General features: G+C 40.7%; 53 protein-coding genes (2 of these 53 only partly in view). 25 read left to right on the forward strand and 28 right to left on the reverse strand.

From position 1 onward, the window contains the following. The 5 genes from AC1EU0_RS01255 to ispB all read right to left on the reverse strand — a co-directional run. A protein-coding gene (locus AC1EU0_RS01255; protein WP_480300067.1) for a hypothetical protein crosses the window boundary here: on the reverse strand, window positions 1-637 show its 5' portion. The gene continues 71 nt to the left of window position 1, outside the view; only the first 637 of its 708 coding nucleotides appear in the window; its start codon is at window positions 635-637; its stop codon lies beyond the left edge, outside the window. 75 nt (window positions 638-712) lie between these two features. Next, window positions 713-1,303, reverse strand: a complete 591-nt coding sequence (locus AC1EU0_RS01260; protein WP_480300068.1) for a hypothetical protein — start codon at window positions 1,301-1,303, stop codon at window positions 713-715. A gap of 131 nt (window positions 1,304-1,434) precedes the next feature. Beyond that, window positions 1,435-2,100 (reverse strand): hypothetical protein, encoded by a 666-nt coding sequence (locus tag AC1EU0_RS01265; RefSeq protein ID WP_480300069.1) that lies wholly within the window; start codon window positions 2,098-2,100, stop codon window positions 1,435-1,437. Window positions 2,101-2,212: 112 nt separating this feature from the next. Then, window positions 2,213-2,791, reverse strand: coding sequence for a hypothetical protein (locus tag AC1EU0_RS01270; RefSeq protein WP_480300070.1), 579 nt, complete (start codon window positions 2,789-2,791; stop codon window positions 2,213-2,215). An 82-nt stretch (window positions 2,792-2,873) separates the two neighbouring features. Beyond that, entirely contained in the window at window positions 2,874-3,845 is a 972-nt protein-coding gene (gene ispB / locus AC1EU0_RS01275) for an octaprenyl diphosphate synthase (RefSeq protein ID WP_480300071.1), read from the reverse strand. 271 nt (window positions 3,846-4,116) lie between these two features. Between ispB and rplU the strand changes: the two genes are divergently transcribed. The 3 genes from rplU (at window position 4,117) to cgtA (ending at window position 6,001) form a co-directional block, all read left to right on the forward strand. Next, entirely contained in the window at window positions 4,117-4,428 is a 312-nt protein-coding gene (rplU, locus tag AC1EU0_RS01280) for a 50S ribosomal protein L21 (RefSeq protein ID WP_121840250.1), read from the forward strand. 17 nt (window positions 4,429-4,445) lie between these two features. Then, window positions 4,446-4,700 carry a 50S ribosomal protein L27 gene (rpmA, locus tag AC1EU0_RS01285; protein WP_133405847.1) on the forward strand — a complete coding sequence of 85 codons (255 nt, stop codon included), beginning with the start codon at window positions 4,446-4,448 and terminating at the stop codon, window positions 4,698-4,700. A 134-nt stretch (window positions 4,701-4,834) separates the two neighbouring features. Further along, window positions 4,835-6,001 carry an Obg family GTPase CgtA gene (gene cgtA / locus AC1EU0_RS01290; RefSeq protein WP_480300072.1) on the forward strand — a complete coding sequence of 389 codons (1,167 nt, stop codon included), beginning with the start codon at window positions 4,835-4,837 and terminating at the stop codon, window positions 5,999-6,001. A 64-nt stretch (window positions 6,002-6,065) separates the two neighbouring features. Here the strand turns inward: cgtA and AC1EU0_RS01295 are convergent, their stop codons facing one another. Further along, the gene (locus tag AC1EU0_RS01295) at window positions 6,066-6,659 is read right to left on the reverse strand and encodes a hypothetical protein (protein WP_480300073.1); all 594 of its coding nucleotides are present in this window, start codon (window positions 6,657-6,659) and stop codon (window positions 6,066-6,068) included. Window positions 6,660-6,921: 262 nt separating this feature from the next. Here AC1EU0_RS01295 and folA point away from each other — a divergent pair, with 262 nt between their 5' ends. Both folA and AC1EU0_RS01305 read left to right on the forward strand, forming a co-directional pair. Next, the gene (gene folA / locus AC1EU0_RS01300; protein ID WP_480300074.1) at window positions 6,922-7,404 is read left to right on the forward strand and encodes a type 3 dihydrofolate reductase; all 483 of its coding nucleotides are present in this window, start codon (window positions 6,922-6,924) and stop codon (window positions 7,402-7,404) included. Between the two features lie 50 nt (window positions 7,405-7,454). Continuing rightward, window positions 7,455-7,823, forward strand: coding sequence for a DUF3718 domain-containing protein (locus tag AC1EU0_RS01305; protein WP_480300075.1), 369 nt, complete (start codon window positions 7,455-7,457; stop codon window positions 7,821-7,823). 41 nt (window positions 7,824-7,864) lie between these two features. Here AC1EU0_RS01305 and AC1EU0_RS01310 read toward each other — a convergent pair whose 3' ends face one another. From AC1EU0_RS01310 to lptD, 9 genes are all read right to left on the reverse strand, one after another. Continuing rightward, window positions 7,865-8,164 carry a hypothetical protein gene (locus AC1EU0_RS01310; protein WP_480300076.1) on the reverse strand — a complete coding sequence of 100 codons (300 nt, stop codon included), beginning with the start codon at window positions 8,162-8,164 and terminating at the stop codon, window positions 7,865-7,867. Between the two features lie 157 nt (window positions 8,165-8,321). Then, the gene (locus AC1EU0_RS01315) at window positions 8,322-8,597 is read right to left on the reverse strand and encodes a hypothetical protein (RefSeq protein ID WP_480300077.1); all 276 of its coding nucleotides are present in this window, start codon (window positions 8,595-8,597) and stop codon (window positions 8,322-8,324) included. A gap of 133 nt (window positions 8,598-8,730) precedes the next feature. Then, a complete protein-coding gene (locus AC1EU0_RS01320) occupies window positions 8,731-10,752 on the reverse strand; it encodes a methyl-accepting chemotaxis protein (RefSeq protein WP_480300078.1) in 2,022 nt (673 codons plus the stop codon). Window positions 10,753-10,820: 68 nt separating this feature from the next. Continuing rightward, window positions 10,821-11,645 (reverse strand): symmetrical bis(5'-nucleosyl)-tetraphosphatase, encoded by an 825-nt coding sequence (locus tag AC1EU0_RS01325; protein WP_480300079.1) that lies wholly within the window; start codon window positions 11,643-11,645, stop codon window positions 10,821-10,823. Between the two features lie 14 nt (window positions 11,646-11,659). Next, window positions 11,660-12,040, reverse strand: a complete 381-nt coding sequence (apaG, locus tag AC1EU0_RS01330; RefSeq protein WP_480300080.1) for a Co2+/Mg2+ efflux protein ApaG — start codon at window positions 12,038-12,040, stop codon at window positions 11,660-11,662. Window positions 12,041-12,056: 16 nt separating this feature from the next. Then, complete coding sequence (gene rsmA / locus AC1EU0_RS01335) at window positions 12,057-12,857, reverse strand: 16S rRNA (adenine(1518)-N(6)/adenine(1519)-N(6))-dimethyltransferase RsmA (protein WP_480300081.1); 801 nt, start codon at window positions 12,855-12,857, stop codon at window positions 12,057-12,059. A gap of 141 nt (window positions 12,858-12,998) precedes the next feature. Continuing rightward, complete coding sequence (gene pdxA, locus AC1EU0_RS01340; protein ID WP_480300082.1) at window positions 12,999-13,985, reverse strand: 4-hydroxythreonine-4-phosphate dehydrogenase PdxA; 987 nt, start codon at window positions 13,983-13,985, stop codon at window positions 12,999-13,001. Window positions 13,986-13,994: 9 nt separating this feature from the next. Next, window positions 13,995-15,290, reverse strand: coding sequence for a peptidylprolyl isomerase SurA (surA, locus tag AC1EU0_RS01345; protein WP_480300083.1), 1,296 nt, complete (start codon window positions 15,288-15,290; stop codon window positions 13,995-13,997). 86 nt (window positions 15,291-15,376) lie between these two features. Beyond that, a complete protein-coding gene (gene lptD, locus AC1EU0_RS01350) occupies window positions 15,377-17,710 on the reverse strand; it encodes an LPS assembly protein LptD (protein ID WP_480300084.1) in 2,334 nt (777 codons plus the stop codon). A 55-nt stretch (window positions 17,711-17,765) separates the two neighbouring features. Here lptD and AC1EU0_RS01355 point away from each other — a divergent pair, with 55 nt between their 5' ends. From AC1EU0_RS01355 to AC1EU0_RS01370, 4 genes are read left to right on the forward strand one after another with little or no spacing between them, the layout of a single operon-like run. Continuing rightward, window positions 17,766-18,869, forward strand: a complete 1,104-nt coding sequence (locus AC1EU0_RS01355) for an aminoglycoside phosphotransferase family protein (protein WP_480300085.1) — start codon at window positions 17,766-17,768, stop codon at window positions 18,867-18,869. Next, window positions 18,866-19,531 carry an N-acetylmuramate alpha-1-phosphate uridylyltransferase MurU gene (gene murU / locus AC1EU0_RS01360; protein WP_480300086.1) on the forward strand — a complete coding sequence of 222 codons (666 nt, stop codon included), beginning with the start codon at window positions 18,866-18,868 and terminating at the stop codon, window positions 19,529-19,531. Before AC1EU0_RS01355 ends, murU begins: the two co-directional genes overlap by 4 nt. Next, on the forward strand, window positions 19,528-20,310 hold the full coding sequence (gene djlA / locus AC1EU0_RS01365; protein ID WP_480300087.1) for a co-chaperone DjlA: 783 nt from the start codon (window positions 19,528-19,530) through the stop codon (window positions 20,308-20,310). Before murU ends, djlA begins: the two co-directional genes overlap by 4 nt. Further along, complete coding sequence (locus AC1EU0_RS01370) at window positions 20,310-21,260, forward strand: D-2-hydroxyacid dehydrogenase (protein ID WP_480300088.1); 951 nt, start codon at window positions 20,310-20,312, stop codon at window positions 21,258-21,260. Before djlA ends, AC1EU0_RS01370 begins: the two co-directional genes overlap by 1 nt. 15 nt (window positions 21,261-21,275) lie before the next feature. Here the strand turns inward: AC1EU0_RS01370 and AC1EU0_RS01375 are convergent, their stop codons facing one another. The 4 genes from AC1EU0_RS01375 to sfsA all read right to left on the reverse strand — a co-directional run bounded on the left by AC1EU0_RS01375 (window position 21,276) and on the right by sfsA (window position 24,065). After that, window positions 21,276-21,617, reverse strand: a complete 342-nt coding sequence (locus AC1EU0_RS01375; RefSeq protein WP_480300089.1) for a hypothetical protein — start codon at window positions 21,615-21,617, stop codon at window positions 21,276-21,278. A 91-nt stretch (window positions 21,618-21,708) separates the two neighbouring features. Then, a complete protein-coding gene (gene gluQRS / locus AC1EU0_RS01380; RefSeq protein ID WP_480300090.1) occupies window positions 21,709-22,569 on the reverse strand; it encodes a tRNA glutamyl-Q(34) synthetase GluQRS in 861 nt (286 codons plus the stop codon). 68 nt (window positions 22,570-22,637) lie between these two features. Beyond that, the gene (dksA, locus tag AC1EU0_RS01385; RefSeq protein WP_480300091.1) at window positions 22,638-23,081 is read right to left on the reverse strand and encodes an RNA polymerase-binding protein DksA; all 444 of its coding nucleotides are present in this window, start codon (window positions 23,079-23,081) and stop codon (window positions 22,638-22,640) included. A 276-nt stretch (window positions 23,082-23,357) separates the two neighbouring features. Further along, window positions 23,358-24,065 (reverse strand): DNA/RNA nuclease SfsA, encoded by a 708-nt coding sequence (sfsA, locus tag AC1EU0_RS01390; RefSeq protein ID WP_480300092.1) that lies wholly within the window; start codon window positions 24,063-24,065, stop codon window positions 23,358-23,360. An 85-nt stretch (window positions 24,066-24,150) separates the two neighbouring features. Between sfsA and pepB the strand changes: the two genes are divergently transcribed. The 6 genes from pepB to AC1EU0_RS01420 all read left to right on the forward strand — a co-directional run bounded on the left by pepB (window position 24,151) and on the right by AC1EU0_RS01420 (window position 34,430). Beyond that, window positions 24,151-25,443 (forward strand): aminopeptidase PepB, encoded by a 1,293-nt coding sequence (gene pepB / locus AC1EU0_RS01395; RefSeq protein WP_480300500.1) that lies wholly within the window; start codon window positions 24,151-24,153, stop codon window positions 25,441-25,443. A 455-nt stretch (window positions 25,444-25,898) separates the two neighbouring features. Next, window positions 25,899-26,735, forward strand: a complete 837-nt coding sequence (locus AC1EU0_RS01400; RefSeq protein WP_480300093.1) for a hypothetical protein — start codon at window positions 25,899-25,901, stop codon at window positions 26,733-26,735. A 123-nt stretch (window positions 26,736-26,858) separates the two neighbouring features. Then, window positions 26,859-29,366: an ATP-dependent helicase HrpB gene (gene hrpB, locus AC1EU0_RS01405; RefSeq protein WP_480300094.1), complete on the forward strand. Its 2,508-nt coding sequence runs from the start codon at window positions 26,859-26,861 to the stop codon at window positions 29,364-29,366. Continuing rightward, the gene (mrcB, locus tag AC1EU0_RS01410; protein WP_480300095.1) at window positions 29,366-31,675 is read left to right on the forward strand and encodes a penicillin-binding protein 1B; all 2,310 of its coding nucleotides are present in this window, start codon (window positions 29,366-29,368) and stop codon (window positions 31,673-31,675) included. The genes hrpB and mrcB overlap by 1 nt, the downstream gene beginning before the upstream one ends. Before the next feature lie 222 nt (window positions 31,676-31,897). Beyond that, entirely contained in the window at window positions 31,898-33,364 is a 1,467-nt protein-coding gene (locus AC1EU0_RS01415; protein ID WP_480300096.1) for a lactonase family protein, read from the forward strand. A 157-nt stretch (window positions 33,365-33,521) separates the two neighbouring features. Next, complete coding sequence (locus tag AC1EU0_RS01420; protein ID WP_480300097.1) at window positions 33,522-34,430, forward strand: VirK/YbjX family protein; 909 nt, start codon at window positions 33,522-33,524, stop codon at window positions 34,428-34,430. Here AC1EU0_RS01420 and AC1EU0_RS01425 read toward each other — a convergent pair. Further along, entirely contained in the window at window positions 34,411-35,442 is a 1,032-nt protein-coding gene (locus AC1EU0_RS01425; RefSeq protein WP_480300098.1) for an FAD-dependent oxidoreductase, read from the reverse strand. The two genes, AC1EU0_RS01420 and AC1EU0_RS01425, sit on opposite strands and share 20 nt — an antisense overlap. 323 nt (window positions 35,443-35,765) lie before the next feature. Here AC1EU0_RS01425 and AC1EU0_RS01430 point away from each other — a divergent pair, with 323 nt between their 5' ends. After that, window positions 35,766-38,408 (forward strand): TonB-dependent receptor plug domain-containing protein, encoded by a 2,643-nt coding sequence (locus AC1EU0_RS01430; protein WP_480300501.1) that lies wholly within the window; start codon window positions 35,766-35,768, stop codon window positions 38,406-38,408. A 66-nt stretch (window positions 38,409-38,474) separates the two neighbouring features. On the opposite strand, the gene lysC is transcribed toward AC1EU0_RS01430, so the two are convergent. Beyond that, a complete protein-coding gene (gene lysC, locus AC1EU0_RS01435) occupies window positions 38,475-39,833 on the reverse strand; it encodes a lysine-sensitive aspartokinase 3 (protein WP_480300099.1) in 1,359 nt (452 codons plus the stop codon). Next, window positions 39,833-40,279 (reverse strand): DUF3293 domain-containing protein, encoded by a 447-nt coding sequence (locus AC1EU0_RS01440; protein ID WP_480300100.1) that lies wholly within the window; start codon window positions 40,277-40,279, stop codon window positions 39,833-39,835. The genes lysC and AC1EU0_RS01440 overlap by 1 nt, the downstream gene beginning before the upstream one ends. 963 nt (window positions 40,280-41,242) lie before the next feature. On the opposite strand from AC1EU0_RS01440, the gene arcA reads away from it, so the two are divergent. The 7 genes from arcA (at window position 41,243) to AC1EU0_RS01475 (ending at window position 49,337) form a co-directional block, all read left to right on the forward strand. Then, the gene (gene arcA / locus AC1EU0_RS01445) at window positions 41,243-41,959 is read left to right on the forward strand and encodes a two-component system response regulator ArcA (protein WP_480300101.1); all 717 of its coding nucleotides are present in this window, start codon (window positions 41,243-41,245) and stop codon (window positions 41,957-41,959) included. A gap of 202 nt (window positions 41,960-42,161) precedes the next feature. Continuing rightward, window positions 42,162-43,211: a 3-deoxy-7-phosphoheptulonate synthase AroG gene (gene aroG / locus AC1EU0_RS01450; protein ID WP_480300102.1), complete on the forward strand. Its 1,050-nt coding sequence runs from the start codon at window positions 42,162-42,164 to the stop codon at window positions 43,209-43,211. Between the two features lie 124 nt (window positions 43,212-43,335). Continuing rightward, window positions 43,336-44,571, forward strand: coding sequence for an aminotransferase class V-fold PLP-dependent enzyme (locus tag AC1EU0_RS01455; protein WP_480300103.1), 1,236 nt, complete (start codon window positions 43,336-43,338; stop codon window positions 44,569-44,571). After that, window positions 44,568-45,002 carry a SufE family protein gene (locus tag AC1EU0_RS01460; RefSeq protein ID WP_480300104.1) on the forward strand — a complete coding sequence of 145 codons (435 nt, stop codon included), beginning with the start codon at window positions 44,568-44,570 and terminating at the stop codon, window positions 45,000-45,002. The genes AC1EU0_RS01455 and AC1EU0_RS01460 overlap by 4 nt, the downstream gene beginning before the upstream one ends. 111 nt (window positions 45,003-45,113) lie before the next feature. Then, complete coding sequence (locus AC1EU0_RS01465; RefSeq protein WP_480300105.1) at window positions 45,114-47,051, forward strand: hypothetical protein; 1,938 nt, start codon at window positions 45,114-45,116, stop codon at window positions 47,049-47,051. 62 nt (window positions 47,052-47,113) lie between these two features. Further along, window positions 47,114-47,548: a copper chaperone PCu(A)C gene (locus AC1EU0_RS01470; RefSeq protein WP_480300106.1), complete on the forward strand. Its 435-nt coding sequence runs from the start codon at window positions 47,114-47,116 to the stop codon at window positions 47,546-47,548. Window positions 47,549-47,825: 277 nt separating this feature from the next. Next, window positions 47,826-49,337, forward strand: a complete 1,512-nt coding sequence (locus tag AC1EU0_RS01475; RefSeq protein ID WP_480300107.1) for a hypothetical protein — start codon at window positions 47,826-47,828, stop codon at window positions 49,335-49,337. Window positions 49,338-49,351: 14 nt separating this feature from the next. On the opposite strand, the gene cydC is transcribed toward AC1EU0_RS01475, so the two are convergent. From cydC to AC1EU0_RS01490, 3 genes are all read right to left on the reverse strand, one after another. Beyond that, window positions 49,352-51,028 (reverse strand): thiol reductant ABC exporter subunit CydC, encoded by a 1,677-nt coding sequence (gene cydC / locus AC1EU0_RS01480; protein WP_480300108.1) that lies wholly within the window; start codon window positions 51,026-51,028, stop codon window positions 49,352-49,354. Further along, the gene (cydD, locus tag AC1EU0_RS01485) at window positions 51,025-52,776 is read right to left on the reverse strand and encodes a heme ABC transporter permease/ATP-binding protein CydD (RefSeq protein WP_480300109.1); all 1,752 of its coding nucleotides are present in this window, start codon (window positions 52,774-52,776) and stop codon (window positions 51,025-51,027) included. The genes cydC and cydD overlap by 4 nt, the downstream gene beginning before the upstream one ends. A gap of 158 nt (window positions 52,777-52,934) precedes the next feature. Continuing rightward, complete coding sequence (locus tag AC1EU0_RS01490) at window positions 52,935-53,327, reverse strand: hypothetical protein (RefSeq protein WP_480300110.1); 393 nt, start codon at window positions 53,325-53,327, stop codon at window positions 52,935-52,937. Window positions 53,328-53,438: 111 nt separating this feature from the next. Here AC1EU0_RS01490 and AC1EU0_RS01495 point away from each other — a divergent pair, with 111 nt between their 5' ends. Then, window positions 53,439-54,329 (forward strand): AraC family transcriptional regulator, encoded by an 891-nt coding sequence (locus AC1EU0_RS01495; RefSeq protein ID WP_480300111.1) that lies wholly within the window; start codon window positions 53,439-53,441, stop codon window positions 54,327-54,329. Here the strand turns inward: AC1EU0_RS01495 and AC1EU0_RS01500 are convergent. The 3 genes from AC1EU0_RS01500 to radA form a co-directional block, all read right to left on the reverse strand. Continuing rightward, entirely contained in the window at window positions 54,319-54,507 is a 189-nt protein-coding gene (locus AC1EU0_RS01500; protein WP_480300112.1) for a hypothetical protein, read from the reverse strand. The genes AC1EU0_RS01495 and AC1EU0_RS01500 overlap by 11 nt on opposite strands. Further along, window positions 54,504-54,755: a hypothetical protein gene (locus tag AC1EU0_RS01505; protein WP_480300113.1), complete on the reverse strand. Its 252-nt coding sequence runs from the start codon at window positions 54,753-54,755 to the stop codon at window positions 54,504-54,506. Before AC1EU0_RS01505 ends, AC1EU0_RS01500 begins: the two co-directional genes overlap by 4 nt. A gap of 88 nt (window positions 54,756-54,843) precedes the next feature. Further along, window positions 54,844-56,208: a DNA repair protein RadA gene (gene radA, locus AC1EU0_RS01510; RefSeq protein WP_480300114.1), complete on the reverse strand. Its 1,365-nt coding sequence runs from the start codon at window positions 56,206-56,208 to the stop codon at window positions 54,844-54,846. A 222-nt stretch (window positions 56,209-56,430) separates the two neighbouring features. Here radA and AC1EU0_RS01515 point away from each other — a divergent pair, with 222 nt between their 5' ends. Then, window positions 56,431-57,671, forward strand: the 5' portion of a protein-coding gene (locus AC1EU0_RS01515; protein ID WP_480300115.1) for a PilZ domain-containing protein. It continues 1,132 nt past the right edge of the window; the window shows 1,241 of its 2,373 coding nt (coding positions 1-1,241); the start codon lies at window positions 56,431-56,433; its stop codon lies off the right edge, out of view.

A 57,671-nucleotide genomic window follows, 5' to 3' on the forward strand; every position in this document is an offset into this window, starting at 1 on the left:
CTAAACAGGCAAGAGGAATACCCACAGCAAGAATAACTGGAGCAAAAATAAATGTGCCTACACACATACCAATCATGGCTCCCCACGCTAGTGCTTTTTGCCAAAAAGGCATCACCAGCTTTTTCAGTTCTTTCGGTTTGGTGATGGGTTCATTCGACTCATTTCTAGGAATGTAATTTAATGATGGGTGCTGAATGCGCCACATGTTAACTCTGTTTGTAGTACCCACATTTAAAAATGAACTAAAACGTTTAGCGAGTGCCTGTGACATCTTTTTATCGACTTTAAACCCTTTAGCTACCGCAGTAAATTCTGCTGCCGATTCTGTAGCATGAAAGGTTGCGTACATTTTCATGTGCGTCCAACAACTAGCGACACTGGTTTCAACGCAGCTCACACCAAGATTGTAAGTAACGGAAGCCTCTTCCCGTTTTGCTTTTCTGTACCACGTTAATTTCAACGTTTTGGCACCAGAATCAGCAAACTCATGCCATTCCTTACTTGAAATATCACTACATTTTCCATTCGGTAATCGAATATATTTTGTTTCTTGAGTGTTGCGATCTTTATAAGATGCAACCACAGGATCATTGGGCTGCAGAGAAGGCGCTATATATTGGATAATTTTTGAAGCCATAAGCTAATACCTCAAACTGTGTTCTGTTTTACCTAAAGAGGACAGTATTTTAGAAACTAAAAGCCCCTCATTGACCTACAAACCAACACCTTGCCGGGAAGGCTTATGACAAATCCGACTAAAAAAAGATATCCCACAAAAAAACAATCCTATTCTTGCCAATCTTCTGTGCTCTTTTGTCATAAGAGGAGGCAAAATTGAGCTGTCATGCTTTATTAACGAACAATGACTATCACGCCATAACTGATGACGTAATTCAGTACCTTTATTCAATTCATCAGTAAATTTACTGGACAGATGACTTTCTAATTTATTGATGAGATCAGGGCTATATTGTTCAAATTTTTGCGAATTATTTTCAACTTGACTTGCGTTGAAACTCGCAAAGAATTTAGTATCTTGCCAAAAACAAGCAACCTGATTCGGCTCAGATGTAATACTGACTTTAAATATTATTTTTTCACCTTCAGAGAGCTTAATTTCAAGTGTGTCTGTATTTGAAGTCAAGAATCTTGAGCAAGCTTCATCGCCCAAAGCTCGAAGCTGCCCTTTAGGCACAGGAATATTTGCCTCTTTGTCTTTATTACTAAAGACAATAGATTCTATTTGAAGTCCCCTTGATGCAAGCGGATAAAAGGGTGTTGTGTAAACTGCAGAGCCAGCCATACAAATTTTAGATCCTGACCAATATATCCGATTAGAGTACGCTAAATAATGTAAATAGAGGGTGAATAGTGAATTAAAGATAGATTAACTTAACATCTTAGATGCAATCCTAATTCGTTAGGTCGTCACGCTTAATTGTAAACGTGCTCTTCGTTGGTGACACCTGAGTCAATACATACTATCACTCCCAGCCCTAAAAACGCAGGTAAAATCCATATTGGGAAGGTGAATGAAGCACCAACAGCTCCAACTCGTGCTAACACTCTTTTCTGCCTTGACCATACTGGCGGCTGGGCATAATTATGATGTTGTCTCAGTGCCGGATGATTCATACGCCACATTTCCAAACGAACTTCAGTCCCTTTATTGAGTTCAGCAGTAAACTTATGAGATAACGTTCTTTTGAGTTTCTTAACCTCTCTAACATCGACGCCAAAATAATTTTTTCGGTCTAACCTTTCATTTTCTGATTCTATATAGAATTTGACTTTAAATTTTGTATCTTCAAAAAAGCACGCAACGGTATTTGCTTCTGTCGGAATAGCAACATTAAATTGAATTTCTCTACTATCAGAAAAGCGTACTACAAGAGTTTCACTGTTTGCTCTCAAAAAACTGGAGCACTGCTCTTCAGTCAAGGCACTGACTTTTCCATTCGGTATCGGGATTGTTTTGGTAGCTTCCTTTGAACAAATAGGGTCACTATCAGCACCATAACCAAAGTGAATACTTTCGACTCGATTAGGGTTTACCGGAGAAGAAATAAGTACAGATGTGTCGCAATAAGGACTGGACATGCAAACTCTCAGTGATAAATACACCGACCTAACAATTTACACGAAAGAAGATGAACTAAAGGTGAAGTGTGGGTTAATCATACAATATGTGGGTGCCAGACTAATTGTTTACCTAATACTGGACTCTATTCCACGTAAAAGCGGTTATCGGGATAAACAGCCCTATTCCAATCATTCTGCCTATCATTTCACGTTGATTTCTTTTTCTAGCTTCTGCAGTCAATAGCTTTAGCCCCTTTGGACCTTTCGGGTTTCTTTCTGCACTGAAAAATGCCCTGTGCCTTATTTTCCAAACTTTCGGTCTCAAGCTCACATCATGATTTAACGCTTTGGTTAACCCTTCTGATAATTGAGATTCTAACTTAGAACTTGCTCTTTTTTCTTTAATGCTTGCTTTAGGCTGTTGTGAGCTTTCATGAAATTTGGCCACAATTAATGTATCGTTAGTCCAGAATGGCCTTTTGGTCTTCAAGGATAGAATAAAACTTACTTCAGTATTATCACTTCTAAGTACTTTAAGCTCTTGTTGATTACTTGTAACAAAATAGGCCCACTCTTCGTTAGATATATCATTAATTTTACGGCCAGTAAGCTTTATTTGATGGTGTTGTGAGGCAGCAGTTCGATAACTCAAACAGGTTGGGTAAGGTTTTCCTACAGAAGTGAGTAATGGTGTATTTGCAGTTGCCATAGCAATAAAAAAGGTTAAGCCGTAACTGTTGCTAAATTAACAGAAATAAGCTTAACCAATGCTTTACAATCTTGATATAGAACTAACTTTTACGGGCAACAGATAGGTGAGCTAACCCCAATAACGCTTGTTTGTATTCACTATCTGGTAAAACATCAAGTGCAGCAATTGCCTTTTCAGCTTCTTCATTAGCTCGACGTTCAGTGTACTCTAGTGCACCTGTTCGTTTAAGCGCTTCAAGCACTTGATCGATCACTTCCGATCCATCTGCTTTTTCGATCACACCTTTGATCAATGCTTTTTCTTGCTCATTGCCGTGAGCGAGAGCATAAATAAGTGGCAATGTTGGCTTACCTTCGGCTAAATCGTCACCAATATTCTTACCAAGCTCTTCACTATCAGCCGTGTAATCTAAAAGATCGTCGGTGATCTGAAATGCCGTGCCCAAATATTTGCCGTATTCACCTAAAGCTATTTCTGTAGCCTCATCAACATCAGCAAGCACACCGGCTAACTGTGTAGCCGCTTCAAATAATCTTGCAGTCTTACAGTAAATGACACGCATATAATTGTCTTCACTGGTATCTGGTTCATTTAAATTCATTAACTGCATCACCTCACCTTCGGCAAGGACATTTGTAGTATCAGCTAGAATTTTCAATACCTTAAGACTGTTTAGCTCTGTCATCATTTGGAATGAGCGAGTATACAAAAAGTCTCCGACCAACACTGACGCACTATTACCAAATAAGGCATTCGCAGTTTGACGACCACGACGCATGGATGATTCATCAACAACATCATCATGTAATAAAGAAGCGGTATGAATGAACTCAACGATCGCCGCAAGCTTCAGATGATCGTTTCCTTTATACTCTACCGCTTTACTTGCTAGAACAGATAATAATGGACGCAAACGCTTTCCACCACTGTTTACAATATAAAAACTAAGCTGATTAATAAGAGCTACATCTGATTCCAGTTGGTTATAGATCAACTGGTTAACAGCCTGCATATCGTCTTCAGTTAAGGCGCGAATCGCTTGTAAATCCATAGTTAACTCTAGAAGTGGGGCCAATTTAAATTTTAGCCCAGTATTAAAAGCAAATTGCGATGATTTTACCTAAAATTGCCAAGTAAAACAGCTTTTGATACCTAATCCGACCTTTTGATTAAATTTAGTATTTGTTTCTCATTTTGTACTTGCCAGCACTCTATTCTTAGCGTAGAATCCGCGCCCATTGTCATTAAAAATTTTTGTAGCACATTGGTGTCTAGAGTTTAAATCTTACGCGGTGTGTTAAAGATCTCGGAGTAAAATAGCTATGTACGCTGTTTTTCAAAGTGGCGGCAAGCAACATCGCGTTGCTGAAGGTCACGTAGTACGTTTAGAAAAATTAGAAGTTGCCACTGGTGAAACTATTGAATTTGATCAAGTTCTTTTAGTTGCTAACGGTGACGACGTTAAAGTTGGCGCACCTTTAGTTGAAGGTGGCAAAGTGGTTGCTGAAGTAGTTAGCCACGGTCGCGGTGAGAAAGTACGCATTGTTAAGTTCAAGCGTCGTAAGCACCACGAAAAGCAAATGGGCCACCGTCAGTGGTTCACTGAAGTTAAAATTACTGCTATCAACGCTTAATAAGGGGAGTCTAACTCATGGCACATAAGAAAGCTGGCGGTTCTACCCGTAACGGTCGCGATTCAGAAAGTAAACGTCTTGGTGTTAAGCGTTTCGGTGGTGAATCAGTATTAGCTGGTAACATCATCGTTCGTCAACGTGGTACTAAATTCCACGCTGGTGACAACGTAGGTGTTGGTCGTGACCACACTCTATTCGCTCTATCTGACGGTAAAGTGAAGTTCGAAGTTAAAGGTCCTAAGAACCGTAAATTTGTAAGCATCGAAGCTTAATTTAAACTTCGAAGTGAACAAGTAAAGCCCTGCCTCTGGCGGGGTTTTTGTTTTTCTATGCTTTAGTCGTGGGTTAAAGGTATAATTCCCCGCATTGCTAAGAGCAAGAATAAATCCAATGAGGTATTGTAAAGATGAAATTTGTCGACGAAGCAGTCATTCGAGTTGAAGCGGGTGATGGTGGCAGTGGTTGTGTCAGCTTCAGACGTGAGAAGTACGTTCCTGACGGTGGCCCAGATGGTGGCGACGGCGGTGACGGTGGTAGCGTATATCTGCTGGCAGATGAAAACTACAATACCCTGATTGATTTCCGCTTTGAGCGTTTCCACCGTGCAGAGCGTGGTGAGAATGGTCGTGGTCGCGATTGTACTGGACGTGGCGGTGACGATTTGATCCTAAAAGTACCTGTTGGTACTCGCGCGGTTGATGAAGAAACCGAAGAAGTTTTAGGTGATCTGACCAAGCATGGTCAGAAAATGTTAGTCGCTAAAGGTGGTTTCCACGGCTTAGGAAATACTCGATTTAAAAGCAGTACTAACCGTGCACCACGTCAGAAGAGTTTGGGTACACCAGGTGAAGTTCGAAGCCTTAAGCTAGAACTGATGTTACTTGCAGATGTGGGTCTTTTAGGCTTACCCAATGCCGGTAAATCTACCTTTATTCGCTCAGTTTCTCGCGCGACGCCAAAAGTTGCTGATTACCCATTTACGACTTTGGTACCAAACCTCGGTGTAGTAAACCCACGATCGGGGCAGAGCTTTGTGATCGCTGATATTCCAGGTTTGATCGAAGGTGCAGCTGATGGTGCAGGCCTAGGTATCCGCTTCTTAAAACACTTAGAGCGTTGTCGTGTACTTCTGCACATCATCGACATTGCGCCGATTGATGAAAGCGATCCGGTTGAAGCTGCAACCTCCATTTTGGAAGAACTTGAGAAGTATTCTCCAAAGCTTGCTTCTAAGCCACGTTGGTTAGTGATCAATAAAACTGATTTACTACTTGAAGAAGAGCTTGAAGAACAAATTAAACGTGTCACTGATGCGCTTGATTGGAAAGACGAAGTACATACTATCTCAGCTTACAACCGTGAAGGTACGCAAGAACTTAGCATTAAGCTTCTAGACTTTATTCAAAGCTTACCTGATGAGGAAGAAGCAGCCGATCCTGAGAAAGAAGTTGAGTTTAAGTGGGATAACTATCACCAAGCCACTGATACTGATTTCAATAAAGATTACGATGATGACTTCGATGATGACTTTGATGAAGACGACTATGATGTAGAAGTGGTCTACGAACGGTAACGTTTAAAAATAAAGAGCACCGTTCATCACGAGTGCTCTTTCATCACTGAATTTTGCTCTTAATTTAATCTTTGCAAAGACAATCAGTCACCCGATCCACTTCTGGCTGATAATCATGATCGCTTAAACAATAGCACACGCAGCCAAGTGCAATCACTAGAGGCAGTGCTAAACACCCAAGAACACCACAAGCAACTCCACCGGCGATAACTTTCTTTTTTTGACAATCTGATAAGGTAAAGGGCTCTTTTGGTAAGCTCTCAATATCTTTAAAGGCTGCATGCTTAGACTCGATAATGTCTTTTCTAAGCATTGAGTTTCTGTCTAATGTACAAGTTAAACTTTTAGAAAGTTCAAATTCAAATTCAAATTGACTTTCATTTTGTAATTGTGAAACTGTAGATTCAAGTTGATGAAAGGTAGCAATAACCGAGACATATGGGATAAATTTACAGAATACTTCATGTCTGGCTTCTAAGGTCATCTTATACACTTTAACGGTATTATCAGATAGTTTAACCTTAAGTTCAGTATTTTTAGTATCAAGGAAATCTTTCCAATCACTTTTTTTAATGTTTTTCGGTTTTACACTTCTTAAGTCAAGATTGTAATCAACCGACGTCGTACTATTTATTAACGGTTGAATTTCACTGCTCATAAACATAGCCTCAAATGCGAAAGTATTATCGTACTCCTACAAAGATGAACTGCTTTGTTACATCTCATTAATTTTTATCAACAGCAAAGAAATAGGTTGAGCTAAATTTGAAAGTTGAAATTCCGCAGTTTCTTTTATCAATTGCAATTACAGCTTATAAATGGAAAATAATATTAACCAAGCTTAACTATTTATCAGATATAGCAACTCTTTATTCAGACAGCTAAAATAGTCGCCTACGATAACGATTCAGGACGAATTCATGCAAATTTCTATAATAGCGGCAATGACCATAAATCGAGTGATCGGAAAAGACAATCTAATGCCATGGCACTTGCCTGAAGACTTAAAGCACTTCAAAGCTACAACAATGAGTTATCCCATTGTCATGGGAAGAAAAACCTACGAATCCATTGGTCGCCCTCTTCCGGGTCGTGACAATATTGTAATTTCCAGACAAGCTAATCTAGAAATTGATGGCGTAACTGTGGTTGCTACTTTTGACGAAGCTAAGCGTGCCGCGGGTGACGTTGAACAGCTATTTGTAATTGGAGGTGGCCAACTTTACCAACAGCTTCTCCCACAAGCGGACAAGCTCTTTCTCACTGAAATTAATATCGATGTTGAAGGAGATACGTATTTTCCAGAATGGGATGATGGCAGTTGGCAAGAAGTTACAAAAGAGTCAGGGATCAGCTCCGATGGGTTGGAATATAGCTTTATCAACTTAGTAAAAAAATGTTAAATTAAGCGCATTAAAATAATAACCTAATTTATACAATTAAGGATTATCAGATGCGCGTATTAACAATCGCGGGTGTTGCTCTGATTGCAGCGTCCCTTGTAACCCCTACAACTCAAGCTAATGAACAACTTTTTGTGAGTGTTTGTAGCTATGTAAAAGCGGACGACAAAAGCCGTCTCCGTAAAAAGCTAAAAGAAGGCCGCCTCACCTTACGCAACATTTATACTGACCTAAAGTGTAACGGTGACAACTTGCTTCAAACCGCTTATAAGTCAGGCGCTAATAAAACCGGTGAATATATTGTTAAGCGTGTTTCGAAAAAAGCACTAGCTGAAAGTAAAGTTTGGGACTGGGCAAATGCCAATGGCCATTCAGCAAGTCCTATTAGCGCGGTTTTAAAAGGCAAGCTTGGTCTATAACATTATTTGATGAAAAGATGGAGTTGCTAAGTTCCATCTTTTCATTTTTCTTTAGATAATCCTAATTCATGACCTTTCACAACCCACTTTGATGGATTTAGCATCACTCTCAAACACTGATAGACATAATCCTCATTTTCATTAGTCTCACCCATAAAATATTCTTCGATAATAGTGCCAATAGGAGATAGTGTAGCGCATGCAGTAGCTGCAGCAGGACCACCTACGGAGTACCCAACACCGCTATGAAGCAAAAAATTACCAATCAAGTGATTTGATATGGTCGATTTTATTGATTTGTCAGTATGACATGATGGTAAACCAGTCGGTCTAGTAAACATTTTGTTCCTATTTTTAAGTGACTGAATTAATTGCAGTATATTCATCTGTACTGTAACTAAATCCTTTAAAAGGAAAATTCACAGAATTGAAATCAGAGTGCTCTATATTTGCTACTCAATAAGTAAAGCCTTGGATATATGTAACCGGTATTCCAACTTAGCTGTTTTTATCCGTAACCATCTTAAAAACCCATTTAGTTGGGTTCAATATCGTTCTGAATCCTCTTGAAGCGTATGTGTCATTTTGAGTTTCATCTGACAGTAAAAAAGCTTCAATACTGGTTACTACAGGTGAAAGAATTGAAGCCGCTATAACGCCATAGGGACCAAAAGCGATTAAAGCCCCTGTAGAATATAAGCATATATTTCCGATTGAATTAGCCGCAAAAGCTTCAACAGGGTTCAGTGAACCAATATCTTGAACAGTAGACATACCAAACCTTTATATTTTTAGACACTGTTCATTCTATATGAATCATCTGAACTATAACTGAATGTTATTGATAGAAAAAAGCACATACCATAAATTGGAATGTGCTTTTTATTAGCTCTAATTGAATCGCTTTTTAAACTCTAAACTCACCAACCGAAACTTGCAGTTCCTCCGCAAGTTTAGCCACTTGATGGCTAGACTCAGCGGTTTGATCCGCACCTAACGCTGTTTCCTCTGAGATAGTCGAAATATCTTCTAACTTTTGTGATACCTCTTTACTCACTAAATTCTGCTCTTTCGCAGCATCTGAAATTTGTGACCCAGAATCAAAAGCTTTGTGAACAGATTGGCTAATTGCTTCTAGAGCAACGTTGGCTTGCTCAGTTTTCTCTACGCAAGACTGTGCTTGAGTACGACCTAGCTCCATAACTTGTACCGCTTCTTCAGTTCCTTGCTGTAGCATTTCAATCATGTGCTGAATTTCACTGGTAGACTCTTGAGTTCGAGAGGCCAAGCTACGGACTTCATCGGCGACGACAGCAAAGCCACGGCCTTGTTCTCCAGCTCTTGCTGCCTCAATAGCCGCATTTAATGCAAGTAAATTTGTTTGCTCTGCGATGCCACGAATAACATCCAAAATCGACCCTATTGATTCACTATCAGAGTGTACTTTGTTTATCACCTGCCCTGCCGTTGTCACTTCGTCAGCAAGTTCTAAAATAATACGTTTGTTTTCTGATGCTATTTCACGAATGTTATGAGCTTCATCATCAGCAAGTTTGATTTGTTCAAGCGCTAAATCTGCACTTGCAGCCACTTGTTGAGCGCTAGAGTTTAGCTCCGTTGTTGCGGTTGCAGCTAAATTAACTTTGTCTTTTTGCTCTTTAATGCCCGAAGTGGTTTGAGAGGTAATCGCAGAAGTTTCTTCCGCTGCTGCTGCAAGCTGAGTCGAGCGGTCTAAAATACCAGTGATAACACTTCTTAAACTATCGACAAGACGGTTACAGTTGGCAGCCAACTTAGCAAATTCATCGTTTCCACTATCATCAAGCTTATGAGTTAAGTCGCCAGATGCCAGAATATTCAGGGCATTGTTGACTTCATCTAAAGACGACTTTAATGGACGAACCACTGCGAAACTCACAACAATCGCAAGTAGAATTGCAAATATTTCCACAACCAAAGAGCGGAAGCTAGCATTATCAATACTCTCAATGGCCATAGCATTAATATCATTACTGAATGCTTCAATATTGTTGTTGAGCTGTTCTAATGCTGTCTTGAGCATTCTTGCCTTGCTATTCATTGCCGAAAATGAGTCATTCACTTTTAACTCGGTTCGTAATTGACTCTGCTTATTTTTAATAATTGAATCATTACCTTGAAGTAAGGATAAGATTTGTGAGAGTCCACTATCCGTTTCTTCGAGCGTGTCTCCCAGCAAGTTGTTATCTAATTGCTGAGCTAAGAATTGTTTTTTTTCAATAATTTCTTTAATGGCATAGTTCAGTTCTTTTTCAACAATGTTGAATTGCTGTTCATTTACCGATGAGAGTAATTCTTGTACTTGAGAAACTAAGTTATTGAGTACCGGATCAAGTAAAGATGCTGTACTCGCTATACCTTGCAGCATTTTATCGTCACTCTCTTGATAATCGATTAAATCGAGCAAAACTGAGCCTGTATCTTCAACCGCTGTTTCAATATCCTGTGCTTGACGATTCGCTGATTCAGTTAATTGTAATACTCGTAATTTACTCGCTAACAGCGTCTTACTAACTTGTTGATAATGTTTATACTCAGCCTGTGTCTTATTTAATACGCCACCAAATTGGGCTTGTTTTTGCATTAAAGCCACAAGATTAGCAATGTTGCCATTAAAGTCTTTATGATTTTCATCAAAATTATTTTGAATCTCTGGTAACTGCGAAGAAGATGATGCGTGAAACGCCATCAATGAAAATTTCTGCTGCTCTGTCAGTAAGCCAGAGAGTTGATTCGTCGCTTTTAATGCAGGCAAGCTGAGCTGCTGCATGGTAAGTGTACTTTCTTTAGAAGTTTGATTTGTAGTGTGAGACATGATGCCGAGCACAATCAGCATTACGGTCACCAAAGTGAATCCACCAACTACGCGATTGGCTACAGAAATTTTCATGGGTACTCCGACTCTTATATTTTTTCCCTATGACGCTAGGGTTTTTATAATATTTTTGTCGGCCTATTTTAAACTTTCTTTAACCTTTTTTGGGTAATTTTTTCACACGTTTCTAAGTGCCATAACGTCATTTGCCCTCCCCAAACGCATCCTGTATCCAAAGCGATCACGTTTGGATCATTGGTTTCTCCCATTAATGCTGCCCAATGACCAAAAATGAGGCGATTTGTTTCTTTAATTTCGCTGTCCCATTTAAACCATGGTTTAAGAGAGGGGTCATCACTCAATTCTGGTGGTTGCTTACAACTAAAGTTTAAACTGCCATCGTTATGTAAAAACCGCATACGAGTCAGTGCATCAATGGTATAACGCAGTTTTTCAAACTCACTAAGCTCATCATGCCAATAGGCTTGCTTATCATGGTACATTTTTGCAATCAGCTCAGGTATATAATCTTCTTGCTTTAGAGCTTGGGACACCTTGTTTGTTTGAACAATGAGCGTGTCGAGATTCCATTGAGGAGGTACACCCGCATGAGTCATAATAAGTTGGTGTTTCGGCAAATACCGCATTAATGGTTGCTGTCTTAGCCAGTCAATATATTTAGGCAACTGTGGTGAATCTAGCAGAAGATCTAGCTTGTCTTTAGGATTCCGTTTTTTGATACCTGCTGCTAATGCCATCAGGTGTAAGTCATGGTTTCCCAAAACGGTTTTAACACTATCTCCGAGTTGATATAGATATTCAAGAGTGGCGAGAGAGTCTGGTCCTCGTGCCACTAAATCACCAACGCACCATAGAGTATCTTGAGAAGGGTCAAAGGCCACCTTATCTAAAAGGCAGCGCAGTTCGTAATAACATCCTTGTAGATCGCCGACGAAGTAATTTGCCACGCTATTTTCCGCAATTAATGGAGGGCTCCAGGTGCTGCTAGCCTAAACATCGGGATTGGTGCTCTGAAGTCCTTATTGTCCTCGGTCACCATCCCATAGAAGCCTTCCATAAAGCCTAGTGGAGTATCGAGCAAGGTGCCACTGGTATATTGATACGCACTGTTAGGGGGAATAGTCGGTGTTTCACCAACTACACCATCACCTTGTACTTCTGTTTTTTCACCATTTCCATCGGTGATAATCCAATGCCGATCTTTCAACGTAGCCTTTTTATCACCAAGATTGATAATGGTAATCGTATAGGAAAACACATATTTATCTTCATCTGGAGAAGACTGTTCATCAATATATTCTGTGGTCACTTCAACACGAATTGGAGACTCTGGCACCGACATTTTCTATCCCGCTTCACTATTTTCTTATGAGGTAGTTCGCCATGTTGACATACTGCTCGACTGAAATCTGTTCAGCTCTTAAACTGGCATCAACGCCCAATTTAGCAAAATCATCATCGTTCAGCGTACCTTTAAGGTTATTGCGTAATGTTTTACGACGCATTCCAAAAGCTTGAGTCGTCAGCTTACGCAATACTTCAACATCATCACAAGGATATGGTTTATTTTCGTATGGTAATAAACGCACAACCGCTGAATCAACTTTTGGTGGTGGAGCAAAACAACCAGGGGGTACTTCTAGCACTGGCACAACCTGACAATAGTATTGAGCCATTACGGTTAAGCGACCGTATGCTTTCGTTCCTGGGCTTGCGGAAAGTCTTAATACCACCTCTTTTTGCAACATAAAGTGCATGGTTTCAATGAGTGAAGAAAACTCAAATAAATGAAACATTAGCGGCGTTGAAATATTGTAAGGTAAGTTACCAAACACTTTCATTTTTTTATTTGGCTGAGCGAGTTGCTCAAAATCAAACTTAAGCGCATCACCTTGATAAATTTCTAATTTATCTTTTAAAAATGGATGTTGCTGTAATCGTTCAACCAGATCTTTATCAAGTTCAACTACATTAAGCTTATCTACGTCTTCGGCTACAGGCTCTGTTAACGCACCTAAGCCTGGACCAATTTCTACCATAACATGTTCATTGTCTGGTGAAATGGCGGAAACAATACGATCAATAATATTGGTATCGGTCAAAAAGTTTTGTCCGAACCGTTTTCTGGCCGTGTGGCCTAAGTGAACTTTACTACTCATGCTCATCCTAAAAAAAGACGCTTACTGTCACAGTAAGTCACAAACAAAAAATGACACTGTGTGTTTACCTACTTTACCATTTCAGACAAGCTAAGGTATTGCTAAAAGCTGAAATGATAAAAGGGTTAAAGAATTTAAAAATTACTGTGTATTAGCTAGCTCAATAGCTTTATTCACAGCACAGACGAAGCTGCCAATATCGGCTTCACCAGTCCCTGCCAATTCGAGTGCCGTGCCATGATCCACTGATGTACGGATATAAGGCAAGCCCAATGTAATATTTACTGATTTACCAAACCCAAGGGATTTTAACACAGGAAGCCCTTGATCATGATACATCGCTAAAACAGCATCAGCATCAGCTAAGTATTTTGACTGAAATAAGGTATCTGCTGGTAATGGGCCAACAAGCTCCGCATCTAATTCAGCTCTAAGCTTTTCTAGTGTTGGTATGATGATGTCGATTTCTTCTCGACCAAGGTGTCCATCCTCACCGGCATGTGGATTTAATCCACATACATAAATTTTGGGCGTTTTTATGGCAAATTTTTCAGTCAAATCTTTATGCAAAATTCGGGTAATATTAGTTAATCGCTCAGGAGTAATGGCTTTAGATACATAAGCCAATGGTATGTGAGTTGTTACTAATGCAACTTGCAACTCTGGAGCCGACAACATCATAACGACATCACGGCAACCTGCTTGATTAGCAAAATATTCTGTGTGACCACTAAAAGGAATTCCAGCTTGATTGATGATCCCTTTATGGACTGGGCCAGTAACTACAGCATCAAACAAACCATTCATGTTGTTTTCACCAGCGTAAGTTAAAGTATCAACCACATAGTTACTATTTTTTTCATTAAGCTCGCCGCAAACCACTTCTGCTTCTAATGAAAAAGGCACTATGGTTAACGTTCCAGCCTCTTGTGATCGCGCCTCTAACGTCGGCTGGTATGGCTTTAACTTTAGCGGCAAGCCGAGTTGTTTGGCTCTAGTCATCAACAAATTGGGATCTGCACAAACAACAAGCTCAGCATCCCAAGACTGCTGAGCAAGTTGTACTACTAAATCAGGGCCTATCCCCGCCGGCTCTCCCGGCGTGATGGCGATTCGTTTAGTTGTCAAAGGTGTTCCTTATTTTTTATCGTCAAACACTTCGATGTAAGCCTCTGAACGCATTTCATCAAGCCAGTTTTGTAACTCTTCATTAAATTTTCGACGGAAGATCAACTGATGTGCACGGTTAGTATTAAACTTATCCGTAGCATCAACCGTTCTACGCTCCTCCAATTGAGCAATATGCCAACCGTGGCTGGTTCTAAATGGTTCGCTGATCTGCCCAATTTTCAAGTTTTCAAGCGTTTTAGCAAATTCTGGAACATAAATACTTGGTTGTGCCCAACCTAACTCACCACCCTTAGCTGCTGAACCAGGATCTTCAGAATACTTACGGGCTACATCAGCAAACTTTTGTTTGCCATCACGAATTTGCTTTAAAAGATCAGTCAATAATGATTTAGCTCGCTCTTCAGATAAAATTGGTGATGGTTTCAACAGAATATGACGCGCTTTTACTTCTTTAATTTCATTAACTTGCTGACCACGAACATCCATAATTCTAATGATATGGAAACCCGACCCACTCTTAATAGGGCCAAGAATATCGCCTTTTTTGGCACCATTTACGACTTCAGAAAATAAAGTAGGCATTGCATTAATGTTCATGTAATCCCAAATACCACCTTCAAGCGCTTTAGGACCTGATGAAGCAGCGATTGCCGTGCTCTTAAAATCGGCTCCATCTTTCAGACGCTTTAGTACCGTTTGTGCACGTTTACTTGCTGCATCGAGTTGTTGGCTAGTAGGGTTGCTAGGTACTTCGATAAGAATGTGACCAATTTGGTACTCAACGTTTTTATTACCTTGCTCTTTAATTAAATTTACAAGGTTAGTGATTTCTTGTGGTGATACTTGAATGCGGCGTTGAACTTGAATACGCTGGATTTCACCGATGGTCATTTCTTGACGTAATTGCTCACGATACTGAGCAAAACTGGTTCCCGATCCTTCAATCTTCTTTCGCATTTGCTCAACGGTAACACCTTGGTCTTTCGCGATATTGCTAATGGTTTGATCCAATTGCAGATCACCAATATGCAAACCAATACGCTCAGCCATTTGTAACTGCAAACGAGTAAGAATAAGTCTTTCAATAACCTGTGTTTTTAGTGCTTTATTAGAGGGTAAAGTCTGATTGTTTGCCTTAGCATTTTCTTTAACTGTGTGCATCATATCTTGAACTTCACTTTCCAAGATAATGCCATCATTTACTTGTACTGCAACTCGATCCAACGGCTGTGGCACTGCCATCACCGATTGGCTTAACAATATCGCACATACGGCAAAAATCACTTGTTTACAAAATCTCATCCACAAAATCCTTGGCTGATTATTAATTATTTTTTCACTGTTCGCTTTGACTACGTCTTTTGACAGAGGTTCAGCAATCTAGCACATTAATCTGTTAAATAAATGGGTTTTCTGTAATTAAAGATGCTGTCTTTCAACATATCTGAGATGCCAAGGTTACCTGAGCCCCCCAACCCTTTAATCATGAAATTAAGATAAATACCACTCTCAAACTGCTCCCGATCGATTGGAGTCGTCGCAATATTATCATTAAAGTTGGTTCTGATCCGATAGTGATAGCTCAAACGCGCTACCCAACAGCATGATTCATATTGGAAACCAGCATAACTCTCAATCGAACGTTTACGTTTAAAGTCGTAATACCAATCACCGACAAAATATAAGTTCTTCTTAATAGGCCAGGCAATACGTGTTCCTGCTTGAGCGATGTCCACTTTGTTACCAGTATTAGCATTATTATTTACTAAATCAGGCACAAAACGGTAACTTAACTGAAACAGCTTATTGGCTTCTGGACGAAAATCTAATGTAGTTTCATATTTACGAGTTTCATTGAGTTTGGTGTCATATTGAACTTCTGAACTGACATACCAATCATTGTAAACATGGGCATCTAATTCCGCGGCCAGCACCGATGAAGATGGCTGGTTAGTAAGCTCATTATTGGATAAACCTACTCTGCTGTTTCGTAAGTAAAAAATTTGTCCAAAACTAAATTTCAGTTTTTCACGATTACTTTCATCGAACAATCGAGAGGTTAAACCCAAGGTAACTTGGTTAGCATCGGCAATACGATCCAGCCCAGAAAAACGACGATCTCTAAATAGGCCGTAATAGTCTTCTTGTAATTGAGCTGTATCGTACAAAGCAATGTTGGATTGATCTTGATAACCGACATAGAGATACTGAATTTGCGGTTCAAAGGTTTGACGATAATTTTGGTCAAATAACTGGGTTTGACGCTCTAAATTAACCTGCCCGTGCAAACGAATAGATGGAATAGTACGACTTACGCTTTTCTCCAACCCTAAACTTTTCAAGCCATTGCGTTGCCAGTAATTGGTTTGATAAAGCTTCAATTCTGTCGTGAAAGATCCAGCCGGGCCATATAGTGGTAACAGCAATCTTGGCTCAATATGTAAACGAGTCGCGGAGTTGTGCGTGTCTTCATCATGAGCAAAATTAGTTACTTCTGAATAAATATCAAAATTTAGGTTGTTACTTAATTCAGGGAAACGATAATCAAAGCTGAGCTGAGGCATCACTTGATAAGGCTTTTCAGATAGCCCGAGCACTTTAATGTCTTGTACTTTTAAGCCTAAATCCCAATCATTACTTAAATAATTTAATTCACCTACTCTAACCAACTGGTTATCAGTCGCTTGTTGAACATCAGAGTTAAAATCAGTGAAGTAGTTGTTATCTGATACATCTGTAAAGTTGGTTAATACACGTAGGTTTTCATTGATTCGACCTTGGTGCTCCCAGTGATATAGATAACGATTAGGATTACCTTGCAGGTGGTCATCACTCGGCAAGTACTCAAGATTAAGCTTACCGTTTTGGTTATTGTTTTGCTCATCTGGCACCAAGTAGCGAAATTCAACCTTACTTAATAAACCACGATTTGACATATAGTCGGGGGTAAAAGTTAAATCGTATTCAGGCGCTATGTTCCAATAAATGGGTACTTCTAACTCCACACCATTGATGGTACTGGTACTGAATTTTGGGAACAATAAACCAGACTTTCGTTTATCAGACACTGGAATGGTCATATAAGGAACATACATCACCGGAACATCACCGATTTTCAGTTTTGCCCCCCAAACTTCTCCCCATTCTTCCTTACTGTCTATCTTAATTTTATTGGCTTCTAACACCCAAGACTGACTCTCTGGTGGACAGGTTGTAAAACTACTGCCATTTAAGATCAGGTTGTTCTCTGGGGTAATCTCAAGTTGCTTGGCATCACCGTGAACTTGCTGCCCTTTGAGCCAATATTGCGCGCCTTTCAGAGTGGCACTGTTATTTTTCATCTGGCCTTCAATGGAATCCGCAGTAATTGTGACTAACGGATCCTCAAAGGTCAGATTGCCTTTAGCCGATAGCTGCTGGGACTCACTATTAACGGTGGCTTCATCGGCGTAAATATGCCGAGGACCTTGCCTAAAGGTCACTCCTCCTGAAAAATGTGCCTCTTTCCCCATTTGTGCATCCGATTGATCTGATTCAATCCAAATGTGATTGTTATTCAACCCCATTGTTGCTTGGCTTTTTCTTGGTGCAGATGGAGGAAGGATCAGACATTGTGACTCGTCTGTCTTTGGATGTGCTGAAGCCGCTTCAGGTTCAGAAGCTTGCTGAGCGAAAACTATCGTAGGGGTAAGGCTAAGTACCAAAAAAAAGCGAAAGTTCATTAGATATTCGTCAATCAATGCCAAAAATGAATTAAGTTATAATCTTGGTCTATAAATGCAAATAAAAGAAGACTATATTCTTGTTTGTCCGAAAAAGTCATTGCGGACAATATTAGTCGACATGATAAATCAATTTTTTATTAAGAGCTATGAGATGCCATTGTCCGATCAAAGATTTTTTCAGCTAACTGAATGGGTTCGTTTATGTTTAGATCCCAACATTCAATTACACCTCATCTCTGGAGACGCCAGCTTTAGGCGCTATTTTCGATTTGAACACAATAATCAAAGCTATATTGCAGTAGACTCGCCACCTAATTTAGTGCCGATACTGCCATTTGTTGAATTAACTCAAAGTTATCACCTATCAGGAATAAATACACCTGAAGTATTACACCAAGATGAGCAACTTGGCTTTATGGTGCTTACCGACTTAGGCGATAACATGCTGAACTCTGCATTAAATGCGGATACGGTTATTCCATTATACCAGCAAGCCATCGAACTTCTGCCTTTGGTTGCCAAGGTACAAAGTACGAACAGACATCAATTACCTGCTTTCGATGAAGCCTTTATTTCAACAGAGTTATCCATTTTTAATGATTGGCTATTAAAAGAACACCTTAATTGTCAGCTTGATGAATCGACACAAAAAATGCTGCTACAAGTGTTCGATACATTAACTAAAGCCATTGTCAGCCAACCTCAAGTTGCCATGCATCGAGATTACCACAGCCGTAATATCATGCTTCATAACCAACAAATGTATCTGATTGATTTTCAAGATACCGTGGTTGGCCCAATTTCTTATGATGCGGTTTCTTTACTTCGTGATTGCTACGCAGTGTGGCCATCAACAGTGGTTGATGATTTAGCCAAATATCATTTCGAACAATGCCTTAAGCACGAGCTACTATCAACAAACACCCTATTTGAACAATATCAATATTGGTTTGATCTAACCGGCATGCAACGTCACCTGAAAATAGCAGGTATTTTTGCAAGACTTCATCATAGAGATGGTAAAAGTGGTTACTTAGCTGATATTCCTCAATCACTTCATTACCTTATCGAAGTAGGAAGCAGGTATACTGAGTTTTCTGACTTAGTCGCTTGGTTACAACAAGAAATACTTCCCAAAGTAGAGGCAACACTTTGAAGGCAATGATATTAGCTGCAGGTCGTGGGCAAAGGCTACGGCCATTAACTGACACACTTCCCAAACCGTTAGTCCCCGTGAATGGCAAACCACTCATCGCCTATCACCTAGAAAAGTTGGCCGCGATTGGAATAAAAGAAGTGGTGATAAACACCGCTTGGCTTGGGCATAAAATCCCAGAAGCACTGGGTAATGGTGATAGATGGCAACTTACCATCCATTACATACACGAAATGGAAGCATTAGAAACGGGTGGAGGGATTTTTAACGCTCTTCCACTTTTGGGAGATGATCCCTTCTTTGTCATTAACGGTGATGTGTTTGTTGAGTCTCTGCCCGATTCACTCGCCGGTATGCAATTGCCTGATAACTGTCTAGCGCATTTATGGTTAGTTGATAACCCTGAACATAATCCGAGTGGTGATTTTGGACTTTCGAACCATTACTTACAAAATGAATCAGATACCATGCTGACTTTTTCTGGCATGGGTATTTATCATCCAAAGTTATTCGACAAAGCACCGACAGGCGCCTTTGGTACACCTTTATTAATTCGTCCTGCCGCCGACAAACAATTGATCCACGCAGAACATTTTACTGGTTTATGGTGTGATGTTGGTACCATAGAGCGGTTACATCAATTAGAGAAACACATTCAATGAAGATTTGGGGTAAAGTTTTTGGTTTTATGATCGGCTTTATGTTTGGCCGATTTTTTGGCGCTTTATTAGGGCTATGGCTAGGTCATATGTATGACAAGTTTCAAGGAGCAAAAGCATTCTTAGGACAAGCCGCCGAACGCCAACGACAATTTTTGAACTCAACCTTTGCTGTTATGGGGCATGTCGCTAAAGCTTCCGGTCGAGTTACCGAAACCGACATTCGTATCGCTACCATGCTAATGGATCAAATGCGCTTACATGGACAAGCACGGACTGATGCGCAAAATGCGTTTAGAAAAGGCAAAAGTGACAGCTTCAATTTAAAGGCGTGCCTTGCTGAATTTAAAGAAACGACAGGCCGTCGACCAGAATTAAATCAGATGTTTTTGGAAATTCAAATACAAACTGCTTTGTCCGATGGTGAGCTGGATGGCAATGAGCGAAAAATTCTTGCTACTGTTGCCCAAGAATTAGGGTACAGCCAACAGCAACTTGAGCAACTATTATCCAGATGGCAAGCCGAATTTCGCTTTCAACAATCACAATCAGGCCGAGCCAGAAAAACCAGTGCTGCCGATGCTTATCAAGTATTGGGACTGGACGCTAAGGCTAGTGACAAAGACATCAAACGCGCTTATCGTAAACTGATGAACGAGCACCACCCAGATAAACTCGTCGCCAAAGGTTTACCCGAAGAAATGATGGAGTTAGCTAAGAAAAAGACCCAAGATATTCAATCGGCCTATGATCACCTTAAGCATGAGCGAGGATTCAAATAATGAAAATTGTGGTATTGGACTATTTCACCCTGAACTCTGGCGATTTGGACGATTCCGCACTCAAAGCCTTGGGAGAAGTGACTTTTTACGACAGAACAATGCCTAATGAAGTCATTGAGCGCTGCTATCAGGCTGATATTATTCTTACTAACAAAGTACCGCTAAACGCCGAGACATTATCTTCACTTCATCAACTTAAGTTTATTGGTATTCTGGCTACAGGCACTAATGTCGTTGACTTAACAGCAGCGAAAGCGCAAGGTGTTATCGTCTCCAATATCCCTGCTTATAGCACTCAATCAGTGGCGCAAATGGTGTTTGCCCACATACTGAACTTCACCCAAAAAGTAGCGATTCATGATCAGGCAGTCAAACAAGAAAAATGGCAAAACTGCGATGACTTTTGTTTTCAGCTTGCTTCGACCTACTCTTTAGTTGGTAAAACATTGGGGTTAATTGGCTTTGGTGAAACAGGCAAGCAAGTTGCCGCTATTGCAAGTGCGATGCAAATGAAACTAATCATTCACTCCCGCACCAAACCTGCCTCACTACCTGAAAATGCCAAGTGGGTTAGCCTTGAGGACGTATTTTCACAATCAGACATTATTTCACTCCAATGTCCTTTAACACCTCAAACGGACAAATTGGTTAATGCTGAAAAACTAGTACTAATGAAATCAGGAGCATTACTAATCAACTGCGCTCGCGGAGGACTAGTCGATGAAGACGCACTTGCTGAATCGTTACATCAAGGTAAAATCTTCGCAGGCGTCGATGTGCTCTCAACGGAACCACCCGCAGCTGACAACCCTTTATTGACGGCTCCAAACATCAGTATCACACCTCATATAGCATGGGCGAGTTTAGAAGCAAGACAAAAGTTAATGACAATACTGGTAGAAAATATTGCCGAGTTTCAGGCAGGAAATGCGATTAACCAAGTGAATTAATCGCACTATTATACTTTAAGCTAGCTTTATTTCTCCATGGTCATCGCAGTGACCATCATGTACATGGTGTAAACGACCATCAACTAAATAATCGAAATGATCACCATGGGGCACTCGCTCATGACCACAATTTGGTCCGTGAACGTGCCCAGATTCAACACAAGATTTTACAGGGTGACACCCATCAGGGTTGGTATCATTAACGTCAATTACATGTTCATCATAGTGATCTTCATGCGGGTGGTGTAAATGACCATCATGCAAGTAATCAACATGATCATCGTGAATGATCGCCGTATGCCCACAATTCTTACCATGTTTATGCTCATGGTGACTATGAATTATATGTTCACTCATCTTGTACCTCAGGTTTTGTCATTCAAATAGCAAAATGAGTATAAAACTGGATGCTTGTATAGAGTCTGAACTGATAAAGCGTGTGTAGTCTCTAGGATAAGAGGATTTCTTTTTGTAGCGGAATCGCTGTCAATTGAAATTGTTTCACTGCTTGAGTCAACATAATTTCTATGTCATCACTATAATCTACGGCTGGCTGTCCTAGAAACGCTAATGCTTGAATTAGGCTTTTTTGCGGGTTATTTGAATCAACCGCAGTGGCGGCGTTTTGCTTAGACAACTTAAATCCCGGCCTTGTGGAAGCCAACGGTAAGTGCAGCCACTTTGGAGCAGGTAAATTCAAGCTCTGAAATAAACTTAATTGACGGCAAGTTGCTTCTAATAAATCACTTCCTCGTACCACTTCAGTGACCCCTTGAAAGGCATCATCCAAAACCACAGCTAATTGGTACGCAAATAAACCATCGCTTCGTTTGATAATAAAGTCTTCTTTGGAGAACCCTGCTTCAACCGCTACTTCACCTTTTAGCTCATCAATGAACTGAGAGACACCTTGTATATTGACTAATCGCATCGCCCCACTCTCTAATTCAAGTGGTTTACAACGCCCATCATAAATACCGCCCATTTCTCGAACGACTTTTCGAGTACATTGGCAGTAATAAGCTTTTTTTTGCTGTAGAAGTTGAGAGAGAGTATCTTGATAAGCTTCTTGTCTCTGGCTTTGATAAAGCACTTCGCCATCCCAATGCAACCCGAAAGCGTCAAGGGTTTTGAGAATGTCATCCGCTGCACCTTTGATCTCACGCGGTGGGTCAATATCTTCCATTCGGAGCAACCACTGACCGTTCAATGAGCGAGCTCTAAGATAGCTACCTAATGCGGCAACAAGAGAACCAAAATGAAGTGAACCTGAGGGAGAGGGCGCAAAGCGGCCTATGTAGGGTGACATAACACCTTCTAAAGAGATCAATAAAGTGAGAAAGACCGACTCTTTCTCACTTTAAAATGGCGTGAAACTTAACCTGCCATTTGCTTTTCTTTGATTTCCGCAAGCGTTTTACAATCAATACATTGATCCGCTGTTGGACGAGCCTCTAGGCGACGAATACCAATTTCGATACCACAAGAATCACAGAAACCAAAATCTTCTTCTTCGATTTTCTGTAATGTCTTTTCAATTTTCTTGATCAGTTTACGCTCTCTGTCACGAGCACGAAGTTCAAGACTGAACTCTTCTTCTTGCGCGGCACGGTCAACAGGATCTGGGAAGTTGGCGGCTTCGTCCTGCATGTGGTTGAGCGTTCTATCAACTTCTTGACGCAATTGATTTCTCCAAGCTTCGAGGATCAACTTAAAGTGACTCGATTGCTCGGCGTTCATGTACTCCTCACCCGGCTTTTCCTGGTATGGTTCTACACCAGCGATAGCGAGTACGCCAAGTTTTTTATTGCCTTCAGGCATAACGCATCTCCTGTCTTCATTTGCGTTTTAAGGGCGTTTTTAAGAACGGCCGCTATCTATATCAGAAGTTTTGCACCTAGGCAAATTTTTTAATGGAAAATTTACCTTTCAACGTCCGTTTTTAATGCTTTATTCAACCCATGCTAAATTAGCCAAAAAGTATAGTACGCTTCTTAGAAATACATCAAACATTGCAACAAATTTAATTCCTAGTTGCGTATTTATAAATCAACAATGTTACATCTGCTCAAAAAAACAGCTTAAAATGCCAATTATCTAAGTTAGAGTAAACTGTAGCTTTTCAGATAACTGCATCATTGATGGATTAATTGCAGCTTTATAAGCAATTACTTCGACTCCAGCCTCAATTGCTAATGCGAGTAATTCTGCGTACTTGCTGTCAATATGGCTCGCTGGCTTTACGCTATAAATCCCCGTATGTAACACGGCAAACAATAATACTGCTCTGTTTCCCTTTTCTGCCATTTGCATCAATTCTCTGAGGTGCTTTTGCCCACGAGTTGTAACTGCATCAGGAAAGTAGCCTTGCCCATTATCCAGCAAAGTGACGCTTTTTACTTCGACATAGGTATCTGGCTTGTCCTCATCTGTTAGCAAAAAGTCTATTTTACTGTTCTCGTCGCCGTATTTTATTTCACGCTGTAAACTTGAGTATCCTTTTAACTCTTCGATGATCTGTTGATTGATTGCCTCTTCTACAAGATGATTAGCACGAATGGTATTGACGCAAATGAAATGCCCATTTTGAGTTTGGGTACACTCCCAACTATGTTGGTATTTCCGCTTAGGGTTATCAGAAGTGCTGTACCACACTTTATCGCCAACCTCAGCACACCCCGTCATCGCTCCCGTGTTAGAGACATGCATAGTCGCTTCGCTTCCACTAGCTAACGTTACATCGGCTAAAAAGCGTTTATAACGCTTGATTAATGTTGCACACTCTAGAGCTGGGTAAAATTCCATAAACACTCACTGAACAATAAAAACGTAAATTGTGGCGCAAATTGTTTCTCAAAGCGAGGATCAGTTAAACTGGCTGCCATTTTCCATCAAGGCAAAAAATATGACTTCTTCGATTAACATTCACCTGACACTACAGCAACCTGAATCCCATTGGGGAAATTCTGATATAAGCTTTCATTCTGACTCAGCCAAGATTCATCTTACTGGGCAAGATAACTTAAGACAGATCCAAATGGCAGCAAGAAAGATACGTTCTCAAGGGATCAACGCGGTATCTTTACAAGGCGATTCTTGGGACATCAATAATCAATGGGCTTTCTATCAAGGCTTTGCTACTGCCAAGTCGGGCTTTACTGTTGAGTGGTATGGTGACGATAAAATTCAGAAATCATTAGAGCATCGCAAAGAATCAGCCAACTTTGCTCGCCAACTGGTCAATGCTACACCTGAAGAGTTATCACCTGTTGCCTTAGCTGAAGCCGCTGCAGAATGGTTACAATCGTTAGCGCCTAATAAAATTACTTCTACTATCATCAAAGGCGAGGCGTTACTTGAACATCAATGGGTTGGTATTCATGGTGTTGGTCGTGGTAGTGAGCGCCCACCAGCCTTGCTTGAACTTGACTTTAACCCAAGTGGCAAATCAGATACCCCTGTAGAAGTCGCACTTGTGGGTAAAGGCATCACTTTTGACTCAGGCGGTTACAGTATCAAAAGCTCTGAAGGAATGCTGGGCATGAAAGCCGATATGGGTGGAGCTGCAACGGTTACTGGTGCATTAGGGTTAGCGATTAAAAACGGCCTTAATAAGCGCGTTAAATTATTCTTATGTTGCGCTGAAAACCTTATTAGCGGTCACGCCTATAAACTTGGTGACGTACTGACATACAAAAATGGTACAACCGTTGAAGTAGTAAATACCGATGCTGAAGGTCGTTTGGTACTAGCAGATGGTTTACAAGCCGCCTCAGAAACTGGCGCTCCGCTGATCATCAATGCCGCAACCTTAACTGGAGCTGCCTATAACGCCGTTGGTACTAACTATAACGCCATTTTTTCTCCACAAACTGAGATGTTAGATTTAGCTAGAGAAAAAGCGACTGCTGTGGCTGAACGAGTTTGGCCTTTACCAATGGATCCGTGGCACAAAGACATGTGCCCTTCTCCTTATGCTGATACAGCAAACAGTCGTCCAGTAAAAGGTGGTGGTGCTGGCGGTGCTTCCAATGCAGCAGCATTCTTATGGCGCTTTGTGCGCGATGACGCGAAATGGTTACATTTTGACTTAGCTGGCGCATTCTCTGATAACAACAGTCCACTCTGGGCGGCAGGCGGAACTGCTCATGGTGTGTTAACGATTGCTGAGTTGATAAAGTAATTAAGTGAGCCTGATTAGGGCCTGTTGATCTTTCAAGATTAAATTTTGTGCAATTTGAGCGCTTTCTGTTCAAGGCGTGAGCAGTGAAGCTTAGTCATCTAAGTAAGCTGGTCACAACGCCGAATAGGAAGTGCTCAAAGCATCGAAGACAGCGTAAATTGGTACTTTCTTTGAAACAGAGAGCTGCTGCGTTATCGTTTGTTTATGTGGAAACTAAGTAACGACAGTTTTGTATGTCGGTAGTAACCACACTTCACAAACTCTGCCTTGCATAAGACAACCAATTTATCGCTGCAAAATTAAGCACGAAAGATCAACAGGCCCTAACCTTCCAGTACTCATCTGCTGGATGATGTATATTTAATTGTCCTTTCCATCAAATTAACAAACTTTAAGTTGTAAACAACTAATAATAAACAATAATTTTATTCATAGGCTTATCTTTAAATTCGACTATGACTCACGAAATAAATTCAAATACAAACGTAGCATCTTACTGCTCTCAGCTTTTTAGATTGTGTGAAAGTGTTGATGATTACGATGATACCGAAACAGAACAGCCCTTTTGGGAGGTTAAAACTCAAAAACAAAAAACTTCAATAGATGAAGCATGGTTTTCCTCTCAATCATCAGAATTTTCTGAACCATCATCTTCATTGGCAAATGACAGTAGATTTTATCCCAAAGTTGAAGAGTTAATCTTTGATACGAATCTATGCTATCCAGAAGATCAGCGACAATGGTTGAGGTGCGCTCGTCGAAAAACGTCAGCTGATAACCCTGCACTCACTTTATTACTAGATTTAGATCATACCGTGTTTGTTGCTTTTAAAAAGTCTGATGAATTATCAGCATTCTTAGAGCAGGGCACCCGATTTAATGCCAAGGACTACATTACAGTTATTCATGAGGATGGAGTTACAAGTTTTTTTATTGCCATTGATACATTCGCTTTAGAAGCGATTTATCAATTTCAGCAAAGAGGTCATATTGTCGCTGTAGTTACAGCTGGGACATATTCATTTACTGAAACCGCTAATTTATTTTCGCAATATAATGTCACATTAACGAAATCGCTATTTTTTAACCGTTATCATGCAAGGCCTTTTCAAAAACGGTTTTTTATCGACTCTATGTTAAAGGCTAAAAATAACTGTTTATTAATAGATGATCTTGAAGACAATTGTCCTACTTCTGCCCATTTCGAAGAAGCAACTGAATTTTATTTTCCACTTCCAGTCTTAGAGGACACGCCTACTCAGCCAGCCATCAATATCGATGATACTGAATGATACCCAGAAATAAAGTCGACTCAAAAAGCACTTTCATTCCATTAATTAAATGATGCCTTTATACACCATATACAGCCTTTAACATTTGAAATATTAAGCAAAAAATGATCGTGCACGATTTAAATGCTAATATGTCGACCAGTCAAAACCAATTCGTTGCAGCTCTTGAACACGCTTCCTATTCACAGTCTTTTTCCCCAACTCCAAGACGCCCTCACTCGCAATAACCAATTGATAATCCAAAGCCCGACAGGCTCAGGTAAGTCCACAGCCTTACCACTTGCTATGATGGATTGGTCTCAAGTTGACGGAAAGATCTTGATGCTTGAACCAAGGAGAGTAGCAACTCGTAGCATTGCTAAGTTTATTGCTCAACAGCGCAGGACTGAATTGGGCAATGAAGTCGGTTATCGTGTTCGAGGTGATAAAAAAATATCGGCCAATACTCGCTTAGAAATTGTCACTGAGGGCATACTCAGTCGCATGATCCAAAACGATCCTGAATTAACAGGGATTGGCATGATCATCTTTGACGAGGTGCATGAACGTCATCTCACCACAGATCTAGGCTTAGCACTTGCGCTTGAAGTACAACAAAGCCTTAGAGATGATTTAAAACTGGTTTTAATGTCTGCAACCTTGTGCTTCGATGATCTCAAAGCACTACTACCAACTGCAGATTATTTAGAATCAGAGGGACGTAGCTTTCCAGTTAGCATTAAATACTCGCCATCAAAAGATCCAAAAGCTTGGTTATCCCATACAGAAAGAACCATCCATTCTCTAATCACCAATGATAGCCAAGGCGACATTCTTGTGTTTCTCCCCGGAAAAGGTGAAATACTCAAATTAGAACAAGAGCTTAATGCATATAACATCAAAGATGTTTGCATATTAACCCTGTATGGAGAACTAAGTCATCAAGCTCAGGATGCGGTTCTCAAACCCAGCACCAATCAACGAAAAGTGATTTTATCCACCAATATTGCCGAATCAAGTTTAACCATAGACGGCATAAAGTGGGTGATAGATTCAGGCTTGAAAAGGCATGCCAGTTATAATCCGAAAACCGGAGTGACACGATTAAGCCTAAAACCCATCAGCCAATCATCTGCAACACAACGCAGTGGTCGTGCAGGTCGAACCGCTGAGGGGCATTGCATTCGTTTATGGCGACAAGAAGATCACCAACGGCGAGCCTCAACAGATACACCTGAGATTGCCGACAGTGATTTACTTTCAATGGCGCACCATTGCAGTTATTGGGGAAGCAGGCAGTTCGATGAACTGCCTTTATTGACTCAGCCACCAACGGTTCATCAACAAAAGGCATGGGAGTTATTGCAGTCTCTCGAATTTGTTGATGACTCGCATAAAATCACCTCATTAGGTAAACGCGCTTTTGAACTTGGCACAGAGCCTCGCCTTGCGCATATGCTTTTAAAGGTAGAATCTAATCCTCAACAGCTTGGATTAGCCTGCCTGCTGACTGCAGTATTAGAAGCGCGAGGATTACCAAAAAAAGGTTGTGATATTCAACATTACCTAAGCTTGTGTCTTAAAGGGTTAATCGGACAACAAGCCAAAAGCTGGTTGAAACGATTTAATATCACCTTGCCTATAACTGACTTAATCCACAATGCTGACTGGCAAACCATAGGCTTGCTTTTGGCTTATGCTTTCCCTGAGCGCATTGCAAAATCTCGTTCTGCTGGTCGATTTCTAATGGCTAACGGTAGCGGTATCATCATTGATGAGCAAGATCCATTAGCTCAGCACACCTATGTGGTTATAGCAGATCTACAAGAAATGGACGGCAAAAGTGATGCAAGGGGCTTTTTAGCTGCCCAATTTTCCCCCGATTTATTTGAACATGAACTTAAATATTTACTGCAAACTCATACTCATAGCGACTGGGATAAATCATCAGGGCGCTTTATTGCAGAACAACAACAACGAATTGGCCGCCTAGTCATTGCTAAACAAAAGCTTAATCAACTGACATCTAAACAACAAAGTGATGCCATATTAAGTTATGTGCAACAACAAGGGCTGACCGTTCTTAGCTGGAATGATAACACTATTCAGTTACAGCAACGGCTGTTGTTAGCGAAGCAATATCTACCTCAATTTAAATGGCCTGATATCAGCTCACAGTGGTTAAGCCATCATTTATCACAGTGGCTTACTCCCTATTTGTCTAATATCACAAACCTCAAACAATTATCACAAATAGACACTTATCAAATTTTGTGGAGTTTATTAAACTGGGAACAACAAACAGCGCTTGATCAACACCTTCCGACTCGCTGGCCCTTAGTTACGGGAACAAAAGCCCCTTTAACGTATACCAACGAGGGAAGAGTATTAATGAGTGTTCGCTTACAAGAAGCACTAGGGTTAGCTGAAAGCCCTAAGCTGGCGAATCATCAGTTGACTGTTACTATGGAGTTGTTATCCCCAGCTCGAAGACCAATTGCGGTAACCGCTGATTTAGCCAGCTTCTGGCAAGGGCCGTATAATGAGGTAAAGAAAGAAATGCGAGGGAAGTATCCCAAACACCTTTGGCCAGATGATCCACAAAATACCCAAGCGACCAAGTTGACGAAAAAGAAATTAAACGGACAATAATGACGACAAAAAAAACCACGAGCAGTCGTAAAAAGACTTCTAAGCTAAAACGTTCACAAAGTTCACTCCTTAAAAAAGCATGGTCAATTTTTTGGAAGCTTGGCGTGATTACACTGGTATTTCTCACTTGCTATACCATTTATTTAGATCAAATTATTGCTCGAAAATTCGAAGGTCAAAAGTGGCATTTACCCGCTCAAATTTATGGTCGGTCCATGGCTCTGTATCCGGGTGCAGCGATTAGCCATCAACAACTTATTGATGAACTAAAATTGCTGGGTTATCGAAAAGTTTCTCACCCTCGCCAAGTCGGAGAGTTTTCTGCTTCTTCAACTAAAGTGGATATCTGGCGTCGTTCGTTCCATCATCCAGAAGGGAATCAACATCAGCAACGAGTGATGGTGACTTTTAATCAGCAAGGGGTTCAAAATGTTTTGCGCCCAGACCAACGACAACTCGCTATTTTTTATCTCGAACCGATTTTATTAGATCGTATTATTACCAGCGATGGCCAAGACCGGTTATTTGTTCCGGCTGACAAAATTCCACCTTTGATAGTAAAAGCCCTATTACAAACTGAAGATAGAGAGTTTTATCATCATCACGGGATTAACCCTCTCGCCATTTTACGTGCGCTATTCATTAATATATCGGCTGGTCGAACAGTTCAAGGTGGCTCAACCTTAACCCAACAGTTGGCAAAAAATTTCTTTTTGACGCCTGAGCGATCATTGATCCGTAAAGCACGTGAAGCCTTAATGGCATTGGTGATCGACTACCGATACAGCAAAGATGAAATTTTAGAGGCTTATCTCAATGAAGTGTACATGGGGCAAGATCGTGCTCGTTCTGTTCATGGTTTAGGTTTGGCATCACAATTTTATTTTGGTCGCCCAATTAGCGAACTGTCTATTGATCAACAAGCCTTTTTAGTTGCAGTGATTAAAGGGCCTTCTTACTACAACCCTTGGCGTAACCCTGAACGTGCAATGGAGCGTCGTGATTTAGTACTTCGACTGCTGATGGATTCAGGCGACTTAAGCACGAGTCAATACAGACTCTCTGTAAACGCACCTTTGGGGATCCGTAAGAGCAGTCGAGAAGTTCATCAAAAACTGCCTGCTTTTTTTGACTTAGTGAAACAAGAGCTTGCTGAGCGTTATGGACCTGAACTACTAAAAATGTCTGGAATCAAGATCTACACCACTCTAGATCCTCTTGCCCAGCGCGCAGCAGAAAAAGCCATTACCTCAACCATGAAGCGTCTACGCAAACGAGCAGGTAACCAAGACCTTCAAGTCGGCATGGTAGTGACGGATAAACTTAATGCTGGTGTAGCCGCTATGGTAGGCGATCGTCGACCTACCTATCACGGGTATAATCGTGCCATGACCATACGTCGCCCGATTGGATCTTTGATAAAGCCATTTGTTTATGCAACGGCATTAGCAAAACCCACGACGTACAACTTAGCGTCACCTTTAGACGACAAGCCAATTACCTTGACTAACGGTAAAGGTAAAACTTGGTCACCTCAAAATGTCGACAAACAATTCCTAAATAACGTTTCGCTTTTAACAGCATTTAAACGTTCACGCAATGTCCCTACAGTTAATCTTGGAATGGCTTTAGGGGTAACCAATGTTATGGATACACTGGTTGACGCAGGTTGGAGTGAAACCATTTCCCCTTACCCATCCATGCTATTAGGTGCTTTAAATGGCTCTCCAATGATGGTGGCTCAGGTGTATCAAACCATTGCAGATTCGGGGCGAATGCGTCCTTTAAGTGCCATTACCTATGTCTTAGATAATAATGATAACCTCATAGATACTCACCATGCTTCAGCCAAACAAGCGATAAGCCCCAAGGCCGATTACTTAACTCAATATGCCATGACAAAAGTAGTACAGTCAGGCACTGCGACTCGTTTACATAAACAATTTCCTAACACCCGCTTAGCAGGTAAAACCGGCACCAGTAACGATAACCGTGACTCATGGTTTGCAGGCTTCGATGAAAGAAATGTCGCTGTGGTTTGGGTAGGAAAAGACGATAATAGCAAAACGGGCTTATATGGCAGCAGTGGCGCGTTAACCGTTTATCAGCAGTTTTTGAACTATCGAAAACCAATAGGGCTTAGGTTAGCGCCACCCTCAGGGATTGTTCAAGGATACTTTGATACTCAAACAGGTCTTCCAATGGAAGCGGATTGTGAGAATGTGATTCAGCTTCCTAGTGATAGTAAAAGCTATCAACCTGCCGCCAATTGCGGTAAGCCGCTCTCATGGTGGCAGAAAATTTTATGATCTAGCCCTTAATCTAAAGAATCAGCAAATCACTTTGCCTCCTCCAAAAATTTGGGGGATGGCAATCCCATAAACCAACAAACATCACAATATACCTTCTGCGTTACATGATCTCGCTCACAATACTTCAAACCTAAAGGTGAAAGAATCGGTTTGGATATTAGCGTGAAACATCAAATTTATATTCCTTCCTTGTTTTATATTTTCAAAGGTAAAAGCACTATGAGACTTTCAAAAAAATGTGTTTTTAATGGAGTAAAAGCATTAACGGTTGCTCTTCCGTTGGCTTTCTTAGCCGCTTGTGGTGGTTCAAGTCACCATGATAAAAAACCAGAGTTAATGGGCTTTATGTATACCACCACAAATGGTGTCGGTAACAATATGGTATTACGGCTATCTAGATATGCCGATGGCACTGTGGGCAACGAGGTCGCAACAGCAACTACAGGGCTTGGTGGCGCGAATCCAACTGCTGGTGGCGATGCTAGAGGAGACTATGACTCTCAAGGCGCCATTCAAATCATAGGAAACTATTTACTTACTGTAAATTCGGGCAGTAATGACATTACAGTGTTTAAGCTAAATAGAACCACTGGTGACTTGAGTCAAATGGAGAATGTTGATTCAGGTGGTGTACGCCCGGTGAGCATTACTTATACAAAAAAAGCAAACAGTGATAATGAGTACTGGGTGGTAGTGGGCAACCAGTGGAACAATCCTAATATCCAAAAAGGTCAGGGAAACACCAAAAATGAACCAATAGAGCGTTATCCAAGTGATTCATTCTTTAGAGATGACAATGGAAACAAAAATTTAGATGTCGATGACCCAAGTGATGGCATGAGGAATATCAAACTATTTAGTTTTGACTCAAGCGATGGAAGCTTAACTTCCGATGGGGGGGCACCATTAGCGACTTATCGCATACAAAACGGTGGTCCCACTGATGTTGTGTTTTCACATGATGGCAGCAAACTCGCCGTAGCGACTTGGGGAGTAGCCCGTTTATTTACCAGTACACCACAAGCTCCCGCAGGAGAGCAAAGACCAAGCCGCGTGTATGTATATGACTTTAATACTACGACAGGTGTGATCCCAGAAGCACAAAGAACTAATCCTAGGTACTACCAACAAACAGGAGTCGCTGGCACCATTGGCATCAACTGGGCTCCAAACAGTAATACCTTTATTCACGCCAGTAACTTTAATTTGTCTTCAGCGTTACCTGACTATGGCTTAACAGTCCTTGAAGATAATGGCAGCACCGTAAATACTGTTACAAAAAAACAAAACTTCAAAACAGGCCCTGAAGGACAGGACGAAGCTTGCTGGACATTGATCAGCCCTGACAATAAGCTCTACGTTTCAAGCTTTGGTGCAAATTCAATTACACCATTTACTTTGAAAGATGACGGAACTGTAAATCAAAAACAAGATTATGCCGTTCGCTCTAATACGGCACCCAACGTAGCCCCTGCAGGGGATACTAAAGATATGTATGTCACACCAGACAATAAATACCTTTATGTTATCGGCGCCTTTCAATCATTCACTATGAATCGATTTGATATTACTGATACAGGGTTGAAGTACGCGAATCAATACACTTTTGAGCAAACGGAAAAAAGCCAGAAAAACACTGGTGCTCACAATTTCTTAGGGCTAGTTGGATTCGATATTAAAAAATAGCCATTTGAATTTTAAATCGCTCTTAAAACGGCAAGCTTATCGTATAGATGTTATAGGTAAGCTTGTTTTAGCAAAATGAAAAATAATTCATTAGTAGTCAGCTAGTTACCATTGATAGGATCTGTATCGAAAAATTGCTTTATCATCTCGGTGGTTTATGGCTGTACTATTTTTGGGAAGTAAAGTCTCTAACAAAATAAATCGATTATCGAATGTAGACTATTATCAAAGAAAGCCTCTCAAACGCATACGATTATTGGCTTGGGGTCTCATTTATCGAACTACTCTCAACACTTATTTAAGCCACCTTGAACAGTTAAATCTGCTTTGGTTAATTGAATCTCATCCCTTGTTCATCGAAAAACCTCTAAAACCCTATGGGTTGGTGACTTGGTCTTTACAACAACGTTTGGCTTATTTACTAGAGCACTTTGATTTTGTACAAGGTCAATTAGGCAACAAACTGCATCAAGTGTATTCACATCAAGGATTAGTGTTATTTGCTTTTAAAGATAGGAACGGACAAAGCTATACCATTAAGCTCTATCAAGGGGAAGCTCGCGAAGGCAGCATGGGTCTGATACTCACCAATCATCTCAATCAAAGCATTTATTCGTTATCATTTACTGTTTTTGGAAACGAAAAACCAAGGCTTCACATCGGAAATGTGCAAGGAGCGAATAACAGTGTGTTAGATCGCTCAAAGGTCATTGTTGAGCTAACTCGTACTTGTTTTGGTTTAAGGCCTAAGGCGCTTATTTTAGAAGTGTTAATCATGCTGGCAAGACATTGGGGGATCGAGCTGATAACAGCGGTATCTAATAGAGGGCACATCTATCAGGCCATTCGATATACAGGCTCAAAAAAGCACAGCTGTCATTTTAACTATGATCAGCTTTGGCAAGAATATAAAGGCACTGAACTGAATAAATACTTATTTCAATTGCCATCCACTCTAACTAGAAAATGCTTAGAAACTCTTTCAACTAGCAAACGTAGCCTATATAAGAAACGCTATCAGTGGTTAGAGCAACTCAGCAACCAAATCAGTATTTCAACCAAATAGGCAGCACTTGCTTTATGTAATCCATGAATTTACCTATTCCCACATTCCACTCTTGATACCCAAAAGGATCCGTCACTAAATTAGGAAAACCAACACCGACACCAAACAAGCCGTGAGCAATTATCCCATTATAAGGGTTGTAGCGAAGCGGCTGCTGGATATCAGAAATTTGTATATTTGTTCGCGCTTCAAAGCCAATACAGAATACGGCTTTAGTACACAGATCTATTTTTTCGTTCCAATTACCATCTTCACAATGAACTCTTTCTAAGCGATCTGGCAAAGTGCCGTCAATATTGGTTTTCGCCCATAACGCAGCGTGTTCTTTTAATCCCGTATTATCAAACAAAACATAATCATCCATGTACACAGCATATTTGGTTGGACTGCGATAAAAGTTAATCACCTTTTTAACCTGCGTATTCATCAAGTTTTCAAGGGCAACCATAGCGGAATGGGAAGAACCAAACACTGCAACGGTTTCGTCTTCCAAGTTTTTACTTCGAATAATTTTATCATTCAGCGCTTCAGTTAAGGGGATCGTAGGAATAGCTAATGGCAATGTGTTAGGTTCAGATCCCGTCGCTAGCACCACTTTACTCGCTTGAATATTTTGCTCATTTCCAGTTAAACACCATTTGCCATGAGTGCGAGTTATCTTGTTAACTTTCATTTTAATTGAAGTAACTTGAGATAATAGCTGCTCAGTTATCCATTCCAACGGCGGTAATAGGTGGCATAAACGGCAACTGCGCTCTGGGTCAATACTATGAATTTTAAACATTGGGGCTTGATGGAATCGAAAACTTGCACATTCATTAAAGAACGCCATAAAGCCTTTTACTTTTGAGTTACCTTGAACTCGAAACCACTTATCACCGATATCCCCCACTGAAAACTGTGGATCTACCCATGCAATTTCATCAGCAAGGACTCCTGAATCAATTAAATTTCCTACGGTTGCAATCCCTGCAGGTCCAGATCCGACAACACACCATGAGTAGCTACGCATACTTACTCCAATTGCCTATTTTTCCTAAGATTTTACTTAAGAGTAGCTTAATCAAAGCTTTCAGATGGTTACGCTAGTCAAAATTTAAACAACCACCCAACAGTGATTAACAATTTATTTACAATAATTGGATAATTATGTTTAATGGATGCCGTAAGCGGAAGGATTCGTTTCTAGTTTTCAGGATTTCATCAGCAGCACTCCACTCAAAATGTAGAGATTGATGCACCTGTAGAAGCCCCTATTGCAGACAGATACTTATAACAATAAACACAGTTGTGTCTTGGACCAACTTTTATACAACAAAGTACAAGGCTGGAATGATGAGAAAACAAAACCAAACCTTTAATCTTAGTTCACTGGGTATAGCCATCGGCTTTGCACTATCAGGGCTAACCTACACTAATGTAGCTTTAGCTGATGAAGCTGAAACTGTCGATGCAGAAAGCATTGAAAAAATTGCCGTTGTCGGTACTCGTTCAGCCCCTCGTTCAGTTGGTGACTCACCGGTTCCGGTTGATATTATCGGTGGCGATGAACTAGAAAAAGCGGGCAATACAGATATGCTCGAAATCCTAAAAGGCACAGTTCCATCACTCAACGTGCATACTAACCCGATCAGCGATGCTGCAACTCTAGTTCGTCCAATGAACCTTCGTGGTTTATCGGCTGATAGTACACTTATTTTGCTTAACGGTAAGCGTCGTCACCGTTCATCGGTAATCACTTTATTAGGTGGCGGTATCAACGATGGTGCCCAAGGCCCTGATGTTTCAGTTATCCCTAGTATCGCTTTGAAACAAGTTGAAGTTCTGCGTGATGGAGCCGCTGCACAGTATGGTTCTGATGCCATTGCAGGTGTTGTTAACTTCCAACTTAAAGACAGTAATGACGGCGGTAGCCTAGAAGTCAAACACGGCGAATACTATGAAGGCGACGGAACCAGCACTCAAATTTCAGGTAACATAGGCATGCCGCTTTCTGAAAACGGCTTTGCTAATGTCAGTTTTCAATATAAAAATGCGGATGCAACGAGTCGAAGTGTTCAACGTCCTGATGCAGCCGGTTTTGCAAGTAAAGGGATAAAGGTAGACAACCCAGCACAGGTTTGGGGTTCGCCAAAAATTAAAGATGATCTGACTGTATTTGCCAATTTAGGTCTGGAGTTAGATGAGCATTCAAGTGCTTACTTATTTGGTAATTACTCAACCCGTGAAGCAAAAGGTGGTTTTTACTACCGTAATCCAAACAATCGCCCGGGCGTTTATGGTGGTATTGTTCGTGAAATTGACGGACAAAAAATGTATCGCCCTAGTGATGACAATGCAGCATTACAAAAGCGTTGGGACGAAGCACCAGCCACTATCTTAGTTGGTTCATTAGACGGTAAAGCCAAACAATTAGACTGTCCATTAGTCCCCATTGTAAACGGTATCCCAGATCAGGCCGCTTTAGGCTCGCTAGAAGCAGCCAACTGTTTTGCGTTTAATATGATTCTGCCAGGCGGTTTTACGCCAAACTTTGGTGGTGAAATCATTGATACCTCAATCACAGCAGGAACCAAAGGTGAGTTTCAAATTGATTGGTTAAAGGGCATTACTTATGATTTCAGCGGTTCATATGGCCGTAACGATTCTAAGTATTTCCTATATAATACCGTTAATGCTTCATTAGGCCCTGACACACCACGTGACTTTAACCCTGGTCAAGCCATTAACTCTGAAATCACGTTCAATGCTGATTTTGTTAAGTTCTTAGATTGGGGACTAACAGATGAAGTCGCATTTGCATTTGGTGCAGAGTGGCATAAAGAGAACTATCAGGTTATCGCGGGTGACGAAGCTTCTTTCAAAGTAGGCCCGTTATTTGACCAAGGCTTTAGTATTGGGTCAAACGGCTTCCCTGGTTATAAACCTTCGGCTGCAGGCGATTATAGCTCAAACAACAAAGCGGTTTATGTTCAAACAAGCTTACCAATGTCTGAGAACTTACTGGTTGATGCAGCATTACGTTATGAAGACTTTGATTCATTCGGGTCAACTTTAAACTACAAAGTAGCTGGTAGTTATCATTTAACGGATGAATTTGCGGTTCGTGGCTCAGTTAATACCGGTTTCCGTGCGCCAACAGTAGGTCAGCAAAACTTCACTAACGTTCAAACTGAACTGTCTGGTGGCGTATTAGTGGACTCAGCACTGTTGCCACCAACCAACCCAATTTCTCAAGAACTTGGTGGTAAGGCCCTGTCTCCTGAAGAATCCTTCAGCTACACCTTTGGTGGTGTATTTACCTATGGTGATTTGTTTGTCACTGTCGATTACTACAACATTAAGGTTGAAGATCGTATCGGACAATCAAACAAAATTGAGCTTAAGCCAGCACAAAAAGCAAAGCTTAAGGCGGCTGGTGTACCAAATGTTGATGGTCTAACCAAAGTAAGCTTCTTTACCAATGACTTTGACACCACAACTCAAGGTATTGATTTAGTTGCTAACTATTCAGCACAGCTGTTTAATGGTGATTCTACCTTTGCGTTTGCTTATAACTGGAACGAAACCAAAGTAGATAAGTACTCTGATATTACTGGTAAATTTAAAGTTGCTCGTCTTGAAAAAGATTTACCAAACCACAGAGCAACATTTACTTGGTCACAAAGCTGGGAAGACGTAAGCATGTTTACTCGTGCTAACTACTTTGGCGAGTACCAAGGTGTTCACGTCGACTTTGACAAAACGGTTAAAACTGGCTCTGCAGCAGTAACCATTGATGTTGAGGTGAATTACAACTTTAATGAATCTTTCGCTCTAGCTGTTGGTGCACAAAACCTATTAGATCAAGATGCTGAACGTATAGACTTCGATTACGATAATATTCCAAATAACAACTGGGGTGGTAAGTTTTATGAAACGTCACCATTTGGCTTTAACGGCGGTTATTGGTACGTTAAAGGTACTTACAAGTTCTAAAGTTTAACTTAGATACAAAAATGCCCTGAACTTTCAGGGCATTTTTATTTGTTCAAAACTCAGAGGTTAGGCAACATTATCAAACAACTGTTGATGCAACACTTGAACCACTTGATCAGCATCTTTTCTATCAACCAAAATACACAAGTTATGTTCACTCGCACCTTGACTGGTCATTCTGACATTAAAATCGCTCAATGCTTCAAACACACTTCGCATCACGCCAGCATGCTTAGGGATACCATTACCAATTACCGCGATTAAGGCTAGATCTTTTTCAACTTCAACAGTACAGTTTTTAGCAAGGTCTTCCATTAATGTCGAGGATAACAACTCCTTCTCATCAGAGTCAGAGCCAAGCTTATCTAAGGTTAACGACACATTTACTTCAGACGTTGTGATCAAATCAACACTGATTTTATGCTTGGCTAGAATCGCAAAAATCTCTGCTAAGAAACCTTGAGCGTGAAGCATGTTTAAACTAAATAAATTAAGTAAAGTTTGCTCACGACGCATAGCCACTGCACGATACAAAGGACGAGATTCTGCATTTTTACGGATCCAAGTGCCACCAGCTTCTGGATCTTTACTCGAACCGACGAAAACCTGAATGTCTTGTCGTACAGCCGGCAAAATGGTCGCAGGATGAAGTACTTTAGCTCCAAAGGTCGCCATTTCAGCGGCTTCATCGAAACTGATTTCAGAAATGGGGCGAGCCGTTTCTACAAGACGAGGGTCTGTGGTGTATATCCCTGCCACATCAGTCCAAATTTCAAGGCTATGAGAGTCTAATGCTTCAGCCAGCAGTGCCGCAGAAAAATCACTGCCACCACGACCTAGTGTCGTGGTTCGTCCATCAAGATCACGACCAATAAAACCTTGAGTCACAAACACACATTCATTAATTTTTGGCGCCATAAGTGTTGTGACTTTTTCAGCGATAGCTTCAATATCAGGATTAGCCTTACCAAACTGGCTATCAGTAACCATTACATTGCGAACATCAAAAAGTGTGGCTTGCTGGGTATGAAGCTGCATCACTTCGGTAAATAGCAGTGAAGAACACTGTTCGCCTAGAGAAAGTAATTCATCAATAATGATTTTGCTACGATCGAGCACTAATGCTTCGCTTAGAAACTCAATACGCTGATGATTATTCTCAAGGGTTTCAATTACTAAAGCAGGGACATCAATATGAGAGAGGATCTCATGATGGATTTGAGTAATTTCATTACGAATGCGGCTTCTGTCTTCATCTGTTACTCTTGGTTGAGTCAGTTCTACTAAACGGTTTGTGACACCGCTGGCCGCACTTACTACTACCACTCGAATATCAGGATTATTCACAACTATTTTGGCGCAATTTTGCATTGCTGAAAAATTGGCAACCGAAGTTCCACCAAACTTTGCAACCACTAAGGGCATTATTCCTTTTCTCCATTGCTTACATCTGGAGGGAAGTCGCTGATTAAATTGATTCTTTTCTGAAAGCTACCAAGGCTGACTTCATTGGCTTTCAGTAAAATAGGAATCAAACTAAGCTCCCCTTGTTCCACATAAAAAATTGCATTTTGCACGTACCGTTCACCAAGAATAACGGCTTGTGATTTATCTGTAAAAACGGCCCAACTTTTTTCAAAATGGGACATATCATTAGCCGCTCCAATGATAGCACGGTAAGGACAATGTAACTGTTCTATTTCATTGAATAACAACTTATCCAAGTGGCGGTTTTGGCTTTGAGCGAGAACCTCACCTCTTGGGTTGCAGGCCGTTATAATGGCAAACGATAAATGTTTCGCAATGCGTTGGGTCAATAAAAACTGAGTACAACTGTAGTTTTTCAACAACTCTTCAATTGACTGGTTCATTTTTTAAACTCTTGAGTCCCTAAACTTAACAGTCCATTTAGCCCATTCCGTTTAGGGCGTGTTGATCTTTCAGGATTAAATTTTGTGCTATTTGAGCACTTTTCTGTTCAAGGCGTGAGCAGTGAAGCTTAGCCATCTAAGTAAGCTGGTCACAACACAGAACAGGAAGTGCTCAAAAGCATCGAAGACAGTGTAAATTGGTCCCTTCTGCTGCGTTATCGTTTGTTTATGTGGAGCAACCACACTTCACAAACTCCGCCTTGCATAAGATAACCAATTTATCGCTGCAAAAATAATCACGAAAGAACAACACGTCCTATTAAAATTTAAATTCTGTTAATTTGCTTACAAAATCTAAATCTTCGACAGTTTAGCAAATGCGGCAAAAATAAAATAGATTAATTATCGTTCATAAAAGCATAAAAACGCACACACAATCATAGAAACAAATCGTTAAAAAACAATGACAAAAGCCTACTTTTGCACCATAAATATCCCCCCTGTCTGATTTATTAACATTTTATTTGTTAACAAATGCCTATTGCGAGTACAATGTTTAGCGTTAGCGTTGTCTTATATCGTCATGTAGGAAACAGTTCGATACATTTTGACAAAAGGATTAAGCAGGTTAACAACGCCTGTACATAACTGATCTAATTTGTTTTAACATCGAAACTTCAAAGAAACACTCCGGCCATGGAACTTAGACCTACTGTTTTAATCGAAGTCAGTACAGTTCGCGTTTTGATCCATTATTGTGATGAATCAAAAACATGCTTTGCGAGTCTTTAATATGGCGTTTACATATTGCCCAATAAAGACGCTTTTAGGGACTTGTCGTTCAACTAACCCGTTGAATATGTTTGGTGAAGCTACCTCTAGCAGTGGGCATTGAAGTGTGAAAATCAATACTTCAATGCTGATTGATATTGGCACAGATTTGATAAAACTTAGGTAATAAATATGCAAAATCCGCACATTCTAATCGTTGAAGATGAAGCTGTTACCCGTAACACCTTGAGAAGTATCTTTGAGGCTGAGGGGTATGAAGTAAGCGAAGCCAATGACGGCGCCGAAATGCATAAGGCAATGCAAGACAATAAGGTCAACCTTGTTGTTATGGACATCAACCTACCGGGTAAAAATGGTCTTTTGTTGGCTCGTGAGCTACGTGAGATCAACAATATTGGCTTGATTTTCCTTACTGGCCGCGACAACGAAGTCGATAAAATCTTAGGGTTAGAAATTGGTGCTGATGACTACATCACTAAACCATTCAATCCACGCGAACTGACCATTCGAGCACGTAATCTATTAACTCGTGTGAGCAATGTTGGTACTGAAACTGAAGAAAAGAGCAGTGTTGATGCATATCGTTTCAACGGCTGGACCCTTGAAATTAACAGCCGCTCATTAGTCAGTCCTCAAGGTGATTCTTACAAGCTTCCACGCAGTGAGTTTAGAGCCATGCTTCATTTTGTTGAGAATCCGGGCAAAATTTTAACTCGTGCAGACTTGCTTCTTAAAATGACTGGTCGTGAACTTAAGCCACACGACCGTACTGTTGATGTCACAATTCGTCGAATCCGTAAACATTTCGAAAGTACTCCAGATACTCCAGAAATCATCGCGACAATTCATGGCGAAGGTTATCGTTTCTGCGCTGATTTAAGCGAATAAATTAAGCTCTTAATCTTCATTAAAAAAACCAGAGTCTTGACTCTGGTTTTTTTGTTTTAAAATCCGAATATAAATTCATTATTTTTAGCAAGTTATTTATTGACAATATCTCGTAACTCGATAATTTATTAGTTTCATCCAATTTGTCCGGTCATGGCATCTGGTTTTAATTCAATCAAATATTATCAAGTGGAGAAGGAAAATGTTCAAAACCGATGACATTCGGATCAAACAAGTTAAGGAGTTACTGCCGCCAGTAGCAGTATTGGAGCGACACCGAACAACACAGCAGGCCAGTGAAACGGTATACCAATCGAGAAAAGCCATTGAAAATATATTAGACGGCAAAGATCAACGATTACTCGTTATTGTTGGCCCTTGCTCTATTCATGATCCTAAAGCGGCTATTGAATACGCTGAAAAACTCAAAGCGATAAGGAATGAGCTTGCAGACAACCTCGAAATTGTCATGCGTGTTTACTTTGAAAAGCCCAGAACCACAGTTGGTTGGAAAGGGCTGATCAATGACCCATACCTCGACGAAAGCTTTCGCTTAAACGACGGACTTAGAATGGGACGCAAGTTATTGTTAGACCTAACTAACATGGGCATACCAACCGCCGTTGAATTTTTAGATATGATCACCCCTCAGTACTTAGCCGATCTCATCAGTTGGGGAGCCATTGGTGCACGCACTACAGAGTCACAAGTCCATCGAGAGTTATCTTCGGGGCTTTCATGTCCAGTCGGGTTTAAAAATGGTACCGATGGCAACATCAAAATCGCTACTGATGCCATTGGTTCTGCTAGCCAATCCCATCACTTCCTTTCTGTCACCAAATACGGACATTCAGCCATCGTAGAAACGGAAGGTAATGAATATTGCCACGTTATTTTACGTGGTGGAAAACAACCCAATTACAGTAAACAAGACGTTGATCAAGTGCTATCAGCATTAGCCAGTGCTGGTGTACGTGAAAAGGTGATGATCGATTTTAGTCACGCCAACAGTAGTAAACAGTTTAAACGCCAAATTGAGGTCGCGAATGACGTTGGTCAGCAAATTCGAAATGGTAACAAGGGTATCTTTGGCGTAATGATCGAAAGTCACCTTGTAGAAGGGCGACAAGACTTAGCATTAGAGCAGCCGTTAACTTATGGCCAAAGTATTACAGACGCTTGCCTAGGCTGGGAAGACACAGAGGCTTTACTTAGAAAGCTTGCTGACGATGTAAGAGCCAGAAATCAATAACCACTCACTCGTAGGGCGATCACGCCCTTTTTTTACTTGCAAACCAACCTTGTATTTTCTCAATTCTTGCAATCTAGTAAAAAATCTTTAAAAATCTCGGTTTGCTTGTTCACTAATGAATGTTATGACTCAATCTTGCGCCACTCCGCTAGCGGAAGCTATTCGCCCTTTATTCCCGACTCTGGAACCAAAAGACAAAGTACAGCCTTTGTGTTACCTAGATACCGCAGCCACCAGCCAAAAACCGTTATCGGTTATCGAGCGAATGCAGGATTATTACCTTAATGAAAACGCCAATGTCCACCGTGGTGCTTATCAACTTTCAGCACAAGCAACACTGAATTATGAGCAGGTTAGAGAACAAGTTAAAAACTTTATTCATGCTCAACAGAGCCAACAAATTATCTTTACTCATGGAACCACTGAAGCCATTAATATGGTGGCATGGGGCATCGAACCTCAAATAGAACAAGGCGATATAATCTTAGTAGACACCGCCTCTCATCATGCGAATATCGTACCTTGGCAGCAATTGGCCAAACGCACTGGTGCAGAAGTAAAAGCCATAGGCTTAACCACCGATTCTCGCTTTGATCTCGAATCTTACCGCCAGCTCTTAACACTAAACCCAAAAGTCGTTGCCGTACCTCATATCACCAATGCCTTAGGGACGAAAAACCCTGTCGAAACCATTGTTGAGTTAGCCAAACAAGTTAATGCCATCACTTTAATCGACGGCGCTCAAGCTGTGGCACATGTACCAATAAACGTAAGCAAGCTTGATTGTGATTTTTATGTATTCTCGGGCCACAAAATGTATGGTCCAACGGGTGTAGGAATCTTATATGGAAAAACCAGCCAACTGGAAGCCCTACAACCTTTAATGACGGGTGGTGAAATGATAAAAACCGTCAGTTTTAAGGAAACGACATTTGGCGCCTTACCAAATCGCCTAGAAGCTGGAACACCTCCCATCGCTGAAGTGATAGGGCTTGGAAAAGCGATAGAATTTATACAAAACTACTTAACACCAGAGCACCAAGCTGAAGAACAAACGTTATTACAATACTTGCAAGCTCAACTTAAGCAACTAAATGGCATCGAACTCTATGGTGTTCATGGTTCCAACATTGCCGTAGTCGCATTTAACTTGCTCGGCGAGCACCATCAAGATATCGGTATTTTGCTGGATCAACAAAATATCGCTATTCGATGTGGTCATCATTGTGCAATGCCTTTAATGCAGCATTTAAACTTAAAAGGATGCTGCCGTGTCTCCCTTGGGATATACTCAACCAAAGCCGATATTGATCAATTTATTACTGCTCTAAAAGCCGTACAGGAGCTATTTGCCGAATGATGCTTCCCGACAACAGCCAATTTCAATACCAAGCCCCTGATTTCGATGAGTTGATAGCACTATTTTCTAATACGAGAAGTTGGCAAGAAAAATACCGCCACTTGATGTTATTGGGGAAGCAAATTCCAACACTGACTCAAGAGTACAGAGTCGAAGCCGCACAGGTTGACGGCTGTGAAAGTGCCGCTTGGCTTTACCATCAACAAATCAATGGAAAGCATTACTTTATCTCCGATTCGGACACTCGAATCGTTAAAGGGCTCATTGCAATATTACTCGCTTACTTTCATGCAAAAAATACCAATGGCTTACCAAAGATAACCATTGACGGCGTATTTGACACCATAGGGTTAAGTCAACAGCTTAGTCCGTCTCGCACTAATGGCTTACAGCGAATTGCCCAGCAAATGCAACAGCATTTTAAAACATAAAAAAACAATCTGTGAACAATCATTAATTAAATCATAATGCTAATTCATAATGCTTTTTTTTAAAGTATGCTAATTTCATTCTCAATTGAAAATACTTCGATTGAGATAGATATGGCGGCAACAGATTCAGTGACGACGTCACCACAACAACCGATACCAGATGATCAAAGTTCAGAGCACGCTCATTCTCCTACAAGTTGGAGAGTAAATGGCTCTTTTTGGCAAGCCCAGCAAACCGAAACACCAGCGGAATTCAACTCCATACTCCCTGATTATGGCTATACAACTCTACCCCAACAAGGACATCAAAAACTGGTTTACGTCCCCATAGGCAACGAAACGAGTCCTCTTTCGCGCCCAAAACCTCAATCAACATCAGCAGCGCAAGCAAGCGGAACCTCCTCCCAGCGACAAGCAAGTTATACAGTAGCCACACAGCAAACAGTTAAAGACACAACTCCTTTTCAAGGGCTTCTATATACCGTTACTGATTATATTTTTAACTCTGTAAGCGACCTTGGAAATCGACAAAACGGAACCATTAATAGACAAACTATGATTGCCCAAATTAAAACCACTTCGGGCATCAATGAAGAAGTAAAGCAAGTATTTATTGCCGCCCTTTGGGCTGCAACACAAGCTACGTCCAAAAGCCATCAGTTGTATTGCCGTATATTAGATCTTATTAATATTCAGCTACAAATATCCACTAAACGACAGCAATATACCAATCTTCTGACTGCTTACAGAACACGACAATCACAAGGCTTATATCAAGAGCTTGCAACTAAAAGTACAGAGTTAACTCAACTCTATAAGCAATTAATTTTTCATACAAAATCATTAATAGAAGTAGATAAAATAGGGGCTGTTTGCATGACTTCAAAATCAGCAACAATGCTTGCTAATAGCCCTTTTTCCATAAAACAAAAAGCGTTGCTAAAAGAATTATTGCAATTTAATTTTACTGAAATTGAGCCACCTGAACTTAGGAAGCATAGGATTGGCTATATTCTAGAGCAAATAGTTGAAAAAGAGCCTGAGTGTTACACGTCAAAAACACTAGATTGGCTAGTACATCAAAACGATATGTTTAACCGAGAAATTGCAAGCCAACAAGTACAAGAAGACCAAAAAATTTCAAGCCAACAAGCACAAGAAGACCAAGAAGTGCAGCAACTGCTAAGTGCTCTTGAACCAATCCCAAGCTCAATACCAGCATCAATAACCTGTAGTCCTAGAACCAAAACAAGAAAAAGCTTTAGCGGGGGGGAAATGATGCTAGTAAAACCTAAACCGGCAAGAGCTCGACCAAGCAGCCAACCTGCTTCTCCTCCCCCAGCTTTTAACCCTGAAGCAAACCAAGCTGAGCTGACAGTAGAGCAATTAGAAGAGAGATTAAAACAATTGCGCAACGACCGTAACCCAATGTTTAAACCTGAACAGCCTGTATTACCTCAGCCATATTTTTCTCCAGCAAGTGGCGCGGCCACAAGAGAAGCCAATTCCGATCCAATTCAAAAAGTAGAAGATTCTTTACAACCTGAAACTTCGATAACGACACCAAGGGTTACTGAAACTCCAGAAGCAATTACAGTTCGAATTGATGCAAACGATTGCGAAATAACTAAAGAGCTAAAAACCAGGTTTGAATTATTGAAATATAAAGGTAGCGGCACTCCAACAATCACTTTTATCAATGAGCATAATGAACCTATTCCTCTTCAAATTTCAGATAAGTTACTTAAACAAACATTAGCATCACAGCCCCTTCAAAATCAGCAAGTACCCACTTCAGCATCACCTTTAGCTACTGTAACTTCGTTAAAGCCAGAGGTTACGGATTTAATGATGTTTTCAATAACTCCAGACAATGCATCTACAGAACAACAAAAAGTTCGACCTGTAACAGAAGAACCTAAACCAAGCTCCTCAGATCCGTTAGCCTCATTTTTCCCTCCTTTTAACGCAACAATATCTCAAGCCGAGGAAAAGCACTTATTAGATGAGGTCAATGTGGACGGTATAAAACTAATGCTAACTCAATAAGCTAGGGTTCAAGAAGCGTTTGTTAGGATGACTTCATTGATAAACCTAACAGGAACGACCCAATGAAAAAAACCACGAGTATTATATGCCTTGTTGCCTCACTTTTTTTAAGCCAAATGGCAATGGCTGGAGATATCGTTGTTAAACAAGCATGGATAAGAGCCATGCCTTCCTCATCTAAGGTCGTCCCCATTTACTTAACGATGCAAAATAATGCAAATAAGCCTATCTCGTTAAAAGCCATAGTAACCAATGCGGGTAAAGTAGAATTGCACAAAATGGTAATGAATGATGGCATGATGAAAATGCTACCTGTAAAGCAAATCCTAATTAAAGCTAAAGGTGTGACGAAACTCGCTCCAGGTGGGTTCCACGGCATGTTAATGAATTTTACTTCTGGCGTTCCCAAATTCGGACAAGACATTCCATTAACACTCACTTTCACTAATGGCGATACTCAAAACGTTGTTGCTCATGTTCAAAAAGATCTAAGTTAACCTCAGCTCTGTATAACGAAATCAATAACATTCTAGTTTACATTACAGACCTTAAAGGTTTATCTACAGTGTAGCTAATTTTGCGTAGTTCAAGGCAGAACAGTTCGTAATAGTCGGTCGATTACGGGCTGTTCTAACACAGAAATATGCATAAGTAGCTGTGCTGTAGAGGTTGGCTTATGCAGAGCTGAGGTTAACCAAGCTTAATTATTTGAAAACAATGCGTTAGTTATTGGTGCGCTATCTTTATATCATTAACAATATACAGGTAATAGTTATGGCTGAAGCAGCGACCTCAACATCATCCACTCAAGCTTCACTATTAAGTGTTGAGCCTGAAACAGCTGAACAAGAGAAGAAACTAGGTCAATTGCAACAAGCTTATGAAGCTTGTCAGAAACTTATGGCTATGCTTCCCCTCCCCCCTTCCCAAGAAAAACCAGTCACGGAAACTACACATAGTGATTTACTCATAAAACAAGACACGAAAAAGCACATTAAATGTAAACCTGATCCATATGAAACACCCCGCAGTAATTTAGAATATCTAATTTTACTCACTTATATGAAAGCCCCAAGAAGCTATTACAAACCAGTACAAGAAGTATTGGCATCAAAATTACTTACCCACTTGAAATCACTTGTGTCATTCATCGAAAAGCAAGACCCTCCATTCACAGAAGAAGAGAAAAGACAAATCCTCACTAAAGTGTTTAATATTGCTATGGATCACTTTGATGTAAAACACATCGAAACCATCATCATACAAATCCAATATTCTATAGAACACCCTGATGAACAAGTGAAAGCCATGTCCCCCGAAGAGGCATACAAGCAACTGCTTACTAGGGCTATCGACCCAAAAAGCAAGATCGATGAAACTGCATTACGTCAAACAAACCTTCACTACGATGTTTTTAGAGATGACAAATTCTTTTGTGAAATACTCGAAAAAGCAATTCTCGGAGGCAGCGAAGTAGTACTAACATTTATTGCGGCTTACATGCGCAACACAGGCTATCAAAATCCACTGTCACCTTCCTCTTTTCCACTTAGTTTTTGGGATTCAGCTCTAAGTGACCAAGGTCAAAAACGTGACATATACTCTGACACTATGAAAAAACTAGTCAAGGCATGTAATGAAAGTGAAGAGCCTTTGTTGCACAAACTTGTTCAAGGTAATTCCGTGGCAGCAATAAAGTTTTTGCGAAGTATAGAGCAAGACTTTGTCACCCTTGACGATGACTTGAGTGAGGAAGATTTTGAGCAAGCTCCCATACCTGAACGCTCCATTGCGGGTAAAAAACTCAATAGAGTAGATACTTCTGAGCTAGACAGTGAGTGGTTATCAGCTTCTGAGGCTGCAGCAAAAGCCGCTTCAATTGTCTGGGAAATAAAAAATAAGCAAGGCTTAACTCCTGTTGACTTAGCGATAAACCAACAACGCTACGATGTCGCTAAGCTATTGATTCCATACCAAGGTTTTAGCTATAACTTATACGTAGATGATACAACACATCAAAATGTATTTCATTTATTGGTCGCTGACTCGCAGATTGCTCTGATCCGACTGCTTGGGCAACAAGCTAAAACGCTATCACAACAAAGGCGTTTACAAGCGCAATTAAGCTTGGCTGATATAGATGGCAATACACCGTTACACTATGCGTACTCCTTATGTAACGATGATATGATAGATGTGCTTATAGGCTTAGGAGCTAATCCATATGTAAAAAACAAGGCACACCTAACACCTAGTGAAGCAGCTCCGAGGTCATCTTGGAAGTAATTTTAGAGGCCATTTCAATTTTCGAAAATAACAGTTGAATAACCAGTTAAATTAAGCTCTCTATGAGTCACTAATAAAACAGTTTTATCACTAAAAATTTCGGCTATTAAACTCAAGATATGCTGTTCCGTTTGAGGGTCTAAACTTTCCGTAGGTTCATCAAGTAAAACAATAGGACTATCTCGTAACAAGGCTCGAGCCAAACTGAGCCTTTGCTTTTCACCACCAGATAGCGCTCTTCCTCCTTCTCCAATCCACAAAGACAAACCATTCTCATCGGCTAAATAACATAATCCTACTTGCTTTAGTGCTTGCCATAATATTTCATCTTCGACCTGCTCACCATCAGCCATAGCTAAGGTTAAGTTATCTTTTAAGCTGGCTGAGAAAATTTGAGCTTGCTGTTCAATATAGGTAATGGCTTGGCAAAGTCCTGCTTCTGAATAATCTTTGACGTCAAGGCCATCCAGCAACACTTTCCCAGAATGAGCATCGTATATTCTGGCGATCAAGTTCAATAATGTTGTTTTACCTCGGCCAGACTCTCCTCGTATCAAGTATTTGCCTTTTGCCTCTATAAACAAGCTAAAGTCATTCAGCAAGCTAGCATCTTTGTGATAGCCAAATTCAACGTTGCAAAACTCGATCTCACCCTTTTTTACTACTTTCCTATTATCAGGGTAAGATAATGCTAGGCTTTTATCCTCCAGTTCATTGATCCTTTTAGCGGCTAACACACTGGCGGCAATGTGCCCCCCTGACTGCATTAATGGCAATAACCACTCCATTAATGCCATACTGCCGATGACAATAGCGGCATATATTGGGCCAGTAATCTGTTCAGTTAATACAAAATTGGCCAACCCAGTTATTGCAGCAATAACCACAAAACCATGAAGCACGATCATCAGTGCTTGTAACAAACCTTGCCTTTGTACTATACGAATTTGGGCTTGATACAGTGATACTTCAAACTCGGCTAAATACTGATACTTTCGCTTCCAAGCTTGAGCGACAGTCAATTCAGTTTGAGTAGAAAGCAACTCAAATACTTGTTCACGATAGGCGACGACTGCTTGCAGCTCTTGCTTCCTTGATGAATAAAATAGTTGATAACCTAGCCATGGAAGGCTAATGCCTACAGCCCCTAACCCCAATAACAAAATCAACGCTATTGTCCAAGACAACCAAGCCATCACTAAAACGGCGATACAGCTTAAAATCAAATAATGAGCAATCGGTGTTAGCCCTCTTAAATACAGCTGATCTAAAGTATCAATATCAGTCAATAACCGGTTGAGCACATCGCCCTTTCTAAGCGTTCGTAATTGGTAAGTGGCAATACCTTGTAATCTTTTCCATATCTTAATTCGGATCTGAGTTAAGATGGTCAAGGTCACTTGATGGGTCACAATGCGCTCAAAATAACGACCAGCGGTTCTAGCGATTGCAAGAAATCGCACCGAAGCCGCAGGTGTATAAAAATTGAAGTTTTTAATTGTGAGAGCACTGAAGCCAGCGAGCGCTGTCGCTGTTAAAAACCAACCAGATACAATCAATAACCCAATACTGGCGATTAACGTGATAACACCAAGCAGAACACCAAGTCCCATTCCCTGCCAATGTTGACGCCATAAACTCAAGTAAGGTTTTATGGCTTGATAACTCATCCACTTGGTAGAATGCTTCATTTTTGATTCGCCCCAAGCTTCATAAATTCGGAGCCAACTTTTGCTAAAACACTGGCTGCGCCTTGCTCAACGATTTTCCCTTGCTTCATCACCCAAACTTCATCCATATCATTAAGCTTCGAATACTGATGAGTGCTAATGATGCAACCTGAGTCAGTGGATTTGTCTAACAACAGTGACCAAACCTTAGCTTGATTAGCTTTATCCAAAGAAGCCGCAGGTTCATCGGCGATTAATAAACGTTTTGACTGAAGCAGAAGTATAGCCATAGCTAGCCTTTGCCCTTGCCCTACTGATAAACCTGTATTTTGTTCAGTAACCATAAGATCTAGCTGAAGCGGGTGCTGCTTAACACTGGAAGCTAACCCGACTTTTTCAAGTTGCAGCCAGATTTCAGCCTCTGAAATTTCAGGTTTTAACAAGCCAAAGTTTTCTTTTATTGTGCCAAAAGGTAAGCGAGGTTGTTGCGGTAACCAAGCAAGACGTTGATACCAAGTGTCGTTTTTCAATTGCGACAATTGGATACCATTGACGGTTAAGCTACCTTGATATGGATAGAATCCTAACAAGCCATTAAGAAGCACGGTTTTCCCACTGCCACTTTTGCCAACAATCGCCACTTTCTTACCTTGTTGCCACTTAAAGTTCAATGGGCCAATTAAGGCTTTTCCGTGATGATCACACACCACCCAATCTTTAGCTTCAATGCTCAAAGGCAGCTCATCAGGCAATTCGCTCATCATTTCAAAATCAGGTTCTGTCTTATTCAGTAGCTCAACTATCGCTTCGCTAGCGGCTACGGCTTGCGATTTGGCATGATAATAAGCACCTAACTCTCTTAACGGTTGATAGAACTCAGGGGCTAGTAGCAAGATAAATAGCGCACTGAATAAAGATACTTTCACCCCATAAAAGCCGATATCCAAATACTCTAGAAAACTAAAACCCAGATAAACCGCCAACAGCGCAATCGACACCGCAGCAAAAAACTCTAATACTGCAGAGCTTAAAAATGCCAGTTTAAGCACTGACATAGTACGACTTCGATAGTCTTCAGATACGTTCTTAATGACTGAAAGCTCAGACTGATAGCGATAAAATAATTTTAAGGTCGCTAACCCAGAAATACGGTCAGCAAAATAGGCGCTTAATCGTTGTAAAGATAAGGTATGTTGTTGACTCGCTTTAGCCGCTCCCATACCGACTAAAATCATAAATAATGGAATTAAAGGTGCGGTAAGCAATAAAATTAACCCTGCGACCCAACTTTGCGGAAATACCACCACCAACAGCATTAATGGAATACACACAACCATTGCCATTTGCGGCAAATAGCGGCTATAAAACTCTTGTAATTGCTCCACTTGCTCCACCAGCATACTACTCCATTCGCCCGCGGGTTTAGTTTGGACGTACATAGGCCCTAATTGGTGAAGCTTACGCAATACTCCTTGTCGCAATCGTTGACGAACATCTTGCCCGATTTGATAACTGTAGACTTCTTTTCCGTAACTAATCATGGCTCTTAGCAAAGTTAGCGCAAGTAACCAATACAGAGCTGTATTTATGTCAGCCGATGATTGCTTAATGATCACTTGTTCAAGCGTGGAGGCGACAATGTACGCCTGAACAATCAGAACCGCTCCTTGGAGAGCGCCTAAAAGTACCGTTATAGATAAGGGAAATGCAGACGATTTGGCTTGAGCTTTTAGCCAAGATAAAAGCTGTTTCTCGGTATTTTCGACCATAAAAATAAAAGTAAAAACAATGCTGTAGACACTATACCTACGATAAAACAATATGCAAAGTTCAAAAGTTTTCGAAAAAAAAAGCCTATGGAGAAACCATAGGCAAATTCACTAACGGAGAGGAAGGATGAAACAAAAATCTAAATTAACCTGTCTTACTATTTTGCGTTAATAACATCAAGATCGTACCAAGGGGTTGGGTTGATTGGGCAACGGAAGCGAACGCCAGCTTCGGTAACGGTAACTACATCACTGCGCTTAGTTTCACCCGGCTCAAGTGGGAACATATCTAACTGCTTGTGAGACTTATGATGCTGTAACTGGAAGCCCACTAATTTATCGGCTTTATTAGTGATCACAAACTGGTATTTGCCCTCTTTTAAACCCGCTAACGTATCTTTAGCGGTAAAGTGACCACCATGCTGATCTAAATAAATTACGGTTACTCCATCTTTATTCTGTTGTGGCGTACCAGCCATTACAGAAATAGAAAATACAGCCGCTAACATCACAACCATAGAACGAGCAATATTAATTAATGAGCGAGACATAATGTTTCCTTAATTCAATTGTTACTGAGACAAGTACATACTAGGTAACTCTTGGTTTTTAAAATATGCTCTATCGTCTTAACTTTATGTCGTATCGTCTAAGGACTATTGATGCAACTACTTGAACAGGTATTAAAAGGGTTCCACTTAAATTCGACCGTATTTCATTTAGCTAAAGCATGCCATCATTGGAGTACCGATATTTCTGGCAGTGGAAAAGCCAGTTTTCATTTTATTTCGAGTGGTCAAGCTTATCTTGCGATGGAAGCACATAAAGGCATACACCTTAATGAAGGCGATATCATCATTTTTCCTCATGATGCAAAACATCAATTAAAAGATTCCCCAACCACACCTGACACAGCGCCTCTTTCTCAACACCCAATTACGAGCTCTCTGGATGGAACAGGATTAGTGTGCGGTTACTTTGATTTAGCAGAAGATGCTCGCCATCCACTCATTCAACAATTGCCAGCAATGCTGCTTATTCGACAGCAGGATACTAATGGGAGTTTAAAATACTTATTACAATCTCTCATCACTGAAGCTGAGCATGGATTAGCCGGACAAAAACTTATCGTAGAAAAACTGTCGGAAAGCTTTTTCTTACTCTTATTACGTCAAGAGTTATTGAATAATCAGGATTTAGGCTACGTCAAAGCTATACTCGATCCCAAAATGAATAAGGTAATGACGGCTATTGAAAGTGATTTATCAAAACCGTGGAACTTAGAACAGCTAGCCTCTATCGGTGGCTATTCTCGTGCGAATTTAGCTAAACAATTCAAACAGTTTTTTAATCGCTCCGTGATGGACTATGTTATTCAACTTCGGATGTCTCTGGCGCAAAAACAGCTCAGACAAGGTAAGTCTGTGTGGGAGGTGGCCTTAAACGTAGGTTATAGCAACGATGCATCTTTCGCGAAAGCCTATAAAAATCATTTTGGTGTTGGACCGGGAAGAAGTCGTGAAAAGCCAAAAGTAAGACCAGTTATGCGATGACGCATACTCTTTTAGATAGCTTAGCTTGCCTCTGTAGTGAATCAGCAATATCGACACCATAGGTAAAATAAAAGGCTTTTTCGACTTCATGTCTGTAAGTAGAATACGCATCAGGAATAACAGACAAAACCTTTAGATTTTTGATGTCGAATCTGTCCGCAGCAATTGCCCCCTTCAAGCCTCTTTGACCTTCAAAAGCAAGCAGCAGCTTTTTATCATCAGTCTTTTCTTCAAAGTGCAATGTGTTGGGTGTTGCTTAACAAAAATCTCTATTGCTTCTGATACTGTTGTCTCATTGGTAACCCAAATTTTAAAAATTCTAGAATCAAAATGGATAAAACCTATCTCAGTAGATTCAAGTACCGATATTGATTCTGCGTTTATCAAACCTGAACTTGGACCCAAACGCATTTGTTGAGTAGACATATAATCGACCAATAGTGACTAGGAGACGCTCCCAATTAGATATAAGTCTTTAACTGGTACCGGCCTCGACGCATTGCATTTGATAACCTTATAAAGAGGCTAACGCTTCACTTAGCTTATTAACACCAATCACTTCCATCCCCTCCGGCGGTCTTTTAGGGACATTTGCTTTGGGTACAATCGCACGTTTAAAGCCGTGTTTTGCAGCCTCAACGAGACGTTCTTGACCATTCGGTACCGGTCGAATCTCACCTGATAATCCTACCTCACCAAACACCACAAGATCATTAGGTAAAACATTGCTTCTAAAGCTCGACACCATTGCCATTAATAAGGTTAAATCGGCACTGGTTTCAGTGACTTTTACGCCGCCCACCACATTTACAAACACATCTTGATCCGACATTTGCAATCCACCATGTCGATGCATCACCGCTAATAACATGGCTAAACGATTGCCATCCATACCCACAGCAACTCGTCTCGGATGTGACATAGAAGAATTATCCACTAGCACTTGCAACTCCACCAGCAAAGGGCGCGTTCCCTCCCACACCACCATAACTAATGAGCCTGAAGCTTCACCTTCACCACGCGACAAAAATATGGCGGAAGGGTTTGCCACTTCTTTTAAGCCACGCTCTGTCATAGCAAACACACCAAGCTCATTAATAGCTCCAAAGCGGTTTTTATGGGAACGTAAGGTGCGATATCGGCTGTCACTGTCACCTTCGAACATTACAGAACAATCAATACAGTGCTCTAACACTTTTGGCCCAGCCAAACTGCCATCTTTGGTGACATGACCGACCATGATCACTGCAATGCCCTGCTGTTTGGCAAAACGAGTTAGATAAGACGCTGACTCTCTTACCTGTGACACACTACCGGGAGATGAGGTCACATCTGCCATGTGCATCACTTGAATCGAATCCACGACAATAAGTTTGGGCTTTTCTTTTACAGCAATATCACAAATGCGCTCTACACTGGTTTCCGATAACATTCGCAGCTTATCGGTTGGCAAACCGAGTCGGTTAGCACGCATCGCAACCTGTTGTAATGATTCTTCCCCTGTGACGTACAAGGCAGGCATAATTTCAGCCAATTGACATAAGGTTTGCAGCAGTAAGGTACTTTTACCCGCCCCCGGATGACCACCGATCAAAATTGCCGATCCCGGCACAATTCCGCCGCCTAGCACTCGATCGAACTCTGTAAATAAACTTGGAATGCGCGGCAATTCGTTCAAATCAATTTCATTTAAGGTTTGTACTTCACTTGCGCCCTCGCCTGCATAGCCACTAAATTGAGTGCTTCGAGCCGCTTTTATTGAGCCTAAACGAACTTCAGTAATCGTGTTCCATTCCTTACACGCCGAGCATTGCCCCTGCCAACGGGGAAAATCTTGCCCACATTCATTACAAACAAATGCTGTTTTATTCTTTGCCATTGAATTTTTAAACCATAAAAATATTAACAAGTTCGCCGGAAACAGGGTAAACTTGAGCACCGTCAAAGTAATTCTGGCACTGCTTTTGCTAGAGTTACCAGTCAGCGTTTTCATATTGAAATCAGCTTTCAACCGTTTTCGACGTAAAGGGATCATTTTCTAATGATCACAAGGAGTAAGCCTAACAGGCTCGCAGTAAATTAGCACGACAAAGAATCGACAATGAGTTTTGACCAAGTAAAAGCCCATCTAATTGAGCAATTAAAGCCATTTTTAATGGAAGACGATTTTGAAGATCTGTTTGAGCAGTTAACTGCTGACGAAAACAGTACTGATCGATTTTTATTAAAAATGGAATTGAACCGATTACGAACAAAATGTAACCGTGTCATTGATCTTAGAGATAAGTCTAATCTTCCCTGCTCGACCTTTGTTTTTGATAAGCAAACACATTTTTTAGATACCCCCGCCAAAACCAGCTTTGAAGCCGCCGTAAGCCGTTATAAAAATCTGTATACCCTTGGAGTGTATGAAGATGTGATGGCTGAACACAAACGACGCATACAAACTGTCAAGGTTGAGGGCAATAAAGAAAGCGGTAAAGACGAATTTGTTATCCCGAGCGTTGTATTAGGCACATACTACAACCGCAGTGAAGAACGCATGAACTACAGTGTTCATATCACTGTATCTCAAGCAGGAAATATAGATGTTGAGGGCTCAACTCTTGACCTTTCTGTCAACGGTGCTCGAATTCGACTTTCTGCTAAACATGGATTAGATACTCGCAAGCCACTAACGATCAAATTAACCGAGCTGAATGACGAATACTATTATGAAGATTTACAGCAAGGGATAGAATATCAAATTGTCGATATTGAAGAAGATAGCGGTGCTCATATTCTAAGGCTTAAACGTAATACGATCAGTGAACCGCTATCGAAATTACTGGCTAAATTAATAAGAGATTACAAATATCGATACAAAGTAGATGTGAATGAGGTTTACGACAATACCTTAGGGTTAGGCTACGAGCGTCACTTACTTCCACATCTTCGCCATTTACCGTTATTTTTAAATGGCAGTCAAAATCAGCTTACGCATGGGTTATTAAGCCCTGAAAATCAGAGAATAAAAAGCTACTTCACTGACGAAAATGATATATGTCAGCTGGATCAGACCCTGACAGAAACCAGATTGGAACGGCATTTTGCAGAACCCAACGCGCCTGAGCATCAATTACTTTATTGCTTTACCCATAAAGTAAATCAAACCACTTACTTTTATTCAGCCACGTTACATGAACTCAATAACCACGGCTTGAAACAGCTATTTTTTAAGTTCGGGGCACACAAAAATAGCTGGCGAGTATTCAAACTATCAAGCATAAAAATTGATAAGCAACGTGGATATAAAGCGGCGATCATACCTGGTGATGACAGTCATTACTCTCCGCTAGTGGA

It is taken from the genome of Parashewanella sp. 2210YD4-3 (genome assembly GCF_056591735.1).

What these genes read in the sequence shown, in the direction of transcription:
- AC1EU0_RS01260 (WP_480300068.1), bottom strand. Translation starts at nt 1,303, where the DNA reads ATGGCTGGCTCTGCAGTTTACACAACACCCTTTTATCCGCTTGCATCA.
- AC1EU0_RS01265 (WP_480300069.1), bottom strand. Translation starts at nt 2,100, where the DNA reads ATGTCCAGTCCTTATTGCGACACATCTGTACTTATTTCTTCTCCGGTA.
- AC1EU0_RS01270 (WP_480300070.1), bottom strand. Translation starts at nt 2,791, where the DNA reads ATGGCAACTGCAAATACACCATTACTCACTTCTGTAGGAAAACCTTAC.
- ispB (WP_480300071.1), bottom strand. Translation starts at nt 3,845, where the DNA reads ATGGATTTACAAGCGATTCGCGCCTTAACTGAAGACGATATGCAGGCT.
- rplU (WP_121840250.1), top strand. Translation starts at nt 4,117, where the DNA reads ATGTACGCTGTTTTTCAAAGTGGCGGCAAGCAACATCGCGTTGCTGAA.
- rpmA (WP_133405847.1), top strand. Translation starts at nt 4,446, where the DNA reads ATGGCACATAAGAAAGCTGGCGGTTCTACCCGTAACGGTCGCGATTCA.
- cgtA (WP_480300072.1), top strand. Translation starts at nt 4,835, where the DNA reads ATGAAATTTGTCGACGAAGCAGTCATTCGAGTTGAAGCGGGTGATGGT.
- AC1EU0_RS01295 (WP_480300073.1), bottom strand. Translation starts at nt 6,659, where the DNA reads ATGAGCAGTGAAATTCAACCGTTAATAAATAGTACGACGTCGGTTGAT.
- folA (WP_480300074.1), top strand. Translation starts at nt 6,922, where the DNA reads ATGCAAATTTCTATAATAGCGGCAATGACCATAAATCGAGTGATCGGA.
- AC1EU0_RS01305 (WP_480300075.1), top strand. Translation starts at nt 7,455, where the DNA reads ATGCGCGTATTAACAATCGCGGGTGTTGCTCTGATTGCAGCGTCCCTT.
- AC1EU0_RS01310 (WP_480300076.1), bottom strand. Translation starts at nt 8,164, where the DNA reads ATGTTTACTAGACCGACTGGTTTACCATCATGTCATACTGACAAATCA.
- AC1EU0_RS01315 (WP_480300077.1), bottom strand. Translation starts at nt 8,597, where the DNA reads ATGTCTACTGTTCAAGATATTGGTTCACTGAACCCTGTTGAAGCTTTT.
- AC1EU0_RS01320 (WP_480300078.1), bottom strand. Translation starts at nt 10,752, where the DNA reads ATGAAAATTTCTGTAGCCAATCGCGTAGTTGGTGGATTCACTTTGGTG.
- apaG (WP_480300080.1), bottom strand. Translation starts at nt 12,040, where the DNA reads ATGTCGGTGCCAGAGTCTCCAATTCGTGTTGAAGTGACCACAGAATAT.
- rsmA (WP_480300081.1), bottom strand. Translation starts at nt 12,857, where the DNA reads ATGAGTAGTAAAGTTCACTTAGGCCACACGGCCAGAAAACGGTTCGGA.
- surA (WP_480300083.1), bottom strand. Translation starts at nt 15,290, where the DNA reads ATGAGATTTTGTAAACAAGTGATTTTTGCCGTATGTGCGATATTGTTA.
- lptD (WP_480300084.1), bottom strand. Translation starts at nt 17,710, where the DNA reads ATGAACTTTCGCTTTTTTTTGGTACTTAGCCTTACCCCTACGATAGTT.
- AC1EU0_RS01355 (WP_480300085.1), top strand. Translation starts at nt 17,766, where the DNA reads ATGCAAATAAAAGAAGACTATATTCTTGTTTGTCCGAAAAAGTCATTG.
- djlA (WP_480300087.1), top strand. Translation starts at nt 19,528, where the DNA reads ATGAAGATTTGGGGTAAAGTTTTTGGTTTTATGATCGGCTTTATGTTT.
- AC1EU0_RS01370 (WP_480300088.1), top strand. Translation starts at nt 20,310, where the DNA reads ATGAAAATTGTGGTATTGGACTATTTCACCCTGAACTCTGGCGATTTG.
- AC1EU0_RS01375 (WP_480300089.1), bottom strand. Translation starts at nt 21,617, where the DNA reads ATGAGTGAACATATAATTCATAGTCACCATGAGCATAAACATGGTAAG.
- gluQRS (WP_480300090.1), bottom strand. Translation starts at nt 22,569, where the DNA reads ATGTCACCCTACATAGGCCGCTTTGCGCCCTCTCCCTCAGGTTCACTT.
- dksA (WP_480300091.1), bottom strand. Translation starts at nt 23,081, where the DNA reads ATGCCTGAAGGCAATAAAAAACTTGGCGTACTCGCTATCGCTGGTGTA.
- sfsA (WP_480300092.1), bottom strand. Translation starts at nt 24,065, where the DNA reads ATGGAATTTTACCCAGCTCTAGAGTGTGCAACATTAATCAAGCGTTAT.
- AC1EU0_RS01400 (WP_480300093.1), top strand. Translation starts at nt 25,899, where the DNA reads ATGACTCACGAAATAAATTCAAATACAAACGTAGCATCTTACTGCTCT.
- hrpB (WP_480300094.1), top strand. Translation starts at nt 26,859, where the DNA reads ATGCTAATATGTCGACCAGTCAAAACCAATTCGTTGCAGCTCTTGAAC.
- mrcB (WP_480300095.1), top strand. Translation starts at nt 29,366, where the DNA reads ATGACGACAAAAAAAACCACGAGCAGTCGTAAAAAGACTTCTAAGCTA.
- AC1EU0_RS01415 (WP_480300096.1), top strand. Translation starts at nt 31,898, where the DNA reads ATGAGACTTTCAAAAAAATGTGTTTTTAATGGAGTAAAAGCATTAACG.
- AC1EU0_RS01420 (WP_480300097.1), top strand. Translation starts at nt 33,522, where the DNA reads ATGGCTGTACTATTTTTGGGAAGTAAAGTCTCTAACAAAATAAATCGA.
- AC1EU0_RS01425 (WP_480300098.1), bottom strand. Translation starts at nt 35,442, where the DNA reads ATGCGTAGCTACTCATGGTGTGTTGTCGGATCTGGACCTGCAGGGATT.
- AC1EU0_RS01430 (WP_480300501.1), top strand. Translation starts at nt 35,766, where the DNA reads ATGAGAAAACAAAACCAAACCTTTAATCTTAGTTCACTGGGTATAGCC.
- lysC (WP_480300099.1), bottom strand. Translation starts at nt 39,833, where the DNA reads ATGCCCTTAGTGGTTGCAAAGTTTGGTGGAACTTCGGTTGCCAATTTT.
- AC1EU0_RS01440 (WP_480300100.1), bottom strand. Translation starts at nt 40,279, where the DNA reads ATGAACCAGTCAATTGAAGAGTTGTTGAAAAACTACAGTTGTACTCAG.
- arcA (WP_480300101.1), top strand. Translation starts at nt 41,243, where the DNA reads ATGCAAAATCCGCACATTCTAATCGTTGAAGATGAAGCTGTTACCCGT.
- aroG (WP_480300102.1), top strand. Translation starts at nt 42,162, where the DNA reads ATGTTCAAAACCGATGACATTCGGATCAAACAAGTTAAGGAGTTACTG.
- AC1EU0_RS01455 (WP_480300103.1), top strand. Translation starts at nt 43,336, where the DNA reads ATGACTCAATCTTGCGCCACTCCGCTAGCGGAAGCTATTCGCCCTTTA.
- AC1EU0_RS01460 (WP_480300104.1), top strand. Translation starts at nt 44,568, where the DNA reads ATGATGCTTCCCGACAACAGCCAATTTCAATACCAAGCCCCTGATTTC.
- AC1EU0_RS01465 (WP_480300105.1), top strand. Translation starts at nt 45,114, where the DNA reads ATGGCGGCAACAGATTCAGTGACGACGTCACCACAACAACCGATACCA.
- AC1EU0_RS01470 (WP_480300106.1), top strand. Translation starts at nt 47,114, where the DNA reads ATGAAAAAAACCACGAGTATTATATGCCTTGTTGCCTCACTTTTTTTA.
- AC1EU0_RS01475 (WP_480300107.1), top strand. Translation starts at nt 47,826, where the DNA reads ATGGCTGAAGCAGCGACCTCAACATCATCCACTCAAGCTTCACTATTA.
- cydC (WP_480300108.1), bottom strand. Translation starts at nt 51,028, where the DNA reads ATGAAGCATTCTACCAAGTGGATGAGTTATCAAGCCATAAAACCTTAC.
- cydD (WP_480300109.1), bottom strand. Translation starts at nt 52,776, where the DNA reads ATGGTCGAAAATACCGAGAAACAGCTTTTATCTTGGCTAAAAGCTCAA.
- AC1EU0_RS01490 (WP_480300110.1), bottom strand. Translation starts at nt 53,327, where the DNA reads ATGTCTCGCTCATTAATTAATATTGCTCGTTCTATGGTTGTGATGTTA.
- AC1EU0_RS01495 (WP_480300111.1), top strand. Translation starts at nt 53,439, where the DNA reads ATGCAACTACTTGAACAGGTATTAAAAGGGTTCCACTTAAATTCGACC.
- AC1EU0_RS01505 (WP_480300113.1), bottom strand. Translation starts at nt 54,755, where the DNA reads ATGTCTACTCAACAAATGCGTTTGGGTCCAAGTTCAGGTTTGATAAAC.
- radA (WP_480300114.1), bottom strand. Translation starts at nt 56,208, where the DNA reads ATGGCAAAGAATAAAACAGCATTTGTTTGTAATGAATGTGGGCAAGAT.